This is a genomic window from Pseudomonas fluorescens, assembly GCF_902497895.1.
GTDB classification, from domain to species: Bacteria; Pseudomonadota; Gammaproteobacteria; order Pseudomonadales; family Pseudomonadaceae; genus Aquipseudomonas; species Aquipseudomonas fluorescens_BP.
The window spans coordinates 57672-102850 of sequence record NZ_CABVHQ010000015.1 but is presented as its reverse complement, the minus strand read 5'-3'; the positions used below and the strand labels follow the sequence as shown (position 1 = coordinate 102850).

The window sequence follows — 45179 nt, the reverse complement described above, 5'->3', positions numbered from 1 at the left end:
GGCTGGAATTGCTGCGCCGCCGCCTGGTCGAGGCCCCCGCCATGTCGGTGCCGCCGCGCCTCGGCCGGGATGACTTCAAGGGCGCATTCGGCGTTTTCCTGCTGGTCGTGTTCTCGACATTCCCGCTCGTGGTGCCGTTCCTGTTGCTCGACCAGACAGCTCTCGCCGTACGCGTGTCCAACCTGGTCGGACTCGTGGTGCTATTCATGGCCGGTTGGATTCTTGCGCAATACGCAGGTGCAAAACCGTGGCAGGGCGGGATGGCGCTGGCAGTCACCGGCACGGGACTAATCGCCGCGATCATAGCGCTCGGCGGATGAGGGGAGTGCATGTGAAGAACCTATAGCAACAATGTCGATAGTCGGGTCATGAACTAAACTCACGCAGTTTAGTTACCGGGGTCAAACGTAGAGAGCAGAGGGTCCGTCCACCACTGACGCGGCGCCTTGCTTGAAGCAATCCGCGATCTGCGAGCTGATAGCTGCACCTGCAGGGTCGATCTGTCGGTAGTCAGCGACTGGCATTTGTGAGGGCTTGGTCATGGCAAAGGATAAGAAGGGCGCCCCTAAGCGTAATTCCGCTGAAAGCTTGAAACTGACCAACAAAGACTATCTTGATCAGCTGCGTCGATTGCATGTCGAACTGGTCAAGTTGCAGGAGTGGGTGAAACAAAAGGGCATCAAGGTCTGTATCGTCTTCGAGGGGCGCGACGGCGCCGGCAAGGGCGGGACGATCAAGGCGCTCACCGAACGGGTGAGCCCGCGGGTCTTTCGAGTGGTGGCGTTGCCTGCGCCGACCGATCGCGAGAAGAGCCAGATGTATATGCAGCGCTACCTGCCGCACCTGCCCGCGGCTGGCGAAGTGGTGATCTTCGATCGCAGTTGGTACAACCGTGCGGGCGTCGAGCGCGTAATGGGCTTCTGCACCGAAAAGCAGGTGGTCGGTTTCCTGAAAACAGTACCCCTCGTGGAGCGTGCCATCGTCGACTCGGGAGTTATCCTGCTCAAGTATTGGCTGGAAGTCAGCCAGGAGGAGCAGACCCGCCGACTCGCGGCGCGCATCAAGGATGGACGCAAAATCTGGAAACTTTCCCCTATGGATCTCAAGTCGTACGGCCGCTGGTATGACTACTCGCGCGCACGTGACGACATGTTCAAGGCGACCGATACCGAGCACGGGCCGTGGCTGGTGGCCAACTCGAACGACAAGCGGCGGGCCCGCCTCAACATCATCACCGACTTGCTCAGCCGCATCCCGTACAAGAATGTGCCGCGCGAGAAGGTCACGTTGCCCAAGCGGCAGAAGCCAGGCGGCTATCGCGAACCGGATTATCCGTTCAGGCGAATCCCCGAAAAATTCTGACCGGTACATTTAAGCAAATCTGCGCTGTACACCAAAGGGCTACAGTCCTATGAGCCATCCGGATTCTTCGCCCCCCCTCCCGGAGCCTGGCCGGATTGCGCGCCGGCAAACGGGCGACGATCAAACCGGCTGGGGCCGCTGGCTGCCGGGACTGCGCACGCTGCGCAGATACCCAGTGGCCTGGTTGCGACACGACATCGTGGCCGGACTGGTGCTGACCACCATGCTGGTGCCCGTCGGCATCGCCTACGCGGTGGCATCGGGCGTACCCGGCATCTATGGCCTCTACGCGACCATCGTTCCGCTGCTCGCCTATGCGTTGTTCGGACCCAGCCGGATTCTGGTGCTGGGCCCGGATTCCTCGCTGGCTGCCGTCATCCTCGCCGTCGTCCTGCCACTGTCCGGCGGCGACCCGCAGCGCGCAGTCGCCCTTGCGGGCATGATGGCGATCGTCTCGGGGACGGTGTGCATCCTGGCCGGCGTAGCGCGCCTGGGCTTCGTCACGGAGCTGCTTTCCAAACCGATCCGCTATGGGTACATGAACGGGATCGCGCTGACGGTATTGATCAGCCAACTGCCCAAGGTTTTCGGCTTTTCGATCGAAACCGACGGACCGCTGCGAAACCTATGGGCCATCGCCACAGCGGTGATGGATGGAAAAACCAACTGGACCACGTTCATGGTCGGCGCAGCCACCCTGGCGGTGATCCTGCTGCTCAAGGGCAACAAGCGCGTGCCGGGCATCCTGATCGCCGTGGCAGGAGCGACCGTCGCCGTTGGCGTGCTGGACCTTGCGGCGCGCGCTAATGTGGCGGTCCTCGGCTCTCTTCCCCAAGGCCTGCCTGCGTTCGCCATCCCCTGGATCACCAGCGCCGATATCGTCCCCGTGCTGATCGGCGGTTGCGCCGTCGCTCTCGTCTCGTTCGCCGACACCAGCGTGCTCTCGCGTGTCTATGCGGCGCGGACCCGTACCTATGTCGACCCGAACCAGGAGATGGTGGGGCTCGGCGTCGCCAACCTGGCCGCGGGATTTTTTCAGGGCTTCCCGATCAGCAGCAGTTCGTCACGTACACCCGTTGCCGAGGCTGCAGGCGCCAGAACGCAACTGACCGGAGTCGTCGGCGCGCTGGCTGTTGCCTTACTGCTGATGGTAGCGCCGGACCTGCTGCAGAACTTACCCACCAGCGCACTGGCGGCGGTGGTGATCGCATCGGCCATCGGCCTGATCGAGGTCACCGACCTGCGACGAATCTATCGCATCCAGCGTTGGGAGTTCTGGCTGTCAATCGTGTGTACGGTAGGTGTGGCCGTGCTCGGCGCGATTGAGGGCATCGGCCTGGCCATCGTGATTGCTGTCATCGAATTCCTGTGGGATGGCTGGCGTCCGTACTCTGCGGTTCTGGGACGCGCCGAAGGCGTCCAGGGCTACCACGACATCAAGCGTTATCCCGACGCGCGCCTTATCCCCGGCCTGGTCCTGTTTCGCTGGGATGCGCCGTTGTTTTTTGCCAACGCCGAGCTGTTCAATGATCGAGTGCTGGACGCAGTGGCGACATCGCCTACACCAGTGCGCTGGCTGGTCGTTGCAGCGGAACCGGTCACCAGCGTGGACGTGACCTCCGCCGATATGCTGGCCGAACTGGACGAAACCTTGCACGCGGCTGGCATCAAGTTATGCGTGGCCGAGATGAAGGACCCGGTCAAGGACAAGTTGAAGCGCTTCGGGCTTTTCGCGCGGTTTGGCGAAACGGCGTTCTTTCCGACGATAGGCGCCGCCGTCAGGAGCTATCTCGAGACCCATCCGGTGGATTGGAGGGATGGGGGGGACCGGGAGGACGTGGATCGCGGTTACAGGAAAGAATGACCAGCGATCTGCACCACGCTCATTGCCGCGGTTTGCCGCTGCTCGCTGACGGGGGCACATCAGTGGCCGTCAGTCTGGCAGCCTCGGCAACCCAACCTCCGCCGGTCGCCTTGTACATATCAATCATCGCGGTGAACACCTGGCCTTGGGTGCGGGTGTAATTCAACTCGGCGTCTTGCCTTTTGTCGTTCATGAACAGCCATAAGTATGTCCGATTGACCGCATACGACCAGTGATGGAATCCATTCGGATCAGTGTTTGAGTTGATCCCGGTGGGGAGGACGTAGCGCGGCGGATGGGATAGCTCACGGCTCGTCGGATTAGTATATGTTTCGCTTGCATGTGAGAGATCGCCTGCTTAAATCTGAACCTCAGGTCGATTAATGACTTGGCGGTCATAGCGAGTATCCGAGAGTCCTCGCGCTTCTCTGCTGCCGGGTTCAATCGGGGGGAGGCCTCTGCTTTGGCGTAGAGCATCACCTGATTAATCTTTGTAAATACTTGAAATAAAACAAGTTATTAACTTATTTGTCTGGTGCTCAAGTTTGGGGTCGGGCGTTCTGCAATCGACTAAATGGTCCTGCGAACAGCCGCTCACGCTGTTCTCCGCACGGCAGTTTGGCGTGCGTGGGTACAAGTCCTTTCTGTTTGTCTCTATGACGACGATGGAGTTTGGTCCATGGGAAAGAAACCAGAGGCGGGCGTTTCGCCCATTCCCGCGTCCTTTGTGAAGGCAAAACCAGGCGCAACCCTCGGCCTGCGTGGGCGCAATCTGTTGCCCACGCTGCGTACCCTGGCGCTGCAGGGCATCAAGCAGCCGATCCATAGCGCCCGCCATGCTCTTGCCCTCGGCGGTCAACTGGGCCGCGTGTTGTTCGGCGATACATCGGACCAATCCCTCGCCGAGGATGCGCGCTTCCAGGACCCCTCCTGGCACCTCAACCCCTTCTACCGCCGCAGGTTGCAGGCCTATCTGGCATGCCAGAAGCAACTGAACGCCTGGATCGACGAGAGCCACCTGACGGCCGACGATCAAGCCCGCGCGCGTTTCATTCTGGCCCAGCTCGGCGATGCGCTGTCGCCGTCCAACAGCCCGCTCAACCCGCTGGCGGTCAAGGAGCTGTTCAACACCGGCGGCGCCAGTTTGCTCAAGGGACTTGGTCATCTGCTCGACGACCTGCGGCACAATGGCGGCCTGCCCAGCCAGGTCAGCAAACAAGCCTTCGAGGTCGGCCGCAATATCGCCACCACCCCTGGCGCCGTGGTGTTTCGCAACGAGCTGCTGGAGCTGATCCAGTACCAGCCGATGAGCGAAAAACACTATGCCCGCCCGCTGCTGATCGTGCCGCCACAGATCAACAAGTACTACATCTTCGACCTCAGCACGCAGAAGAGCTTCGTTCAGTACGCGCTGCAGAACGGCTTACAGGTGTTCATCGTCAGCTGGCGCAACCCGAACGCCAGCCATCGTGAGTGGGGTCTATCGAATTATGTCCAGGCCATCGAAAAAGCCCTCGATGTGACCCGCGCCGTCAGCGGCTGCAAAGAGGTCCACCTGATGGGCGCCTGCGCCGGCGGCCTGAGCATCGCCGCGCTACAAGGCTACCTGCAAGCCAAAAGACAACTGCATAAAGTCGCCAGCGCAACTTACCTGGTCAGCCTCCTGGACAGTCAGATCGACAGCTCAGCCATGTTGTTCGTCAATGAGCAAACCCTGGAAGCCGCCAGGCGGCGCTCCTGTCGCAAAGGCGTGCTGGAGGGTCGCGACATGTCCCAGATCTTCGCCTGGATGCGTCCGAATGACCTGATCTGGAACTACTGGATCAATAATTACCTGCTCGGCAAGCAACCCCCGGCCTTCGACATCCTTTACTGGAACAACGACAACACCCGCCTGCCGGCCGCCCTGCATGGAGATTTGCTGGACTTCTTCCAACACAATCCACTCACGCGTCCTGGCGGCATGGAGGTCTGCGGCATGCCGGTCAACCTGGAGAAAGTCACGGTCGACAGCTTCAGCATCGCCGGGATCAATGACCACATCACGCCCTGGGACGCGGTCTATCGCTCGACCCGGCTGCTTGGTGGCGAACGGCGCTTCGTGTTATCCAACAGCGGGCATATCCAGAGCATCCTCAACCCGCCAGGTAATCCCAAGGCTAGCTACCTGGAGAATGACAAGCTGCCGTCCGACCCGCGTGCCTGGTATTTCGACACGCAGAAGCACGAGGGCAGTTGGTGGCCGGAATGGCTGGGCTGGATTCAGGCGCGCTCGGGTGAGCAAACCGACACTCCGATGGCGCTGGGCAACCAGAACCACCCGCCAATGGAGGCCGCCCCCGGCACCTATGTGCATGAGCGTTAAACCCTGACTTGAATATTGAACAGACTGGCCGGGTAACCCCCTGTAGGAGCGAGCTTGCTCGCGATGGACGTTAACGATAACGGGTGTTTTCTGAATAAACGCGCCGCCCTTGAGTTCATCGCGAGCAAGCTCGCTCCTACAAAGGGAACGCGTCCAGATCAAAAGATCGCAGCCTTCGGCAGCTCCTACGGTGGGATTGTGTACATCCGCGAGAGCCAGGCCGGTGGCCAGAAGTAAACCAATATGGGCAGGAACCTTCCTTAGCCGGCTAGACGGATCCTGTTTTCCCTGGCCTCAAGCGACGATTCGTTGGCTCGATACTGACCTGGGGTCATGCCGAACCAGCGGGAACAGGCCTTGTGGAAACTGCTGTGGTCGTGGAACCCGAGCAGATAGGTCACATGCTTCATATTGAAACGGGAATGCCGCAGGTAGAAGTCGGCCAACTGCCGACGCATATCGTTAAGGACATCCTTGAATTGCGTGCCATCCTTATCGAGTGCCCGTTGCAGCGTTCGCTTGCTGATGTTCAGCGCGGCCGCAATCGATTCCATATCACACTGGGCCCCTTGCTCCTGACTCAGGCGCACGGTGATCAGCGCACGAATCCTGCACACGATGGTGAAGCCGTATAACAGCTCCAGCTGAGCTTCGGCAAAGCTGTCATGGAGCGTGGCCAACTTCTCGTTGGCCATGCTCAACGGACGCAGCAGTTCCTGGCCATCAAACAGGATGCTGTCATAGGCCGCCCCGAAACGCAGCTCACAGCCAAACAGCTGTTGATGCTCGCGGATGTCTTCAGGTTGGGGGTAGCTGAACTCCACACTCAGCGGTCGCGATGATTTGTCACCGGTCAGCCAGCGGCAGAAACCCAGCAGCGAACCAAGGCTGGCATCGGTGTACTGCCGCGGTTTGATCGAACCGGGTTGCTGGTGGTCGAGCGCGGCCAGGCGGTAATGCTGCTGCTCCTGGACAAAAAACAGGCTGAACCCCGTGCTGATCAACGGGCTGAAACGAACCAGGCGCTCGAGGGCCTTTTTCAGGTTCAAGCTGGACATCATGGTGTAGCCGACGATCTGGAAGATGCCGGGATGGAAATTGTCGTAGGCCTTCAAACCAATATCCGGATCGCCGCAGGCCTGAGCCGCAAGATCCCATAGACGGTAGATAGCGTTTCGCTCGCAGAATGTTCCGTGTGTGTCCGCGAGTTTTATATCAAGTCCAGCTTCCTGGCACAGACGGGCAACATCCAGTCCTTGCGCCGAAAGCGTATTCACCAGCATGCCGGCATAGCCTGAACTCATTCTATACATGACGATCCCAACTCCCTGTTAAACCGGACATCCTTTACCGCTCAAGCGAAATCGGCGGCCTCATGTTGTCATGTCGGGCGAGGGAGGGACAGGGTAGTGCGTCATGAGCAATCGCAAGTGCTCGATGGCGTCATGGTATTTGAGATCGGCATATCGGCGCCTTTCCTGGTACTGGCTGAACACCTCCGTATCCAGGTAGGGCCGATCCAGAATATCCAGGGCGGCGCAACTCAAGCGATGGGCTTCGCTGAACAGCTGGTTGTTACGTTCAAGCGCCAGATTCAGGCAGGCTATGTTTAGATGGGACACCCGCGTGTCGTTCATTGCAGTACCTTCTTGATTGACCTGTTGTTATTTTTTTTTTGGGCGCAACCTGCTCTGTGTAGGGGCAGGCCGGCTCGGGCAACGAAGAGCTGATGGTAGCGGCTCAATGATGGCATATTGATTTGAATTGAATTGTATCAAATTGAACGTATTTATCGCCAGGTGACGATGAGTGACGTTTGGCCCTTATCGCAGTCGGGATCCTGGCCAGCCCATGTCGATGGAGTGGATCGGTGGTCAGTACCTGGAGTCGAACTAATCACAAGCAACACTTACTGCCTTCGCGGCGCGTTGGAGTTCCTGTTTAACATCGGCAGGTATCCGCTGTTTCATCAGGCGCTGTTCGAGGAATAGTTGATCGCCTCGAGTATCAACCTCAGCGTCAATAGCAGCAGCCTGCGCCTCTATGGCGGCAGCGTGAGCCTCTATGACTGCGTTAACCTCAGCTTCATTGGTCGCGGCGTCGAGAGCATTGATGAGAGCCGCCACTTTGGCTTCCTCATCCTTGTCGTACGCCTCTAAAGACAATCCGGCAGCCAATGCCCGCGCTCGGATTTCCACGCCTTTGAGGGACTGCTGAGCTTCTCCACACAGAGCCTCCCGTTTCTGGTTCTCGGCGGTCCCCCACTGGATTAATACATACGTCATTGCGCCGACAATCGCCACGGTGATGCCACCAATCAGGCTGCGCGTCATGCTTGCACCTTCGAGCGTCTGGGGAGTGAGTTTTTGGTGGACATCGCTTTGATTCTATTCAACGAAATAAAAGCGTAGCACCGGAACCGGCGGGCCCCGTTAAACCTCAGGACTGCGCGACGGGGGGCGGTTCGGCCATTCGTCCATTGGATTGCAGGCTTGAAGCGCCCCAAAAGCGCGATCAGGCTTCGCTGATTTTATTGATGCTGGTGATCTGACCGTTCCAGATCATCTCGTAATGGGCTGTTTGAATAATTGATGAGACGGGTCTTGGGGTCATCAGCGCCCAGCAGTAGCTGCCATGCATACGAACGGAGTTGTAACGAAGACCGGGACACCCTGCATCCTTGATTGCCCTGCCCAAGCGATGGGACTGCGCGTAATCGTCAGGCGCGTAGACAGGATCTGTCATCGGGATGGATGCGGCATCCTTCATCGTCGCGTCCACGAAGGAGCAGGAGAGACCCCGGAATACAAACCGCTCATAGTTGAGGCTCGGGACTTTCGACCAATACAGACTCTGGTGATGCTGCACCTCTGCCAGCGCCGTTTCCATTGAGCCAGCCAGGTACAACACACCAAAGCTACCATCGCTGAATCGCGAACCAGCCGGGTTCACGTGGGTGAAAGGCGCTGTGGCATAAGAGCAGCCAGGAATACCGAAGGGAATCTCCCCTCGCGGTATCAACTCAAGGCGTCCCGTCTCATTTTGCAGCCTTGGATTAGTCAGCGCCTGGATCTGATACAGATCCTCAAACTCGTCGGCGTCCGCAACGTCATCGAACAACGCAATAGGCGGAAACTTTGAATTGACCAGTCGGTAGGCCTGCAACTGCTCACCCGCCAGCTCTGCCAACTGGCTCACCATCACCATCACCATTGCGCGCCTCGTAGTACGTCGATCCGTCGAAACGTCTCGTACAGAGAAATCATATCCCCCTGAGACATGATCTCGAGCGGGGTACGCCCGTTGAAAAACTCGTTGTCGTTCGCCATCGACGGGAAACCATAGACGTTTTCCGGGTTATCAAAGACCAGGCGCAGAGCGGCGTGGATATTGAGAACAAAACTGATGCGCTGCATCTGGTCTGAATCCAGGCTCACGGACCAGTCGGGATCGCGCTGCCTGGCGCGTGTGTACGTGCTGCGAGAAATGCGCAGGATACGGCAGGCCTGATCGCTGGACGCAGCCCATTTTTCGAGTATGCCTACAGCTGCTCGCAGACCCGTAACACACTGGCTCTTGGTAAATCCTGGTGCTGGGAGGGCTACTGTCATGTCCACTACCTCATCATGTATCTTCAGATACAACTATAGGTAAATTGCGTCTACAGAGCAAGTCTGTCTTCGCGAATGGAGAGCGATGAAGGGATGTCAAGACTGCTGCCATGAGATCTGCAATTTTTGGAATGAATGGATTCAGTAGGGGTCAACCCCAAGAATCCAACGGAAAAACTGTCATGTCCATTGCCGCCTCTACTATCGATTATTTGCGCGAGCACAGTTTGCTGCTGACGACAGCCGAATCCTGCACGGCCGGCAAAATTGTCACGCTGCTTTCGGAGATAGAAGGCAGCGGCGAACTGATCGAAAGCGGTTATGTCGTCTACTCCCCGCAAGCGAAACAGCGCCTGTTGAGCGTGAGCCCTGAAACCATCGAGACGTTCAATCTGACCAGTTGTGAAGTCGCCTGCGAAATGGTTGTGGGAGCGTTGCGTGACAGCAACGCCAATGTCGCGGTGGCGGCCACCGGGATCCTCGGCCCGGAGGATGTCGACGGCATTCCGGCTGGAACCATTTGTTTCGCGTGGGCCTACCAGATTGAACGAGAGCGAAGCGTGTTCAGCCAGAAATATCGGTTTTTCGGGTCGCGCTGTCAGGTTCAGTTAATGGCCGCAGAACATGCATTGAAGCTGTTGCCATACTTCCATCAACGCGCATTGGCAGGTGAGAGCGTAAGGAAATTCAATGAACGATGACTCGCGCGGTACCGATTACCACAGCCGCGATTATCCCGGAGAAAAAAGATGAACCTCTGCAAAATCCCGGAGCTCAGAACAGATAGCGGTAACCAAAACAACTCCGGAACCACGAGACGAGGACTTCATAATGAATACTCTGTTGCGCAGCGGCGCTTTCGCTCTGGCTTTCACACTTGCTGGCGCCGTGCATGCGGCCCAGGATGCTGATGATTTTGTCGAAGAGGCGTCGGCCAAAGGCGTTGCCGAAGTCGAGGCGGGAAAACTGGCCCAGGAGAAGGGCACATCCAGCGACGTCAAAGCGTTTGCCGAGATGATGGTCAAGGATCACGGACAGGCCAATGAGAAGCTCACGGCACTGGCCACCAGCAAAAAGCTCGAAGTCTCCACCGATGCCGAACTGATGGACAAAGCCAAAGCGATGATCCTTGAGTTGCGTAATGCCAAGTCCTTCGACCAGGCCTATGCCAATAATCAGGTCAATGCTCACGAAGCGGCCATCGGCTTGTTCCAGGATTATGCCAAAGACGGCACCGATGCCGAGCTCAAGGCCTTTGCCAAACAGACATTGCCCACTTTGCAAGAGCACCTGGAGAAAGCCAAGGCGCTGGCCGCAGCGCATGGCGGTAGTCAGGCCAATCCATAACCGCTGGTTAGCCGAAGGCCGGCGTCCCGGTGCCAGTCTTCGGCACAGCCGCAAGCGTCAAGGCAGGCAGACATGAACACGCACAGATTTATTCTCGGGCTGGCCATGCTGGTCAGCAGCTACAGCCATGGCGCTGCCTGCGATGTTGTCACCCGCTCGCAGAGCAGCGCAGTGCCGAGTGTTGAAACCCACACCTGTTACCAGTTCACCGGTGTGCCGCCGGATGCGATCGATTGGTCATGCAGCAACGAGAGCAAGGAAATGCTCACCAGTGAAAAGCGCCGGGTCGCACAATGCCAGACCGGCTCGGCGGGCCGTTGCACCGCGACACTGACCCAGGAGGGTCTGGCCAATCCGCACTCGACGAGCAAGGTACCCGGGCAGGATGCGCTGAACATTCCCCAAGGCGCGCAGGTGGTCACCTATTACTACCAGACCGCGCATCTGCCACAGGCACGCAAAGACTGCGAACTGGCGGGTGGCCGTTGGGAGTAGCCCTCGCACGCCCTATCGGAGCGACGGTGCCTGGCAAAGACGCAGAGGTAGATTCTCGCGGCTGGGGGCTGACTTTACTGGCTATGGAGATCGTTGATATGAGTGGGTCCATCATGCAATCACCCAGGCAGTTGTACTTCAACGACGATGGGGAAACGCCCAACAGTCGCCTGCCGGTGCTGCTGTATCGTCAGGTGGCATTGCATCGCACCGACAAAGCTGGCGCCTTCGAAGTATTGTTCGGTTCCCATCAATGGCCGGCGCAATGGCGTGCCCAGGTTTTTGATTATCACCATTATCATTCAACGGCCCATGAGGTGCTGGGTGTAGTCAGCGGCCAGGCTCTGCTTATGCTTGGCGGTCCATCTGGCGCCGAGTTGAATATTGGAGAGGGCGACGTCCTGGTGCTACCGGCCGGCACCGGCCACTGCAGCTTGAAACAGAGTGCTGACTTCCTGGTGGTGGGCGCCTATCCCACAGGCCAGGAAAACTATGACATCCAGCGGCCAGCCCGGGCGACCCACAATGCGTCGATGACGCGCATAGCCGAGGTGTCCATGCCCTTGGCCGATCCGGTCCATGGACCGATGGGAGCCCTGATGAAAGCCTGGGCGTGTTGAGATAGCGTTGATCTTCCAGAAAGATTGCCCCCAGGGCTATCCTGGAATTTCAGTCATCCATGCAAACATTCCGACCGTTTGAATTCAGAGGAGACGCAGCATGGACCGATTCACGGGCGGTTGCCTGTGCGGTAATGTCCGAATTGAGGCGTCGGGACTCCCATACCGGGTCGGTCTTTGTCACTGTCTCGACTGCCGCAAGCATCATGGCGCCCTTTTTCACGCGTCCGCGGTGTTCCCTCAGGATGCGGTGACGATCGATGGCGAAACACGCGACTACGCCGGGCGGTTTTTCTGTCCCCGCTGCGGCTCGTCCATTTTCGCACGCACCGCCGACGAAATCGAAGTGAACCTGGGATCCCTGGATGCCCCTGACCAACTGATGCCCACCTACGAAAGCTGGATCGTCCGTCGCGAGTCCTGGTTGCCGGCGTTTCCGCTCACGAGACGATACGAGCGCGATCGTGACGCCACGGGGCGCTTTGAGGAGTAGGTCGCACGAACTTAAAGAGCACCCCGCAAGGTTCATTCTGCTGCTCGGTGCCGATGTGCAGCCGCTGACTGAGCCTGCCGACACATCGCCGAAATTCGCCATTTGAAGCCTGACCAGTCCGAGTCGCAGGTGAACCATGAGCAAAAATCTGGACGACTACAATCGCATGCGAGACTTCGCCGCCACGCCCGAGCCTGCGGCGAAGCAATCTGCAAAGCGCTCGAAAAAAACCGCGCACGCCTTGCAGTTCTGTATTCAAAAGCACGCGGCCTCTCGACTGCACTACGACTTTCGCCTGGAACTCGATGGCGCGCTGAAGAGTTGGGCGGTGCCAAAGGGGCCGTCTCTGGACCCCAAGGTAAAGCGCCTGGCGGTGCACGTCGAAGATCATCCGATGGATTACGCCACATTCGAGGGCAGTATTCCCGAAGGGCATTACGGCGCCGGCGATGTGATTGTCTGGGATCGCGGTGTGTGGATACCCCAGGAAGATCCGGCCAAAGCCTATGAAAAGGGTCGTTTGAAGTTCGAGTTGCAGGGCGAAAAACTCGCCGGCCTGTGGAATCTGGTGCGCACCCACATGCCGGGTAAGCAAGAGCAATGGTTTCTGATCAAGCATCAGGACAGTGCGGCGAAGCCCGAGGCAGAGTATGACGTGGTCAAGGCCGAGCCGGACAGCGTCCTTAGCGACCGCACGATCCTCCCCAGGGCGCGAGGCACGGACACACCCAAACCCATCAAAAAAAAGCCGGCCCCTGCGCAAAAGCACAAAGCGCCGCAATTGACCGGCGCGCGCAAGGCCAGACTGCCGGAGCTGCTCAAGCCGGAACTGGCGACACTGGTCGACAGCGCGCCGGACGGCGACTGGAGCTATGAGATCAAGTTCGACGGTTATCGAATTATGGCCCGCATCGATCACGGCAAAATCCAGCTGTTCACCCGTAATGGTCACGACTGGACTCACAAACTGCCCAGACAGGCAGAGGCCGTGGCTGGCCTTGGTCTTGAATCGGCCTGGCTTGACGGTGAAATGGTGGTGGCCAACGAGCAGGGAGTCCCGGATTTTCAGGCCCTGCAAAACGCCTTTGACTCGGGTCGCAGTGGCAACATCGTTTACTACCTGTTCGACTTGCCTTACCTCAATGGCGTTGATCTGCGAGAGGTGCCTGTGGAGGAACGAAGGGCCGCCCTGGCGACGGTGCTTAACCTCAACGAAGATTCACTTCTGCGGTTCTCCGAGTCATTCGGCGAGGGCCCGCAAGCCTTGCTGAACAGTGCCTGCGAAATGCAGATGGAGGGGTTGATCGGCAAACATCTTGGCTCGCCTTATGTGTCCCGGCGCAGCAGTGACTGGATCAAACTCAAGTGCAAAAATCGACAGGAGTTTGTGGTGGTCGGTTACACCGAACCAAAGGGTGCGCGCAGTGCCTTTGGGGCGTTGCTTCTGGGCTTGCATGACATAGACAGCGGCGAATTGCGCTATGCGGGGAAGGTGGGGACCGGTTTTAACGAAGCGACCCTCAAGAGCATCCACGAGCAACTCAAACCTCTGGAGACGAAAAAACCGGCTGTGGTCAATCCACCGAGCGGTTTTGAGGCTAAAGGCGTGCATTGGCTGAAACCGAATTTGTTGGCGGAAGTCGCCTATGCCGAAATGACCAAGGAGGGGTCGGTACGCCATGCGGTATTTCATGGCCTGCGTAACGATAAACCTGCCAGGGAAATTACTGAGGAGCGGCCCAAGGATATGAAAAAACCAGCCAGCGCTGCGAAAAAAACACCCGCCAAGGCCGCCTCGACCCAGGCTGCGTCGGGTACCGGCAAAGTGCGCATCACTCACCCTGACCGAATCATCGATGCCACCAGCGGCACCACCAAAGTGCAACTGGCCGAGTACTATGCCAGCGTCGCCGAGTGGATCCTGCCTCAGCTCAAGGATCGGCCGGTGGCGCTGGTTCGGGCACCTGAAGGCATTGCCGGGGAATTGTTCTTTCAGAAAAACGCCGAGCGTCTGGCTATTCCGGGGATCGCAACCCTGGACAAAGACGTCACCGGGCAGCCCGTGATGATAATCAATAACATCGAAGCCCTGGTTGGAGCGGTGCAGATGAGCACGGTGGAGTTGCACACCTGGAACGCCACCTCTGACAACCTGGACAAGCCCGACCGATTTGTCCTTGATCTCGACCCCGACCCCGCATTGCCCTGGAAAAGTATGGTCGAAGCGACACAGTTGACCCTTGCGGTGCTCGATGAACTGGGACTCAAGGCATTCCTCAAGACCAGTGGTGGGAAGGGCATCCACCTGGTCGTGCCGCTCACCCGCAAACTTGGCTGGGACGAGGTCAAGGATTTCAGCCACGCGATAGTCAGTCACATGGCCCAGCTGTTACCGGATCGTTTTTCCGCGGTATCCGGACCAAAAAATCGGGTGGGGCGAATTTTCATCGACTACCTGCGCAACGGCCTGGGCGCTACCACGATCTGTGCCTACGCCGTGCGCACTCGCGAAGGGCTGCCGGTCTCGGTACCGATCTTTCGCGAGGAGGTCGCGGAACTCAAAGGGGGTAATCAATGGAATCTGCACAACGTGTATGAGCGCCTGGTCGACGTCGGTGACGGACCCTGGGCCGAGCTGAAGAAAACCCGACAGTCCATCACCGCTGACATGCGTCGACGGATAGGGATGCGCAAGTGAAACCCCCGGCGTTACCATCGTGGCGACTGATGCCGGGCGGACACCTTTCAATTCGCCATTCGCGCTCACGCGGGCTTCACTGTTTCCTCTATCTGCCGCACTGCATCCGCATCCGCCTGGAGAAGCTTGACCTTCAGTTTTTCGAAGTCATCGCTGTTCACCCAATCAATACGCCAGAGCATGTACAGCATGCCCTGAGCCTTGTACAACGCTTCCAGGCGCTCGGCATGATTGTCAGTCCGGCGTATGTCATCTGTCGCTTCTTCCAGGTCAGCAAGGGCCTGCGTTTTGTTCTCGCGATAGCTCATGGTGGGACTCCTGATAGGTTCTATTGCTCACCGTCTTGGTCATGATAATACGGTCGCGTCCCGGATTATTATGGCCACAGCGCGGCTTATGCAATGTTACGGACTATCGGGAGTGAAATATTATCCTTGGTACGCAACCACTCCTGCCTGGCTTGCCGATAGTGTTCATCAGCCTGTTTTTTCATTTCGGAAAACATTTGCAGGGTCTGAGTCGTAACAGGTTGCTTGCTCAAGAGCGCGTAGGCTTGAGCGCTGAGTTGATCTGCTTCAAAGAAGAGCTGATTGCTCAGGTTGATGGAATTGTTCAAGGTCATGGCTACATTCCTTCTGACAGGACTGGAAGGTTGAATACTTTTCCTTGTGTTCCTTCAAGTCATGATATTGCTGGAGAAACTTTCGTGGTTCAGCGGTAACTCCCGTATGGGCACAAAGAGCTGCGGTCGTACCCGGCAGCCATGACGCATTGGGTGATTGGCTGTTACCCAATCGTGGTGCAATGCGGGTTCATTGGCTTGATCTGCATCAATTGCGCAGGAGCCTGCCGATGGTGTCCGACGCGTGGTTGTTCATGGGCGCCCAGAGAAGGCGAAAGTCGCGCCTGGATTCAGAGGGGCAGGGGCCGATCCTCTGAAACCCAGGCTCCATTTTCAGCCAATAGCGTGGCAACCATGGCCGTAGTGTCGAGCACGTGCAAGCGCTGCGTCACCTGTTCGGGTGGCAGGCGAAACGGCGGCACGCTGTCACAGATGGTGATCCGTTCAAACAGCGGGCTGTCGAGCAGATCACTGCCACCGGTGAACAAACCATGGGTGGCTGCAGCGAGCAAGCGAACGGCACCTGCCTTCTGGCAGGCACGGCCAGCGTGCATCAGCGTATTACCGGTGCTGATCAGGTCGTCGACAATGATGGCCGTCTTGCCCAGGACTTCGCCGACCAGCAGTGTGCCGGTGAGCGTGGCTTGATCCCGGTGCTTCTCCATCAGCGCACCGCCCACCGGGCGGCCCAGTCGTCGCTCCAGGGCCTGGCGAAAGTGTTCGGCGCGCTTGGCACCACCGGTGTCGGGAGAAACCGCAACCACCTCGGTGTCACCGACCAGCCCGGCGAAATACTCGGCGAACAATTCTGCGCACTGCAAATTCCATGTGGGAATGCGAAAGGCGTTGTCGAACGCCGCCGGGTTGTGCACCTCCAATGCGACCAGACGATCCACGCCACACGTTTCGAGTATGGCCGCCAGATAACGAGTAATTGTTGGATCCTGATGTTGGGTGCGGCGATCCTTGCGCCCGTAGCAGAGGTAGGGAGTCACCGCCTGGACCTGGCAAGCACCGGCATCCTTGAGCGCGCCGCAGAAGAAGAGCAGGCGACACAGTTTATCGTTCGCGCTCTGCCGATCATCTCCATACAGCGCGTGAAACACAACGACCTCACGGCCGTTGACCGGCTCCAGCGGTCGGCATTTCTGTTCGCCATCCTCATAGTTGCGCTCTTCGTGGAGCGCCAGTTGACAACCAAGCCGTTGTGCCACGCGGTTCGCGTAGTGCTCACTGCCTTGCAGAGCGAACAGAAGAGGGCGTTGGGTGAGCATGCTTTGGCTCCTCAGAGGCTACTTGCGCCAGAGAAATCAGCCGACCGGCTCGGCCGTACAACTCATTTCCACTGAACCTGGTTTCTGGAAAAGGACCCCGTTGGCGTTTTGCCAGAAGCTGTAGTTCCCCTGGTAATCCTTACCCGTGTATCGGGTTCCTGAATCACTCTGCACCTGGCTCAGGGTGATCGAGGTGTTCGCCCATTTCAGGTACACGACACCAGGCTGGGTGTTAAAAAAGGTGGCGGCAATCAGCGCGTTAAACCCCGTACAACGAAAAACCAGGGGGCCTTCGGTGAGTCTGTCTGGATCCTTGGTTCTCACAATTGCCGAGCCTTGGCGTAGCTGGTGCGCGCGCTCGGCATAACTGCGGATCGTGCACGCCTTGGGCGCAGTCTCGGAGGCACACTGATTGCGGGCCTCGATCCAGAACTGCTGGTCGATTATGACCTTGTCTGGACGCGGTACTGAGCGTTCATCCGTGAGCGCCAGGCGATAAAGACGCGTCAGTTCGATATCCATCTGCGCCAGTTGCGGATCGCGACAGATAAGCTTTTCGACGGATGCCCTTGTCGTGGCGCAGTCAAAGCTGGTCTTGAAGATTGCCGAAGGGGATGCAGCATTTGCACAGGTGCTCGTCGCCGCGCACACGCTGGCAGCGAGCAGACAGGTGAAAAGGGCCGTGACCGTTTTCATATTGGCTTCACCCAGATCATTACGTGATGCCCGGATTGCCGTGGGATCTATCGATCCGTTGAACAGTCATTCGTTCGCATTGGGTGTATCGCAGTGTAAGTCAGTGTTCAAAACTTGCCACACCGCCCGGCGGCGGCTGACATTCCAGGCCGCAACCGCAACCGCATCCGCATCCGCATCCGCAACCGCATCCGCGGCGTCCGGCCGTGCCCTTGATTGGCGAGCTGGATTCACAGACGGGACGCACAGGTACTTCAACGTTACTTGGGAGCCAGATCGCCGTACCAATACGCCGCAGTGACGCCGCCATCCATCAGAAAATCGCTGCCTGTAATGAATGTGCCCTCAGGGCCCATGAGCAGCGCTCTGTCTAACGACCTGTTGACGGATTACCAAGCTGGACTGCTGGATGTGGGGAGCGCCTGAAACTCTTGTCATGTCCTTTAGGCGGCATCTGCTGGCTCATCGGCGTTAGTCGGTAGCCAGCAAGCACGTTAGAGTTGTCGTAACGTTCTTGGCAACCCCGGATGCTGATCTTATGACTCGCCCTCGTTTCTTGCCCGACAACTTCACCCTGACCCTGGTCGGCGTGGTGATTCTCGCCAGCCTGCTGCCCGCCAGCGGTCAGATAGCGGTCGGTTTTGGCTGGCTGACCAACATCGCCATTGCCCTGCTGTTTTTTCTGCATGGCGCCAAACTGTCGCGCGAATCGATCATCGCCGGTGCCGGCCACTGGCGCCTGCACTTGCTGGTGTTTGGCCTTACCTTTGTTCTGTTCCCGCTTGTCGGCCTGGCGCTCAAGCCTTTGCTGTCACCGATGATCGGCAACGACCTGTATATGGGCATACTCTACCTCTGTGCGCTTCCCGCGACGGTACAGTCGGCGATTGCGTTCACCTCTCTGGCTCGTGGAAACATTCCTGCGGCGATTTGCAGTGCGGCGGCATCCAGTCTGTTCGGGATTTTTCTCACGCCGTTGCTGGTGACGTTGCTGCTGAATGTGCAGGGTGATGGAGGCTCGACGCTCGATGCGATGCTGAAGATCAGCGTGCAACTGTTGCTGCCGTTCGTTGCCGGGCAGATCGCTCGGCGCTGGATCGGCGCCTGGGTGGCGCGCAACAAGAGTTGGCTCAAGTTCGTTGATCAGGGCTCGATTCTGTTAGTGGTCTACGGTGCTTTCAGTGAGGCGGTGATCGAAGGTATCTGGCATCGGATTCCGCTATGGGAGCTGGCTGGACTGGTCGTCGTCTGCTGCATCGTACTGGCGTTGGTATTGCTGGCGTCCACCGTACTGGGCAAAGCCTTCGGCTTCAATCAGGAAGACCGCATCACCATCCTCTTCTGTGGTTCCAAGAAAAGCCTGGCGACAGGTGTGCCGATGGCCCAGGTGCTGTTCGCCGGCAGCACCATTGGTGTGTTGATCCTGCCGTTGATGTTGTTCCACCAGATTCAGCTGATGGTCTGTGCGGTGCTGGCGCAGCGCTATGCAAATCGCCCGGAATCGGTCGCCGAATTGATGGGCCAGGTAGACCCTTGATAACCACGACCAGTTCCAGTTTGTGTGCGGCCAGTAAAAATCCTGGGTAGGTGAGTGGGTCGCACAGCACCACATCGCCTTTCTCCATCACACTCGACCGCCGCCCGTTGCGGGCGGCGGTGCTTTTTCAATGATCGGCGGGTCTGGACGGCGAGCTGCCGTACAGCTTGTTGACCAGGGTGCCGACGGTCAGCCCCTGCAGCAGGATGGAGACCAGCACCACGATGTAGGTCAGGGTCAGCAGCAGATCGCGCTCCTCGCCCTGTGGCAGGGCCAGCGCCAGCGCCACCGACACCCCGCCGCGCAACCCGCCCCAGCACAGAATGCGCACGGTGCCGCGGGCGATCTGCCGGTCCGGACCCCGGAAATGACGCAGCATCAGAATCCACGGGCCGACGGTCAGCAGGCGCGAGGCCAACACCGCGCCACCCAGCAGCAGTGCCGCCGCCACGTGCAGCCAGTCGAACGGCAGGACCAGCAGTGCCAGACCGATCAGGGCGAACAGCAGGGCATTGAGGATTTCATCGATGACTTCCCAGAAACCATCCACATAGCGCCGGGTCTCGTTGCTCATCGCCAGCCGGCGTCCGTGGTTGCCGATGATCAGGCCCGCCACCACCATCACGATGGGCGCCGAGACATGCAGCCGGGTCGCCAGCGCCGAGCCGCCGAATACCAGGGCCAGGGTCAGCATGATCGACGGCTGGTGCGCATCCACCTTGCGCAGCAGGAAGAACACGCAATACCCCAGAACAATGCCCAGCAGGATGCCGCCCACGGCTTCCTGGAGGAACAGCAGGCTGACTTCACCCACGGTGGGGGTCTGACCGAGCATCAGCACCCCGAGCAGGATGCTGAACACCACCACCGCGGTGCCGTCATTGAACAGCGACTCGCCGACGATGGTGGTTTGCAGCGGCTTGGGTGCACCGCTGGTCTTGAGAATGCCCATCACCGCAATCGGGTCGGTGGGCGAAATCAGCGCGCCGAACAGCAGGCAGTAGAGGACGCTGACCTGCCAGCCGAGCAGGGCAAAGGTGTAATAGGCCAGCCCGGCGACCACGAAGGTAGCGATCAGCACGCCGATGGTGGCCAGAAAGCCAATATGCCATTTGTAGCTGCGCAGGTCGTCGAGGTTGACGTGCAACGAGCCGGCGAACAGCAGCGCCGGCAGGAACCAGGTCATCAGTACGGTGGAGAAATCGATCTGGCGGATGAATTCCTGCATTTCCACTGCCAGCACCGGATAGCCCAGCTCTGTCAGGCCCAGCGCGATGAGCGACAGAATCAGGGCAGCGACCATGACTCCGATGGTCGGCGGCAGACGGATGAACCGGTAGCTGAGGTAGGTGAGGAAGCTGGTCAGCGCAATGAAAATGGCTGCAAGGTCAAGCATCGGAGGGGTTGTCCTGTTCAACGAAAAAACGGCGTACTGCATCGGGCTCAGCGTGAAAGCTCAGACATTCTCGATTCCAGATACTGGGCGGGGCACTCAGCGGATGCCCTGAAACTATAGGCTGCGCCTTGAAAGAGACACGCCAATCAGCAAGCGCTAACTGTTCCAGAGGAAGAGCTGTCATGACGGTAATTCACGCCATAGCGGTATCCCAAGTCTCGACGGCGGTCCTGTAGCCAACGGTCTCAGCGCCTGAGCCATTGCGCTCGAATTTATCGGCCCGGGCGCTGTGCCACATGCGCAAATAGAATTCGCTGGTGCAGCGGCCATTGAGCAGTTCGCCGGGTTTGAGGAAGGTGTGTGTCTGGGAAAATAAACGGATCTGCGTGTCGCTGATGCGTCGTACCAAGTGCTCGGGGGTTAATTGCGAGGGATGTTCGATACCCGCCGAGGCGAGCATTTCGGCCAGTGTCAGCAGGGTATTGCGGTGGAAGTTGTAGACCCGAGTGGCTTTGTCCTCGACCACCAGTGCGCCCTGGCGCAAAGGATCCTGAGTGGCGACGCCGGTCGGACATTGGTTGGTGTGGCAGCTTTGGGACTGGATGCAGCCGATGGCAAACATGAAGCCGCGCGCCGAGTTGACCCAGTCCGCACCGATCGCCAGCACACTGGCGATATCAAAGGCACTGACAATCTTGCCGCTGGCACCCAACCGGATGTTGTCTCTAAGGTTCAGGCCGACCAGCGTGTTGTGCACGAATAACAACCCTTCGCGCAGCGGCATGCCGATGTTGTCACTGAACTCCCTTGGTGCGGCGCCTGTGCCGCCCTCGGCACCGTCGACCACGATGAAGTCAGGCAGGATTCCGGTCTTTAGCATCGCCTTGGCGATCCCCATGAATTCCCAGGGTTGGCCAATGCACAGCTTGAAGCCTACCGGTTTGCCATTGGACAGCTCACGTAGCTTTTGAACGAACTGCAGCAGTTCGATCGGTGTAGAGAAGGTGCTGTGACGAGCCGGTGACACACAGTCGCGCCCCATGCTCACGCCCCGGGTCTCGGCGATTTCCGCAGTGACCTTATGTTTGGGCAGAATACCGCCGTGCCCGGGCTTGGCACCCTGGCTGAGTTTGATCTCGATCATCCGTACCTGAGGATTGCGGGCCTGCGCGCAGAAACGCTCGGGATCGAACCGACCGTCCTGATCGCGACAGCCAAAATAGCCACTACCCAGTTCCCAGATCAGGTCACCCGCATATTCACGGTGATAGGGGCTGATGCTGCCTTCGCCGGTGTCATGGGCAAAGCCGCCCAGTTTTGCTCCCTTGTTCAGAGCGCGTATGGCATTGGCGCTCAGGGCGCCGAAGCTCATGGCGGAGATGTTAAAGATCGAAGCGCTGTAAGGCTGACGGCACTGCGGACCGCCGACCATGATTCGGAATTCCTTGGGGTCGAGCACTTCGCTGGGCAGCATCGAGTGAACGATGAATTCAAAGCCGGGTTTGTAGACATCCTTCAGGGTGCCAAAGGCTTTCTCCGCGCTCTGGTTCTTGGCGCGGGCATAGACCAGCGAGCGTTGGGTGCGGGAGAAGGGCAGTTCGTCATCATCACCTTCAAGCAGATACTGGCGGATCTCTGGACGGATATGCTCGATCAGGTAACGAAGGTTACCGATCACGGGATAGTTGCGACGCACCGAATGTTGGGTCTGATGAAGGTCATTAAGACCGATCAGCGTCAGTATCGTGGTGATCAGAGTGAAGGGCCAGAGCCACTCGATGCGCTCGAACAGGCACAGACCAACGAGGGTAAAGACGAAGCAAAAGACGAAGCATGAGTAACGACTCAGTGATGATGGTTTCACGCGCGTTGTTCCTTGGGGTGTGGCATCGATTGCGATCGGCTGGCCGTTCGGTTCACGTGGATACACGTGCGTTCAAGCCTGGGCGACTTTTAGCGAGTCGTAGCGCGCTTGCAGTTCCTGGCGTTGCAGGCGGCGCTGCTGAGCCTGGGCGTATCGGCGTTGTACGTCGGCGCAACGAGTAACGCAGGCACCGCTCGATCAGGGCGTAACAGGGCTGCGGGACACAAAGCACCAGTGGATGAGCCCTGGTGGCGAGGGAGTCTAACAATCGAAAAAAACGATAGCTAGCTAATGAAATAAGAAGGTATTTTTCATATTCCGTAACAGTGCGACAGGATGCGCGGGTCTGCCCGGACAGCGTGGGAGCACGAAAACGTGCTCCCACCGATTGTTACAGCATCAGATCGAGGAACGACGATAATCCCGATAACGCGCTTGCCAGAAGTTGCTTTCGATCGACTGGTGCAGGCGTTCGTCACTGATCTGCAAAGCCTTGCCTTCTTCCTGAGCCTGCTTGGCCACGGCGAAGGCGATCTTCTTGCTCACCGCCTGTATCTCGCTCAACGGTGGCAACACCGCATCACCCTCTCCGGTGAGTAGGGGCGAGCAGTCGGCCAGGGTTCTGGAAGCGGCCATGATCATGCCATCGGTGATCCTGGTGGCCATGACCGCCAGGACGCCCAGGCCGATACCGGGGAAGATGTAGGAATTATTGCACTGGGCGATCTGAATCTTGCGCTCGCCCAGGCTGACCGGTGGAAACGGGCTGCCGGTGGCCACCAGAGCCTCGCCATTAGTCCAGGTGAGGATTTCCTGGGGGGTAGCCTCGATCCTGGAGGTCGGGTTGGACAACGGCATGACGATCGGCTTGGAGCAGCCCGCATGCAGGGCCCGGATGACTTGCTCGGTGAACAGTCCGCGTTGCGCCGATACACCCACTAGAATGCTGGCCTTGGCGTGGTTAACTACATCCAGAAGGGTTAAATCGCCATTGCCTGCAGCCCATGCCGGCATACTGCTGCGCTTTTGCGCCAGCTTGTGCTGAAACGGCAGCAGGTTGGCCATGTCATCGGTCAGCAGGCCCCAGCGGTCGATCATGAAGATGCGCTGGCGAGCCTCGCTGTCGCTCAGCCCTTCCAGCATCATCGCCGCGACGATCTGCTCGGCAATCCCACAGCCGGCTGAACCTGCGCCGACGAAGGTCACTACCTGATCGGACAGACGTTCGCCTTTGGCCTTGCACGCGGCGATCAAGGTGCCGACGGCTACGGCAGCGGTGCCCTGGATATCATCGTTGAAGCAGCAGATCTGGTCCTTGTAACGCTCCAGCAGCGGGGTGGCGTTAGTCTGGGCGAAATCCTCGAACTGTAGCAGCACGTTGGGCCAGCGACGCTTGATGGCCTGGATGAACAGTTCGATGAACTCGTTGTACTGTTCGCCGGTGACACGTTCATGGCGCCAGCCCATGTACATCGGGTCATTCAGCAGGTCAGGGTTGTTGGTGCCGACGTCGAGTACCACAGGTAAGGTGTAGGCCGGGCTGACGCCGCCACAAGCGGTGTACAGCGACAATTTACCGATCGGGATACCCATGCCGCCGATGCCCTGATCGCCGAGCCCGAGGATGCGCTCACTGTCAGTGACCACTATGACTTTGACGTTGCCCTTGGTGGCGCTGTGCAAGATATCGTCAATGCGATCGCGGTCGGGGTAGGCGATGAACAGTCCGCGATGGGTGCGGTAGATGCTGGAGAATTCCTGGCAGGCCTGGCCGACGGTCGGGGTATAGATGATTGGCAGCATCTCTTCGAGGTGATCTTCGAGCAGACGGAAAAACAGCGTCTCGTTAGTGTCCTGCACAGCGCGCAGGAAGACATGCCGGTCGATATCGCTGGTGCACAGTTCATATTGCCGGTAAACCCGGGTTGCCTGCTCCTCGATGGTTTCCGTGGTTTGCGGCAACAGGCCGAGCAGGTTGAAGTCGATCCGCTCCTGGGAGCTGAAGGCGCTACCCTTGTTCAGCAAGGGCATTTCCAGTAATGAAGGGCCGGAGTAGGGAATGTACAGAGGCCGTTTGGGTTTTTCGTTCATCTTGAATTCACTCTCTATCTTTTTGCAGAAACCCGAACCTAGCAGGCCAATGAGAGCGGGGTACAGTAAACGTTAGTCTGCTACCTATTTTATTCCCAGTCCTGATGGTCATGTGCAAATTGAGCTTGCTGGCGGTGACCAGCATCAACCTGGAGCATAGCCGGTCGGAGGTCGAGTCGGTGTGCACGCAGTTGGGTGACGCCCATCAAACGCGCATCGAGCAGGATCGCACGCTTGCTCCTGATTCGATGCAACGAATGCCACTTCATGGCCTCATATAAAAACGAGCGGTGTCATTGGTGCAGGTACCAATGGGATGGCCGGGAGCGTTTTCTTATGACAACAGGTGATTGTTTTTATGACGGTGGCTGAGAAGAACCATGTGGAATGGCTGGTTGAGCAATCGATGCTGCACGCCGCAAGGCAGCGGGCCAAACTCTACTCCGGGCAAGGTCGATTATGGCAACAACCTTATGCTCATACTCGGCCCCGAGATGCTTCGGCCCTGGCTTCGGTGTGGTTCACCGCGTATCCGGCGTCCATTGTTACCAGAGAAAATGGCACTGTGCTGGAGGCCTTGGGTGATGAAACCTTATGGCACGCGCTGTCGAGAATCGGTATCCAGGCCATTCACAATGGCCCGCTGAAAATGTCTGGCGGCCTGAAGGGCATTCAACACACTCCCACGATTGACGGCAATTTTGACCGCATCAGTTTCGACATCGACCCGCAACTGGGCACCGAGGCGCAGCTGCAGGCGCTGACCCGCATGGCTGCCGCGCACAATGCGGTCATCATTGATGATGTCATCCCGTCTCATACCGGCAAAGGCGCGGATTTTCGCTTGGCCGAGATGGCGTATGAAGATTATCCGGGGCTCTACCACATGGTGGAAATCCGCGAAGAGGACTGGCCGCTGCTACCCGATATTGCAGAGGGGCGCGATGCGCAGAACCTCAGTCCGCCGCAGGTAGACGTTCTGCGAGACAAGCATTACATCGTCGGCCAACTACAACGGGTGATCTTCTTCGAGCCAGGGATCAAGGAAACCGATTGGAGCGCGACGCCGATCGTGGTGGGCGTCGATGGCAAGCCGCGACGCTGGGTTTACCTGCACTACTTCAAGGAGGGGCAACCGTCGTTGAACTGGCTGGATCCGACCTTCGCCGCGCAGCAGATGATCATCGGAGACGCGCTGCACGCCATCGACGTCATGGGTGCGAAAATTCTGCGTCTGGACGCCAACGGATTTCTCGGCGTAGAACGCAAACTCGACGGCACCGCCTGGTCTGAAAGCCATCCGTTATCGATCACCGGTAACCAGTTGCTGGCCGGTGCGATTCGCAAGGCCGGCGGTTTCAGCTTTCAGGAACTGAACCTGACCGTCGATGATATCGCCGCCATGTCCCACGGCGGTGCCGATCTCTCGTACGACTTCATCACCCGACCCGCCTACCAGCATGCGTTGCTGATGGGCGATAGCGAATTCCTGCGGTTGATGCTGCGTCAGATGCACACCCTCGGCATCGATCCGGGCTCGCTGATCCATGCCTTGCAGAACCATGACGAACTGACCCTTGAGCTGGTGCATTTCTGGACCCTGCACGCCCATGACACCTTCCTTTACCAGGGCCAGACTTTTCCCGGCAACATCTTGCGCGAGCATATCCGCGAGCAGATGTACGAACGCCTGGCCGGAGAGCACGCCCCCTATAACCTGAAATTTGTCACCAATGGTGTGTCCTGTACCACCGCCAGCATCATCACGGCAGCGCTCGGCATTCGCGACCTCGATGCGATTACCCCCGCGGATATTCAACAGATACGCCAGATTCATTTGCTGTTGGTGATGTACAACGCGATGCAACCGGGCGTGTTCGCGTTGTCTGGCTGGGACCTTGTGGGTGCACTGCCATTGCCGGCAGAACAGGTCGCGCATTTGATGCTCGACGGCGATACGCGCTGGATTCATCGCGGTGCCTACGACCTGGTTGATCTCAATCCGGACGCGCCTTTTTCGGCGGGTCACATGCCACGCCCGAAAACGTTGTACGGCAGCCTGAACAGTCAATTGAAAGACCCGGATTCGTTTGCCTCGCAGCTGAAGAAAATCCTGGCTGTTCGCCAATCCTACGATATCGCGGCCAGTCGCCAGATCCTGATTCCGGATGTCCAGCACCCGGGGTTGCTGATCATGGTCCACGAATTACCGGCTGGCAAAGGCACACAAATCACCGCGCTGAATTTCGGCTCGACACCGATCACCGAAACCCTGCATCTGCCCAATATTGCCCCGGGGCCGGTGGTCGACATTATCAATGAGCGGGTCGAAGGCGATCTCACACCTGAGGGCGAATTCACCATCACGCTGGATGCCTATGAAGGATTGGCACTGCGCGTGGTCAGTAGCTCGCCGATGATCTAGGGACTGCACCACCCAAGCTTGAGCAGTGGGGGCTTCGCAAGCACGGCGTTTCGCGTGGTCACTGCAAGAAGTGCCCGTGGGGCTTAATTTTCCGTGGTCAGGTCAGTTACTACGAGAAGCTATTGGGAGAAGGGCAACGGCTTGCGCACTTGCATTTCGATTACATTATAAGCGCCGCAAGCACGACAGTACGCCTTGGTCGTGACCACGATCAGATTATCGATGCTATCGCTGCGCGCAATCCCGATGAGGCTGAGCAAGCAGCTCACGAGCACACAATGCTCTTCCAGAGCCGTTTCCTTGCCTATATGCAGCAAAACCTGACCAGAGCTATTTCGGTGAAATAGAGAACCTTTGCCGGATAAATTGACTACAGCTTGCGGATCTTGGCTGACCAAGTGAGTTTGGAGCGAGGTCGAGCGACAAGCGATCGTGGCGCTGTGCAACATCCCCGCCCGTCACCTGCATGAAAACCCAGCCCGTAGAACCGGCACTAACCCGTGGTTGCGTTGTCAGTAATTGGCGCCTGTAGCGACGAGGACCGTCTGTGATAGCGGCACGTCAGGCTACATTTAGTGTTTTCTCCCCTTAGGGCAAAACGCCCGCGATGGATTGCGTCCTGGACCGACTATTCCTTTTGCGAGCGACATTTTATGGGTTTGCTTCTCGATCCGCGTCATGACATTGATGCCGCTTTATTAAGCTATCGCCGGGTGTTCTGGTCGCTGGCGCTGTTCAGTGGCGTGATCAACCTGCTGGTGCTGGTGCCGTCGCTCTACATGATGCAGGTGTACGACCGGGTCCTCACCAGCCGCAACGAAACCACCTTGTTCATGCTCACCTTGATCGCCCTGGGACTGTTCATGTTCAGCGCCCTGATCGAGTGGGTACGCGGCGAGGTGATGATTCGCATGAGCGCGGGGCTGGACGATGCCTTGGGCGAGCGGATTTTCGACGCCGCCTTCGCCCGCAGCCTGCGCGAGCACAACGCCAACCCGGCGCAGGTGCTCACCGATCTGGCGACGCTGCGGCAGTTGATCACCGGCCAGGGCCTGATTGCCTTGCTCGATGCGCCGTGGTTGCCAATCTTCCTGCTGGTGGCGTTCATCTTTCATCCCTGGTTCGGCGTGCTGACGCTGGTTCTGGCCCTGGTGCTGATCGGCCTGGCGCTGTGGGGCGAGTTGGCGACTCGCACGCGCTTGGGCGAAGCCAATCGCCTGGGCGTGCAGTCGTCGAGCTATGTAAACAGCACGTTACACAATGCCGAAGTCATCCAGGCCCTGGGCATGCTCGGGCCGTTGCGCCAGCGCTGGAGCCTGCTGCAGCAACGCATCATTGCCGCCCAGGCCCATGCCAGCGATCGCAGCGCGCGTATCACTTCGACGACCCGTTTCGTGCGCATCTCCGGACAGTCGCTGGCCCTGGGCCTGGGGGCGTTGCTGGTGCTTGAAGGCCAATTGTCGGCGGGTATGATGATTGCGATGTCGCTGCTGCTGGGGCGTGCCCTGGCGCCCGTGGAAATCGCCATTGGCTCGTGGAAGCAATTCAACTCCGGCCGCCAGAGCTACCAGCGCCTGAGCCAACTGCTTGCCCAGCATCCGCGCGAACGCCTGCGCATGCCTTTGCCACCGCCCACCGGCGCGGTGCGCCTGGAGCAGTTGTATGTCGGCCCGCCCGGCGCCTCGCAACCGATCCTGCGGGGCATCAATTTCAGCCTGGTCAAAGGTGATGTGCTCGCCGTCGTCGGCCCCAGCGCCAGTGGTAAATCAACGCTGGCCAGGGCGCTGGTCGGGGTATGGCCGGCCATGGGCGGGTCGGTGCGCCTGGACGACGCCGAGATCAGTCAATGGTCCCATGACGCCCTGGGCCCGCACCTTGGATACCTGCCGCAGGACATCGAGCTGTTCGACGGCAGTGTGGCCGACAACATTGCCCGCTTCGGCGAGCAGGACGCCGACAAGATCATCGCCGCCGGGCGTCACGCCGGCATTCACGAGATGATCCTGAGGTTCCCCAAGGGTTACGACGCGCCGCTGGGCCCCGGCGGGCTTGGGTTGTCCGGTGGGCAAAAGCAACGCCTCGGCCTGGCTCGCGCGCTTTATGGGCTCCCGTCGCTGATCGTGCTCGATGAGCCCAACTCCAACCTCGATGAAGCCGGAGAGCTGGCGCTGGTGCAGGCCATCAGTGCGCTCAAGGCCGCTGGCAGCACCGTGGTGCTGATTACCCACCGGCCCAATGTGCTGGCTGTGGTCGATCACATCCTGGTGCTCAAGGACGGCACTCAACAAGCATTCGGTCCACGGGATCGGGTGCTCAAGGCATTGATGCCGGGGCCAAGACCGGCCTCGGTCAGGGAGGCTGGCGAAGATGCGTGATCTGACCCCTGGGGCAAAAACATACAGCGAGCAGGGGCTGAGCGTGAGCGGTGCCACAACGCTGCCCTGTGCCAGTACCGACGCCGGGGGGGCGGCACGCTATGGTGTGGGTTTCCTGGTCCTGACGCTGGGCGGCTTCCTGCTCTGGGCCTGCCTGGCGCCGCTCGACCAGGGTGTCGTAGGCAGCGGCACCGTGGTGGTGGCGGGCGAACGCAAGGCTGTGCAGTCGTTGGTTGGTGGGGTGGTGGAAAAGCTGCTGGTCAGCGATGGCGACCGCGTCACCCAGGGACAGTTGCTGGTGCAGCTCAACACGGTGCAGGCGCAGTCGCAACTGGACGTGACCCTGGGCAAGTTGCTCAACGATCGCAGCGTCGAGGCTCGGTTGATTGCCGAGCGCCTGGGCTCAGCCGAGATCCAATGGCCCGCTGAACTGCTGGGACATGCCGACGAGCCGCGGGTCAAGGCGGCCATGGCCTTGCAGAGCCAGTTGTTTCTGACTCGCCGCGCAGAGCTGGGCAGCCGCTTGCAGATCATCGAACACGAAGCCGCGGCGTTGCAGCAGCAATTGCTTGGCTACGAAGGCGTCAAGCGCAACTACGACGCGCAGATGCGCTTCCAGCAGCAGGAGCTGGAAGGCCTGCGCGATTTGGCCCGTGAAGGCTACGTTCCGCGCAACAAACTCTTCGAGGTCGAGCGCAACGCAGCCCAATTGGCCGGGCAGATTGCCTCCGGGGTGGGCGATGTCGGCAGGACCCGCCAGGCGATCAACGAAAGCCGGCTCAAGGCCTTGCAGGCGCAGCAGGAATTTCGCCGCGATGCCGAAACCCGGCTCAGCGAGGTCTCTGCCGAGGCGGCAGGTTATGCCGATCAGATTCATGCCTTGCAGTTTGAAGTCGACAACGGTGCGATCCGTGCGCCGGTGTCCGGGCAGGTCATGGACGTGAGCATTCATACGGTCGGGGGCGTTGCGCAGGCCGGCCAAACCCTGATGCAGGTGGTGCCGCTGGATGCGCCGATGGCGATCACCGCGCGTTTCGAGCCGCTGATGGCCAATAAATTGCGCCCGGGGCTGCCGGTGCATGTGCATTTCACCGCGCTGCAACGGATGGATACGCCGACAGTCACCGGCACGGTGACGACGGTGTCGGCGGACCAGTTGATCGATGAACAGACGCACCAGCCGTACTTTTCCGCCAAGGTCGAAATTCCCGCCGACACCGTCGCCTCGCTGCAGGTCGCCGGCCTGCTGGTGCGCCCCGGCATGCTCGCCGATGTCACGGTGGTGACGGGGGAACGCACCTTGATGAATTACCTGATGAAACCACTGCGCGAACGCTTGCTTGCAGCCTTCAAAGAGGAATGAGCATGACCGACCGTTGCCGCTATCGCTGCGCTGTACTGCTGGGTTTGTGTGCCAACTGGGCCGCGATCAATCCCGTATGGGCCGGCGAAGGCCTGAACCTGACCGCTGCATACGACGCCTCGCGGCTCAATGACCCGACCGTGCAATCGGCAGCCCATGCCTTTGATGCTTCCAGCCATGAAGAGGCGATTGGCCGCGGCGGCCTCTATCCGCAAGTGTCGCTGACATCGCGCTACGGTTACGGTGGACGTATCGATGGCGGCGACGACAGCAGTTACGTCAACAGTAACGACTACCAGGCGAACAGCGTCACCCTGGCGGCGCAACAACCGCTCTATGACAAGGGGCGCTGGGCGGCGTATCAGGAGGGCAAGGCGCGGGGGCAGTTGGGTACCCAGCTATTCGACGTTGCCGGCCAGACTCTGTACGACCGGGTTGCCAAAGGCTATTTCGACGTCGCTCGGGCCGAGAACGAGATCAAGTTGATCGCCCAGCAAAAGACTGCCATCAATGGGTTGGTGACGCAGAGCAAAAAGCTTTATCAGGGCGGCCAGGGCGCGATCACCGATATTGATGAGGCCCAGGCGCGGCTCGATCTCGTCGACGCCCAGGAGGCTGAAGCCCAGGCCCGCCGCGTGGCTGCGTTGCGGGCCTTGTCCGGTCGCGCCAGCGTGCCCATCGATGACATCCAGCCGATGCGCGAAGAACTGCCCACCGGTAGCCCGATACCGCCGGAGCGGGATTTGCCGTACTGGACGGCGATTGCCCGTGAAGCCAGCCCCGATCTGGCATCCCGGCTGGCGGCGGTGAAAGTCGCCGAGGCGCAGGCTGACAGTCAGCGCGCCGGGCATTATCCGACCGTGTCGCTGACCACCCAGCTAACCCGACGGGAAAGCCCTCAGTACCAGGAGCTCGACCCGCGCCAGGACTCTTATTACGTGGGGGTGCAGCTGGATATTCCGTTGTATCGCGGCGGGGCGGTACGTGCCTCGGTGGCGAAGGCCGAAGCGCAACTGGCCGGTGCCCAGTCCGACTACGATGTGCAGCGTCAACAGTTGGCCGAGGACATCGAGGCCGATTATCTGGGCGTCGTGGCCGGGTTCGCCAAGAGCAAGGCGATGCAGCGGGCGGTGGAGTCCAATCAGCGGGCCCTGACCTCGACGGAAAAAGGCTTTCAGGGTGGAGTGCGTTCCACGGTGGATATTCTTGATGCACAGCAGCGGGTGTTCCAGGCCCGCCGAGACCTGCTCAACACCAAGCTCGACATGCTGCAAAGCTATGTGAGCCTGCACACCCACACCGGCCAGATGAACCGCGGCGTCCTGGAACAGGTGCAAAGCCTGTTCTGAAAAGCCTGGGGTTCCAACCAAGCTCAAGGTTGCAGCCTATCCTGTGGGAGCGAGCTTGCTCGCGAAGGCGGTGGGTCAGCCAGCACCCATCTCGAATGTACCGCCGCCATCGCGAGCAAGCCCGCTCCCACATTTGGTCTGTGGTTGTCTTAGATTTTTGTGGCGCTGCCAATCCCCTTGTGGGAGCGAGCTTGCTCGCGAAAGCGGTGGGTCAGCTTGTATCAGTGCTGGATGTGCCGACGCCTTCGCGGGCAAGCCCGCTCCCACATTTGGTCTGTGGTTGTCTTAGATTTTTGTGGCGCTGCCAATCCCCTTGTGGGAGCGGGCTTGCTCGCGAAAGCGGTGGGTCAGCCAACATCCATACCGAATGTGCCTCCGTCATCGCGAGCAAGCCCGCTCCCACATTTGGTCTGTGGTTGTCTTAGATTTTTCTGGCGCTGCCAATCCCCTTGTGGGAGCGAGCTTGCTCGCGATAGCGGCGGGTCAGTCAGCATCCCTGTTGGATGTGCCGCTGTCATCGCGAGCAAGCTCGCTCCCACAGGATGTGGGCTTAACTCAGGCTGTAAAGTCGCTGGCGTGCAGCTCCTTGACGCCCACCAGTTCGAATTCGAACTCGGGGCTGGCGTCGGCGTTGACACTGCCGTAGAGAATGCCATCGGCAAAGCGCAGTTGGCCGGTGGCGTTGGCAGGGTCGAAGGCGTTGCTGGCGATGAAGGTGAAGGCGTCGACAGCGGCGGTCAGCGGGTTGGCGTCCAGGCCGGTGAAATCCATATGATCGCCCTCGGTGCTCTTGAAACCGTTGATCACATCGCGCAAAGCCCCGACGCCCATGTCCGACAGCGCACCAAACGCGTAGGTATCCGCGCCAGTGCCGCCGGTGAGATTGTCGGTGCCTGCACCGCCGATCAGCCGGTCATCGCCCGAACCGCCCACCAGCGTATCGTTGCCCGCACCACCGTTCAGAACGTTCGCGGCGCTGTTGCCCGACAGACTGTCGGCGTAGGCGCTTCCCGTCAGGTTTTCGAAGAATTTCACGGTGTCGAGCCCGGAACCCAGGGTGTTTTGTTGCGCTGACGTCGAGAGGTTTACGGTAACGCCGGACAGGGCGCGTTCAAAAGACACCGTGTCATTGCCATCGCGCCCGTCCAGCACGTTGTTGCCGGCACTGGCGAACAGCGTGTTGTCCAACGCGTTGCCCGTGCCATTGGCGGCGCCAGTGCTATCGATATACAGATGCTCGACGTTGTTGCCGAGGGTATAAGCCGCCAGGCTGCTGTGCACGCTGTCGATCCCTCCAGGCGCCGCATTGCTGTTGGTCTCGATCACGGTGTCGTCGGCGTTGTCGACATAGTAGGTGTCGTTGCCATCGCCGCCGCTCATGCTGTCGGCCCCTGCGGCACCATCGAGCACGTTATTGGCGGCATTGCCGGTGATGAAGTTGCGCCGCTCATTGCCGGTGCCGTCGATGTCCGACACGGCGGTGAGCACCAGGTTCTCGAGATTGGCGCCCAGCGTCCAGCTGACCGAGGCCTGCACCGTATCGATCTGCGAGGTCGAGGTGTTGGTTTCCACCACACTGTCAAACGCGTTATCGACCACATAGATGTCGTTACCATCCCCACCGGTCATGGTGTCGGCGCCCAGGTCGCCATCCAGCGTGTCGTTGCCCGAGCTGCCCACCAGGGTATCCGCCTGGTCGGTACCGGAAATCATCCCGCCCTGGTTCTGGGCGTTGTCGAAAATGTCCTGCACGCTATTGTTGTCGTTGGGGTTGCCCTGGAAGCCAAGGTCATCGGCAATGTAGTCGGCCAGGCGCTGGCCAACGATCTCCGCCGACTCTTCGTGCAGGTGCCAGACGTCGTCGGGATACACCAGCGGATCGACTTCGTAGCGCAAGGGCAGGTCGGTGTAGTCCACCGCCAGCTTGACGTCGGCGCGCTCGGCGGCGATGGCTTCCTGGGCGGCGCGGACATAGCCAACCCCCTCGACGATGGAGGCAATCTTCTCTTCAGAATAACCACGGGCACGCGCGGCGTCCTGCTCGTAGTGACCGGTTTCCATCATGTACACGCTGAAGTTGCCGAACTGGGCATGCAGGTAATCAAACACCTTCAGGGTCGCGGCCTTGTAGGCCGCTGCTGCCGCTGGTTTGTCCGTGGCGCGGGCGATCTCCTGGGCGGCTTCCTCGCCCTGGCCCCAAATGATGCCCATGGTGACGTTATCGATGGATTGCAGTTCGGTGAGCTGGTCCCGCAGCAGCGTCACGGCGCGCAACAGCGCAGGCCCGGGTTGGTTGGTGTCGGTCAGCCACCAGCACAACTTGAGTTCCTCGGCGCTGAGAGTCGACAGGCCGGTGACCGTGCTGCCGCCCACCGCGATGTCGATGCCGTTGCCATCGGCATCGGTGAACTGGCTGCGCACGTCATAGGTGGTGTAGCGGTCCAGGTCGTTGACCAGCATCGAGGTGCCGGACTGATCGTCGTCCTCCGTCATGCGCAGCAGGCGCGCATTGGATTGGCCGAGGGTGGGCAGGTAGAGGATGTCCTGCTGGGCACGCTCGCCGAACACGAAGTCGCTGGCGGTCAGGGTGTTGAGGTGATTGCCGTTGAGGGCGATTTCAAAACGATTGCCATCGGCATCCGTTTCGGCGGACTTGATGTAGGTCTTGTCGCCGGCCGCGTTGAGGGTCATGTACAGCGTGCCATTGCTGCCATCGCCGAGGCCGAGAAAGCCAAGGCCCGAAACATTGATCTTGTCGACGCCCGCGGTGAAGTCATAAATCGTGTCGGTGGCCGTGACACCGCCGGTGTCGTAGTCGCGGTAGCTGTCGAGCACGTTGGTGTAGCGGAAGGTGTCGGCACCGTCGCCGCCGTACAGCGAGTCGCGTCCGGCGCCGCCGTCGACGATGTCGGCGCCAGTGCCCGCCTTGATCGTGTCGTTGCCACCGAGGCCGAGGATCAGATCTGCACCCGCCGTGCCGTTGAGGGTTTCGGCGTTGTTGGTGCCGGTAACGGTATTGGCGGGCGCATCGGCCACCGCCAGGGCGAAGCTGTCGCTGACCGACGCACCTGAAGGATCGGTGGCCTTGACCAGTACGTTGTAATTGCCGGACGCAGTGCTGATCGGCGTGCCGGTGAAGGTCAGGTTGGTGGCATTGAAGCTCAGCCATGCGGGCAGGGCGCTGCCATCGGCCAGGGTCGCGGTGTAGGTCAATACATCCTGGTTGGCGTCGGTGAAGCTGTCGTGGGTCACGGTGTAGTTGAACGGCGTGCTTTCGATGGCGCTCTGGTCGAGGAGGGGGATGGCCACCACCGGCGCTACATTGCTGGGGGTGTTCTGGTCGGCGAAGACAAAATGACTGGCCGTCAGGCTGCTCACCAGGTTGCCCGCCAGCGACACTTCGAAGCGGTTGCCGTTGGCGTCGACGGTGAGGTCCTTGAGGTAGGTGCGGTTGCTCGACGCGCTGTAGGTCACTTGCAGCGTGCCGTTCAGGCCATTGCCCAGGCCGGTGTAACCGAGCGCGGAGACATCGATCTTGTCGGCGGCCACGTCGAAATCGAGGATCTGGTCACTGACGCTGGTGGCGCTGGTGCGGTAACTATCGAGTTTTGAGGTGTAGCGGAACACATCGGCACCCGCGCCGCCGGTGAGTTTGTCCACGCCGGTGCCACCGACCAGGATGTCGTTGCCCGCGCCGCCATTAAGGGTGTCGTTACCGGCGCCACCGAACAGTTGTTCGTTGGCTGCGGTGCCGGTCAGCGTGTCGTTGTTCGGCGTGCCATTGATCACGGTGGGGGCGGCAGGTACGTCTTGCACGGCGAGGTTAAAGCTGTCGCTGACGGTGGCGTTGCTGCCGTCGGCCGCGGTGACCTGTATGGAGTAAGTGCCCGATGCCGTATCGCTGGGTGTGCCGCTGAACGTACGAGTGGCTGCATCGAATGTCAGCCAGCTGGGCAGGGCGCTGCCATTGGCCAGCTTGGCGGTGTAGCTGAGGCTGTCGTTATCCGGATCGGTAAAACTGGTGGCCGGCACCACGTAGCTGAACGGGGTGTTTTCGGTCGTGCTCTGATCCAGCAGCGGCGTGGCCAGCACCGGCGCCTGGTTGGTCGGCGACGAGGTGGCGAAGACGAAGTTGGCGCTGGTCAGCGTGTCGAGGTAATTGCCGTCCAGCGCCACCTCGAACCGGTTGCCATTGGCGTCGGCGGTCAGGGACTTGATGTAAGTCTTGGTGCCAGCAGTATTGAGCACCAGGTACAGGGTGTTGTTCTTGCCGTCCCCCAGGCCGGTGAAACCCATGGCCGAGAGGTCGATCTTGTCGGCGGTGATATCGAAATCGGTGATCAGGTCGCCAAGGTTGGCACCGCCGGTGTTGTAGTTGCGGTAACTGTCCAGGCGATTGGAGAACACAAAGATGTCCGCTCCGGCGCCACCGGTGAGAGTGTCCATACCGGCACCGCCGTCGAGCTTGTCGTCGCCCGCGCCGCCACTGAGGCTGTCGTTACCCGCCAGGCCGAGCAGGGTGTCGGCCGAATCGCTACCCAGCAGCGAGTCGCTGCCGCTGGTGCCGGTGACCACACGATTGAAGATGAAATTGCTGGCGGTCAGGGTGCTGGCGAGGTTGCCCGAGAGAATCAACTCGAAGCGATTGCCGCTGGCGTCGGCATCGTAGTCCTTGATGTAGGTGCGGTCGTTGCTGGCGCTGTAGCTGGCCTGCAGGGTGCCGCCACGGCCATTGCCCAGGCCGGTGAAACCGAGGCCGGCGAGGTCGATCTTGTCCTGGGTGACGTCGAAGTCGGTAATGGTGTCATCGAAGCTTGCGGTTGCGTTGCGGTAACTGTCGGACTGGGCGATGAAACGGAACGTATCGGCACCCGTGCCGCCGGTGAGTTTGTCGATGCCTGCACCGCCCACCAGAATGTCGCCACCGGCCCCGCCATTGATAGTGTCGTTGCCTGCTGCGCCATAGAAAATCTCGCTGGCGGCGCTGCCCAGCAGGGTGTCGTTGCCAGCCGTGCCTTGCACGGTGGTCATCGGCACCGTGGCGCTGACGTAGCTGCCGTCGCCATAGACCAGCGTGGCGCCCTTGCTGGTGTGGCTGATGGTGTTGCCGATGATGGCGTTGCGATCGGTGCCGTCTTCATTGCGCTCTGCAACACCGTAGGTCGACAGGTTGCTGCCGCTGATGATGTTGCCCTGGATCGTGTTGTCGCTGCCGTTGAAGTACTTGCCGGACACACCCAGGGTGTCGTCGTAGGACTGGATGATGATCTCCGGTACGGGGCTGCCCAGGGAATTGTTGTTAAGCGTGTTGTCGATGATCTCGACGTGGTTGCTGCCGTAGATGCGGATCCCGGCGCTGGTGTTGTCGTGAATGTCGACGCCGCTGACGGTCACGTCGCTGGACAGTTTGATCAGCACCCCTTCGGCGCCGTTGCCGTACACCTCGCCACCGGTGATGGTGATGTTGCTGGGGGAGGGGATGTCCTCGCTGCCGCGCTGCACCACGATGCCATTGCCGCCGTTGTTGTAGGCAACGTTATTGGTGAGGGTGAAGTCGTGGGTACTGGTGACGACGTTGAAACCGTGGCGGTCATTGTCGTAGGCGACGTTGTTTTCGAAGGTGCTGTCGCTGAGGAAGTCAGCAACGAAGCCGTCCAGGCCATTGCCGTGGGACACGCTGTTCTTGATGACCATGTTGACGGTCTGCTCGTGGGGGTCGAAACCGTACCCGGAGCAATCCTTGATCTCGACGCTGTCGAGGGTGACGTTGGAGTCGTAGCCTTCTTCGCCGGGAATGTAGCCGTTGAACCAACCGTCGATCTTGCCCGTGGTGTTGTCACGGTTGCCGTCGATGGTGAGGTTGCTGACGCCGAAGTCGTGGGTTTCCTCGCCATAGGCGGAGCGGATGACCCCCGTGATCTTGGCGTCGGAGCCGTCAGCCACCTTGACGGTCGTTGCGCCCATGCCGTCGCCGTACAGGTAGACGTTGCTCTTGAGCATCAGGCAGCCGTCGGAGGGTTCCTCACCTCCCGAAACGATATAAGTTCCGGTCGGCACATACACCTGCCCCCCGCCTGCAGCGGCCGCCGCATCAATTGCGCTTTGTATCGCCGCCGTGTCGTCAGTGATGCCATCTCCTTTGGCGCCAAAATTTTGTACGTTGAAAATCATGAGCTTATCTCCGTATCAGGCTAAACCTCGGTAGATGCCAATAGTCCATCGGCGGCCACGGTGTTATGACCCAGCGGAGCGCAAAAGTTGTGACCGCATATCGGGGAAGTGTCAAAAAACCGGACTTACTGATCAGCGGTTGTGAGGGGTTTCGAAAAGTAACGTTCTGTTGACGCTCGCTCAGGTAGCGAGCGATGCCCTGTGGGAGCGCGCTTGTCCCGATCATCTGGCCCGGCCCCCACCAGGGTTCTCAGCTGGAGTTGAGTTCCGAACAGTTTCAAGCGCTGGTGATCGGTCTTCCCTGGCAGCGTCTTGGCTCCGACAGAATTTTCCGCATGCTTTAACAGAAATAGCTGACTTACCCCAAATAACAAATCGGGCACAGTCGACGCCATGATTTCTGCCACTTCTCTTGATCAACTCGGTTTTTACCACCCTGCGCTTGTTCAAGAAAAACCACCGCTGCCGCCTGCTGAACCGATAGAGAAACTGCAAAAACCTGCCCCCATTCAAAAGCAGTTGACCTGCACCTTTACCAAGCCCTGCAAGTTGCCTGATGGCACGATTGACTATACGAATTTCGGCGGATCGATTCCCACCACGGCGGTCGGCGAGTACGGCAACTTCGCTCTGTTGGGTGGTCGTGAAACGGATGCAGCGGGCAACATCGTTCTTAAGCAAATCAGGGGCAGCGCATTACCGGCTGCACTCGGAACACTGCTATTAGGTAGAACAGCGGCTATTGCAGAGGTGGGCACGGGTACGACATCCATCGGCGCTACGAGTGGTGCGCGTTTGGTCACGCCCGCTGTGGCCACGGGTGCCTTGATGGGCTTGGTGGCCTTACTCTGGCCGTCGAGTCTTGGTGACAGCAGCCTGTACACCGATGAACAGCTTCAGTCGCTCAAGGAAGGCCGTACCCGTGTTCGGTTGCATGTCGAGCAACAAGCCGACGGCACCTTGAAGGGCTATGGGTACAACACGCAGAAACGCAGCGATTGGGAAATGATTCCAGTCGTGCAGTTCAAGGCACAAGGCCCTCAGCAAGTGGCCGATTTCGGTGACGGGGTAACCTTGATCTGGACACCAGCGGTTGACCCGTCCAGTACCTCAGGGATTCCCCCATTAGAAAGCGCACCACAAGCCCCACAAATCTGGATTTATCCGCCGACCGAGCAAGCGGATAACATCATCGTCAACCCGATCCATCCGCCTGATTACAAGGATTTCATCCTCGTTTTCCCGACTGACTCGGGCATAAAACCGCTATACATTGTGCTTAGTGTGCCGGGTGGCCTTGGTTACCATGTCGCTCCTGATGTACTACTTGCTTTTCCGGATGCTGTGAGTGTTCGGCCAAAGTCGGCAGTTCAAGGCGGTGGTAAAAAACGGGATCGTTGGAAAGATAGCAAGGGTCGGATCTATGAATGGGATTTTCAGCATGGTGCAGTTGAGATTTACGACAAGCAAGGTAAGCATTTAGGGGAGTTCAACGCCGAAACTGGCGAGAAAAACAAGCCTGCAAAACCCGGTAGAACAACACTAAAATGAATTGAGAGACCAATCATGTACATACGCATAACAGGCTTTTTTCCAGAGCCGGATGAAGATGACTCATTGCAATACAAACAAGTCATACAGAAGGACTTAGAGCCATCGGTATTAGAAATAATGGGCTGGTCTTCTCTTGAGGATGGTTTAGGTGGCGAGTCAGAGCTAACGGCAGAGCAAGCAAAGCTTATCGCTGGAGTGCTTGGTGAGTCTGCGATAGAAGGGCTGACGCTGTTCATTGGTAGCCACTCATAGATTCGGCATGCCTCGACCTGCCCGAAGGGCATTAGGCGCCACGCACACGAATGCCAGGCACTGGGCGAGCAAAACAAACCAGCAGATCCAACAAGGAAGTAGAGCCATGAAACATGTGATGATGGGAGTTCCTCAAGGTGAGGATTTCGCTTCCTTTGAAAAGGAAATTCCGGTTTCTGTCGCAGATTTGAAACCGATAATGGGCTGGGTAAAGGATGATGATTGTGTGTACGACTATCGGCTTACTGCGGAGCAAATTAGCGCTATAGAACAGCTTTGCTCGCTAGAGCTGCCCAAGAATTTTGAGCTTTTTCTTACGTGTAACGCCTGACTTGTCATACCTCGACCTGCCTGAACCTGGAGCACAAGTACATCGTCCGTCACCTGTTCCAGGCAAGCGTCTAGACAGCGACGACCACGAGCCATATACCGATCCCGGAGGTCACTTGAAGGGGGAGCCTACAGAATTCGGAAAAAATCGTACGCTAAGACTAATGCCCTTCGGGCGCCATCAGCACAGCCAAAGTCAACTTAATAAACTCTTCGTTTTTATCAATCGTGTTTAACGCTCCACGGACATTCTGACCAACTTCTTCGTTGTCGCGTTGTTCAACCCAGTTTGCGAGCACCAAAACAGCAGCCTCTAGGGCTAACTGGTTTTCGTTTATCTTAGAAAGCAAACTTGGCAAAAGATCCAGATTTGACATGGATTCAACTCCTATCGAGAAAACTCAAAGTACCAAGCTACGTACGCCACTGCAAACTCAACTGCATCTGAGCCTGTCCTTTGAGGCTGGCTACTTGACTGGTGAGAAACCCGTTTCGGCGGAACTGGTGGACTCCGTGTTGTCCCGACAACTGGATGACTTGGAACCGACCCTGACGCGCCATGGTTACCGTATCAAGGATCTGGTGGAGCAGTTCGATGCTCGTCCCAATGAGATCAAGGCGTTGTTCAGCAACGCACTTGATCCGGCCCGCGCATCTGAGCTGCGCGACAAGATGCTCGCAGCGGGGCTACCGATTTAAAACGGGGGCAGAATTCGGGAAGAATCGGACGTTAAGCCAGTTCCTGTTATTCAGGCAGGCACTGGCTTAAATACACGCTCTGCTCCATTGCTCTCCAAACTCCTTTGCCAAAAATATTCTAACATTAGTGAAAAAAACCGTTTTGTTTAGGCGTTTAGCACTTTTTGTAATTCTCCGTTTTCATACATCTCCACCATGATATCGCTCCCACCAATGAATTCTCCTTTGACGTAAAGTTGCGGGAAGGTAGGAAAATTAGAATACTCCCTGATCCCTTGTCTTACATTTTCGTCTTCAACATTAAAGGTGAATATATTCTCTACTCCGCAGGCTCTCAATATACTAATGGCGCTTGAACTGAAGCCGCACATAGGAAGCTGTTCTGTACCTTTCACGAATAAAACAACATTGTTGTTTTTTACAATATCAATGATTCTTTGTTGTGTAGTATCCATCACGGCGCCTGTTTGAGAAATTTAGAAAATAGCTCAGCACATCGATAGACAAACATATTGAGCGTATGCATACGGGAGTTTATAGCTGTATTTCTCCTTGGTAGATACTGTCAAATCTGACAGTTATTTTATGTATTTTGTTATGAGCCGCACCACCTTCAGCAGCTTTAAATATAAGGAGGCATAGTTGGAGGCAATGGAATCTAAAACCCTACTTAGGACTGCCGCGAACGTCGCAGTTGAAATACGCATCCTCAGCCGTCAAGATTATTTCTCGTACGGTGGCAGAGTCGGGCGACGCCTGCATTTTCTGACGCTTCGGCGCCAACCTCCATGATCAAGTCCGGTTACTCTATCGGCCCCATACCCCTCGTTTGATGGATGGCCGATCAGTCGCAAACAATGTGAGCACGAGTCAAGCTCGCAGCTAATGTGAATCAGAGGGCCCCGTCAGTCGCAATTAATTTGAGCTGAAAAATGCGTTGAATGCGAGCACGGCTATTTTCGATTGCAAGCCGTTACATCTATCCATGGGTGCCCGTAACGCATACGGTTGAAATTCCGCCTTCGGGTTCGGAAATGTCAGCGTATTTCGCTGGACTGTGGGGCGAGTCCTGCGCGCCGGTGCTGTCACTAGGTCTGATGACGTCTGCCGCTGGGAGCAATCTTGAAGCAGTTATGGGGCAGGGTACCCGGCCAACAGCAATTATCGAGGGACGAAGAACTGATTGAAATGTGCTAATATTGTGCGAATATTGTGCATAGAGCGTGCAGCAACCAGAGAGGTAAATGTCCATGGCCAGAGAATCGGCGTTGGATTTTCATCCCACTAGCTTTGAGGCGTTGATGGAGGCCATCCGGGCGGTAAACCGGGTGATGTTCTCCCCTGAGCGCTACGTCAAGGTGTTCTCCATGGATCAGCAGACCTTCGCGCAGCGCGCCCATGTCCATCGCAATACAGTCCGTAATGCACCTGAGTCGGACAAGGTGCAGGGTTACATCCGCGACACTATCCGTGTGGTACGCGCGGTTGCTGACATGGGAACCGACATCGATAAAGCAATCTACTGGTTCAAGAACGAACCGCTGCAGACGTTCGGATACAAAACCGCTGAGGAGATTGTCAGCGACGGAAAAACCGACAAGCTGCTCGAGTATCTGCAGTCTTGGGAGGCAGGTGCTCAGGGATGATTGTTACCTCCGTCCGTGATCTGGTCTGCTACCGCGTCCATACACCTAAGTGGGCTTTCAAGCCCACTTCTGGCGAGGGGGCCGCTATGGCCGGGGGCCGCGCAAACCGAAAGGGACTCGCGGCCCTGTATCTCTCGTTAGACGAGATGACGGCGCTCGGCGAATACCGTCAGGGCGGCACCATACTGCCGCCTGGTACGTTGGTGAGCTACGTGCTCAGCCTTGATCGGGTTGTTGATTTCACGGGTGGACTCGATGATTCCTGGCCCCCGCTATGGCAGGAATTCTACTGTGACTGGCGCAACCTCTATTTCGCCCAGGACATCGAGCCCCCGAGTTGGGTGATCGGGGACCTCGTCATGGCCGACGGCTGCTCAGGCATTCTCTTCAAATCGGCTGCAAACCCCCCAGGCACGAATCTCGTGGTCTATACCGACCAGATACCTGAGCACGGCACCATCATGGTCAATGATCCTCACCAAGACCTCCCCAAAGATCAGTCTTCCTGGATTCGCCCGTAGCCCCACCAGCTTTGGGCCGAAGAAAAACTTAACGTCGTGTCCGGGATTAGTTGACCACTACACGCCACTGGGACCACAAGATTCGCCTTGGCGCGTCTTGTGTTTTTTCAAGCGATGCTCTCCGATGCAACAGGCTCCCGCGAGGCTGCGCGTGCAGCCAGGAAGGCAAGCACAGCTGCCACGCCTAGCAACGTGGCGCTCAACTCGAAAGTCGCTCGATAGCCGTTCGAGTCAAATACCAACCCGCCAACGGTTGCGCCCGATGCAATGGCCAGTTGTATGATCGCGACCATTAAGCCGCCTCCCGCTTCAGCATCCTCTGGCAATGTTCTGGCCAGCCATGTCCACCATCCCACCGGCGCAGCGGTCGCAACCAGCCCCCAGAGACCCAGCAAGACGGTGGTGGTGGCCACCGAGCTGCCGAATGAAACGAGTGCCAGTGCGATCACCGCCATCAATATCGGGATGAAGATAAGTGTGCGATGCAGGCCATTTTTCAAGAATGCTTCAATCAGGAAGGTGCCCGCCAGGCCTGCCAGACCGAGGACGAGCAACATCAGCGACAGCATGGAAACACTGACTTGCGTGACCGTTTCAAGGAACGGGCGCAGGTAGGTAAATAGCATGAACTGGCCCATGAAAAAGACACTGACCGCCGCCATGCCTAGCGCGACCGGTGTGCTTTTCATCAACCTGAAAACATTTCCAGTGCCTGAACCGCTTTGTGACTTCATCGCAGGAAGGCTGACCAAAAGCCAGACACTGGCGACTACCGCGACCGGGATGACGCACAAAAATGCACTGCGCCATCCGATCAAGGAGCCGAGAAAACTGCCCAAAGGTGCTGCAATTACTGTCGCCAGAGCGTTGCCGCCATTGACGACTGCCATGGCGCGAGCGATCTGTTCATCAGGCACCAGGCGTATGGCGGTTGCCGCCGACAATGACCAGAAGCCACCAATTGCCACGCCGATCAGCGCGCGGCCGACCATGAACACCCAGTAGTTCGGCGCGAACGCGACCACGGTTCCCGAAACGATCATCAGCACAGTCAGGGACAACAGCAGTGGCTTGCGGTCGACTCGCGCCGCCACCGAAGCGGTCAGGAGGCTGGCGAACAGCGCAAACAGCCCAGAGACCGAAATGCCCTGGCCCGCTTGCCCTTCGGTGATATGCAGATCGGCCGCAATCGGCGTCAGCAGGCTGACGGGCATGAACTCCGATGCCACCAGAACGAAGGCGGCAAGCGACATGGCGAACACAGCACCCCACGATTGCTCAGGTTTTCGCGGGGCTGAGAGAGTGTGTTGGATCATTGATTGAATCCTGTAATGCGCGAAGCGTCGCGGCCCCGGGAACGAGGCCGCGAGAGAGAACGGATGCCCGGCCAGGGCACCGTTCAGGCTACTTCAGGTTGCTTTTGAAGAACGAGGTCAACTTGGCGAATGGAATGAGGTTGGCCCGGTCGTAAAGATCCACATGCCCGGCATCCGGAATGATGAGCAGTTCTTTAGGTTCGGCAGCGCGTTTGTACGCATCCTCACTGAACTCGAGTGAGTGTGCCTGGGCGCCAGCAATGAACAGCAGCGGGCGAGGGGAGATGGTTTCGATGTCGTTGAACGGATAGAAGTTCATGAATTTCACGTTACTGGTCAGCGTCGGCATGGTGGTTGTCTGCGCCGACGCGCCGGCAGGCGTAAGCTCACCTCGTGGAGTGCGGTAGAAGTCGTAGAACTCGTCCCCCACGGTATTGCCGGTCAGCTTCAGTGGTGAGCCGCTGGTATGGCGGGTCTGCCCACCCTGGAACTCCACATCGCGCTGTTGCGCCGCTTCGCGAATGATCTGCTGGCGTTGTTCAGCCGTTACGCCGTGCTTGAGGCCATTACGATTGGCCGCGCCCATGTCGTACATGCTGACGGTGGCGATGGCCTTGAGACGCGGATCAATCTTGGCCGCACTGATGGCGAAGCTACCACTGCCACAGATTCCGATGACGCCGATACGCTCATGATCAACTATCGGTCGAGTGCCGAGAAAGTCTACGGCGGCACTGAAGTCTTCGGCGTAGATATCAGGCGAGACGGCCTGACGAGGCGTGCCCTCGCTTTCGCCCCAGAAGGACAAGTCCAGCGACAACGTGACAAATCCTTGCTCGGCCA

39 protein-coding genes and 3 pseudogenes (1 of these 42 only partly in view) are annotated in these 45179 nt (G+C 58.7%); 23 read left to right on the top strand and 19 right to left on the bottom strand.

Features of this window, described 5'->3' with window-relative positions; genetic code table 11:
- The 3 genes and pseudogenes from F8N21_RS10300 to F8N21_RS10290 form a co-directional block, all read left to right on the top strand.
- Nucleotides 1-320, top strand: a pseudogene (locus F8N21_RS10300) (hypothetical protein); the annotation flags it as partial.
- 220 nt (nucleotides 321-540) lie between these two features.
- Nucleotides 541-1362, top strand: coding sequence for a polyphosphate kinase 2 (ppk2, locus tag F8N21_RS10295; protein WP_150642017.1), 822 nt, complete (start codon nucleotides 541-543; stop codon nucleotides 1360-1362).
- 49 nt (nucleotides 1363-1411) lie between these two features.
- Nucleotides 1412-3226 carry a SulP family inorganic anion transporter gene (locus F8N21_RS10290; RefSeq protein ID WP_150642016.1) on the top strand — a complete coding sequence of 605 codons (1815 nt, stop codon included), beginning with the start codon at nucleotides 1412-1414 and terminating at the stop codon, nucleotides 3224-3226.
- Between the two features lie 19 nt (nucleotides 3227-3245).
- On the opposite strand, the gene F8N21_RS30430 is transcribed toward F8N21_RS10290, so the two are convergent.
- On the bottom strand, nucleotides 3246-3419 hold the full coding sequence (locus tag F8N21_RS30430) for a hypothetical protein (protein WP_191624278.1): 174 nt from the start codon (nucleotides 3417-3419) through the stop codon (nucleotides 3246-3248).
- Nucleotides 3420-3905: 486 nt separating this feature from the next.
- Here F8N21_RS30430 and phaC point away from each other — a divergent pair, with 486 nt between their 5' ends.
- A complete protein-coding gene (gene phaC, locus F8N21_RS10285; RefSeq protein WP_150642015.1) occupies nucleotides 3906-5591 on the top strand; it encodes a class II poly(R)-hydroxyalkanoic acid synthase in 1686 nt (561 codons plus the stop codon).
- 54 nt (nucleotides 5592-5645) lie between these two features.
- A complete protein-coding gene (locus tag F8N21_RS10280) occupies nucleotides 5646-5828 on the top strand; it encodes a hypothetical protein (protein ID WP_150642014.1) in 183 nt (60 codons plus the stop codon).
- Nucleotides 5829-5851: 23 nt separating this feature from the next.
- Here the strand turns inward: F8N21_RS10280 and F8N21_RS10275 are convergent, their stop codons facing one another.
- From F8N21_RS10275 to F8N21_RS10255, 5 genes are all read right to left on the bottom strand, one after another.
- A complete protein-coding gene (locus F8N21_RS10275) occupies nucleotides 5852-6904 on the bottom strand; it encodes an AraC family transcriptional regulator (RefSeq protein WP_150642013.1) in 1053 nt (350 codons plus the stop codon).
- 60 nt (nucleotides 6905-6964) lie between these two features.
- Entirely contained in the window at nucleotides 6965-7228 is a 264-nt protein-coding gene (locus tag F8N21_RS10270; RefSeq protein ID WP_150642012.1) for a hypothetical protein, read from the bottom strand.
- A gap of 255 nt (nucleotides 7229-7483) precedes the next feature.
- Nucleotides 7484-7924 carry a hypothetical protein gene (locus F8N21_RS10265; protein WP_150642011.1) on the bottom strand — a complete coding sequence of 147 codons (441 nt, stop codon included), beginning with the start codon at nucleotides 7922-7924 and terminating at the stop codon, nucleotides 7484-7486.
- A 181-nt stretch (nucleotides 7925-8105) separates the two neighbouring features.
- Nucleotides 8106-8798, bottom strand: a complete 693-nt coding sequence (locus tag F8N21_RS10260) for an RES family NAD+ phosphorylase (protein WP_150642023.1) — start codon at nucleotides 8796-8798, stop codon at nucleotides 8106-8108.
- Nucleotides 8798-9202 carry an antitoxin Xre-like helix-turn-helix domain-containing protein gene (locus tag F8N21_RS10255; protein WP_150642010.1) on the bottom strand — a complete coding sequence of 135 codons (405 nt, stop codon included), beginning with the start codon at nucleotides 9200-9202 and terminating at the stop codon, nucleotides 8798-8800. Before F8N21_RS10255 ends, F8N21_RS10260 begins: the two co-directional genes overlap by 1 nt.
- A 182-nt stretch (nucleotides 9203-9384) precedes the next feature.
- Between F8N21_RS10255 and F8N21_RS10250 the strand changes: the two genes are divergently transcribed.
- The 6 genes from F8N21_RS10250 (at nucleotide 9385) to ligD (ending at nucleotide 14855) form a co-directional block, all read left to right on the top strand.
- On the top strand, nucleotides 9385-9903 hold the full coding sequence (locus F8N21_RS10250; protein WP_150642009.1) for a CinA family protein: 519 nt from the start codon (nucleotides 9385-9387) through the stop codon (nucleotides 9901-9903).
- Nucleotides 9904-10033: 130 nt separating this feature from the next.
- Entirely contained in the window at nucleotides 10034-10549 is a 516-nt protein-coding gene (locus F8N21_RS10245; protein WP_150642008.1) for a DUF4142 domain-containing protein, read from the top strand.
- A 72-nt stretch (nucleotides 10550-10621) separates the two neighbouring features.
- Entirely contained in the window at nucleotides 10622-11044 is a 423-nt protein-coding gene (locus F8N21_RS10240; RefSeq protein WP_150642007.1) for a hypothetical protein, read from the top strand.
- 98 nt (nucleotides 11045-11142) lie between these two features.
- Complete coding sequence (locus tag F8N21_RS10235; protein WP_150642006.1) at nucleotides 11143-11664, top strand: cupin domain-containing protein; 522 nt, start codon at nucleotides 11143-11145, stop codon at nucleotides 11662-11664.
- Nucleotides 11665-11764: 100 nt separating this feature from the next.
- Nucleotides 11765-12157, top strand: a complete 393-nt coding sequence (locus tag F8N21_RS10230) for a GFA family protein (protein ID WP_150642005.1) — start codon at nucleotides 11765-11767, stop codon at nucleotides 12155-12157.
- Between the two features lie 136 nt (nucleotides 12158-12293).
- The gene (gene ligD / locus F8N21_RS10225) at nucleotides 12294-14855 is read left to right on the top strand and encodes a DNA ligase D (RefSeq protein WP_150642004.1); all 2562 of its coding nucleotides are present in this window, start codon (nucleotides 12294-12296) and stop codon (nucleotides 14853-14855) included.
- 65 nt (nucleotides 14856-14920) lie between these two features.
- Here ligD and F8N21_RS10220 read toward each other — a convergent pair whose 3' ends face one another.
- From F8N21_RS10220 to F8N21_RS30825, 5 genes and pseudogenes are all read right to left on the bottom strand, one after another.
- Complete coding sequence (locus F8N21_RS10220) at nucleotides 14921-15163, bottom strand: hypothetical protein (protein ID WP_150642003.1); 243 nt, start codon at nucleotides 15161-15163, stop codon at nucleotides 14921-14923.
- Between the two features lie 86 nt (nucleotides 15164-15249).
- Nucleotides 15250-15477 (bottom strand): hypothetical protein, encoded by a 228-nt coding sequence (locus F8N21_RS10215; RefSeq protein WP_150642002.1) that lies wholly within the window; start codon nucleotides 15475-15477, stop codon nucleotides 15250-15252.
- 290 nt (nucleotides 15478-15767) lie between these two features.
- Complete coding sequence (locus tag F8N21_RS10210; RefSeq protein ID WP_150642001.1) at nucleotides 15768-16751, bottom strand: ribose-phosphate diphosphokinase; 984 nt, start codon at nucleotides 16749-16751, stop codon at nucleotides 15768-15770.
- A gap of 36 nt (nucleotides 16752-16787) precedes the next feature.
- Nucleotides 16788-17447, bottom strand: a complete 660-nt coding sequence (locus tag F8N21_RS10205) for an MliC family protein (protein ID WP_150642000.1) — start codon at nucleotides 17445-17447, stop codon at nucleotides 16788-16790.
- A 260-nt stretch (nucleotides 17448-17707) separates the two neighbouring features.
- Nucleotides 17708-17812, bottom strand: a pseudogene (locus F8N21_RS30825) (short-chain dehydrogenase); the annotation flags it as partial.
- A 173-nt stretch (nucleotides 17813-17985) separates the two neighbouring features.
- Here F8N21_RS30825 and F8N21_RS10195 point away from each other — a divergent pair.
- Nucleotides 17986-18984 (top strand): bile acid:sodium symporter family protein, encoded by a 999-nt coding sequence (locus F8N21_RS10195; protein ID WP_150641999.1) that lies wholly within the window; start codon nucleotides 17986-17988, stop codon nucleotides 18982-18984.
- A 127-nt stretch (nucleotides 18985-19111) separates the two neighbouring features.
- Here the strand turns inward: F8N21_RS10195 and F8N21_RS10190 are convergent, their stop codons facing one another.
- The 3 genes from F8N21_RS10190 to F8N21_RS10180 form a co-directional block, all read right to left on the bottom strand.
- Nucleotides 19112-20380, bottom strand: coding sequence for a cation:proton antiporter (locus tag F8N21_RS10190; RefSeq protein ID WP_150641998.1), 1269 nt, complete (start codon nucleotides 20378-20380; stop codon nucleotides 19112-19114).
- Between the two features lie 193 nt (nucleotides 20381-20573).
- Entirely contained in the window at nucleotides 20574-22244 is a 1671-nt protein-coding gene (locus F8N21_RS10185) for an FMN-binding glutamate synthase family protein (RefSeq protein WP_150641997.1), read from the bottom strand.
- A gap of 399 nt (nucleotides 22245-22643) precedes the next feature.
- Complete coding sequence (locus F8N21_RS10180; protein ID WP_150641996.1) at nucleotides 22644-24335, bottom strand: NAD-dependent malic enzyme; 1692 nt, start codon at nucleotides 24333-24335, stop codon at nucleotides 22644-22646.
- 358 nt (nucleotides 24336-24693) lie between these two features.
- Here F8N21_RS10180 and treS point away from each other — a divergent pair, with 358 nt between their 5' ends.
- The 5 genes from treS (at nucleotide 24694) to F8N21_RS10155 (ending at nucleotide 31847) form a co-directional block, all read left to right on the top strand.
- A complete protein-coding gene (treS, locus tag F8N21_RS10175) occupies nucleotides 24694-26760 on the top strand; it encodes a maltose alpha-D-glucosyltransferase (RefSeq protein WP_150641995.1) in 2067 nt (688 codons plus the stop codon).
- Between the two features lie 122 nt (nucleotides 26761-26882).
- A complete protein-coding gene (locus F8N21_RS10170; protein ID WP_318184133.1) occupies nucleotides 26883-27107 on the top strand; it encodes an FCD domain-containing protein in 225 nt (74 codons plus the stop codon).
- A gap of 306 nt (nucleotides 27108-27413) precedes the next feature.
- A complete protein-coding gene (locus F8N21_RS10165) occupies nucleotides 27414-29135 on the top strand; it encodes a type I secretion system permease/ATPase (protein WP_150641994.1) in 1722 nt (573 codons plus the stop codon).
- Nucleotides 29128-30498 carry an HlyD family type I secretion periplasmic adaptor subunit gene (locus tag F8N21_RS10160; RefSeq protein WP_150641993.1) on the top strand — a complete coding sequence of 457 codons (1371 nt, stop codon included), beginning with the start codon at nucleotides 29128-29130 and terminating at the stop codon, nucleotides 30496-30498. The genes F8N21_RS10165 and F8N21_RS10160 overlap by 8 nt, the downstream gene beginning before the upstream one ends.
- Before the next feature lie 2 nt (nucleotides 30499-30500).
- The gene (locus tag F8N21_RS10155) at nucleotides 30501-31847 is read left to right on the top strand and encodes a TolC family outer membrane protein (protein WP_150641992.1); all 1347 of its coding nucleotides are present in this window, start codon (nucleotides 30501-30503) and stop codon (nucleotides 31845-31847) included.
- 555 nt (nucleotides 31848-32402) lie between these two features.
- On the opposite strand, the gene F8N21_RS10145 is transcribed toward F8N21_RS10155, so the two are convergent.
- Nucleotides 32403-38018: a putative Ig domain-containing protein gene (locus F8N21_RS10145; RefSeq protein WP_150641990.1), complete on the bottom strand. Its 5616-nt coding sequence runs from the start codon at nucleotides 38016-38018 to the stop codon at nucleotides 32403-32405.
- A gap of 393 nt (nucleotides 38019-38411) precedes the next feature.
- Here F8N21_RS10145 and F8N21_RS10140 point away from each other — a divergent pair, with 393 nt between their 5' ends.
- From F8N21_RS10140 to F8N21_RS10130, 3 genes are all read left to right on the top strand, one after another.
- Nucleotides 38412-39569, top strand: coding sequence for an S-type pyocin domain-containing protein (locus tag F8N21_RS10140; protein WP_150641989.1), 1158 nt, complete (start codon nucleotides 38412-38414; stop codon nucleotides 39567-39569).
- A gap of 15 nt (nucleotides 39570-39584) precedes the next feature.
- The gene (locus tag F8N21_RS10135) at nucleotides 39585-39824 is read left to right on the top strand and encodes a pyocin S6 family toxin immunity protein (RefSeq protein ID WP_150641988.1); all 240 of its coding nucleotides are present in this window, start codon (nucleotides 39585-39587) and stop codon (nucleotides 39822-39824) included.
- Nucleotides 39825-39930: 106 nt separating this feature from the next.
- Nucleotides 39931-40155: a hypothetical protein gene (locus F8N21_RS10130; RefSeq protein WP_150641987.1), complete on the top strand. Its 225-nt coding sequence runs from the start codon at nucleotides 39931-39933 to the stop codon at nucleotides 40153-40155.
- Between the two features lie 160 nt (nucleotides 40156-40315).
- Here F8N21_RS10130 and F8N21_RS10125 read toward each other — a convergent pair whose 3' ends face one another.
- Complete coding sequence (locus tag F8N21_RS10125; RefSeq protein ID WP_150641986.1) at nucleotides 40316-40531, bottom strand: hypothetical protein; 216 nt, start codon at nucleotides 40529-40531, stop codon at nucleotides 40316-40318.
- Between the two features lie 28 nt (nucleotides 40532-40559).
- On the opposite strand from F8N21_RS10125, the pseudogene F8N21_RS10120 reads away from it, so the two are divergent.
- A pseudogene (locus tag F8N21_RS10120) lies at nucleotides 40560-40853 on the top strand (AAA family ATPase); the annotation flags it as partial.
- A gap of 146 nt (nucleotides 40854-40999) precedes the next feature.
- On the opposite strand, the gene grxD reads toward F8N21_RS10120, so the two are convergent.
- The gene (gene grxD, locus F8N21_RS10115; protein WP_150641985.1) at nucleotides 41000-41308 is read right to left on the bottom strand and encodes a Grx4 family monothiol glutaredoxin; all 309 of its coding nucleotides are present in this window, start codon (nucleotides 41306-41308) and stop codon (nucleotides 41000-41002) included.
- Between the two features lie 795 nt (nucleotides 41309-42103).
- Here grxD and F8N21_RS10110 point away from each other — a divergent pair.
- Both F8N21_RS10110 and F8N21_RS10105 read left to right on the top strand, forming a co-directional pair.
- The gene (locus tag F8N21_RS10110; protein ID WP_150641984.1) at nucleotides 42104-42499 is read left to right on the top strand and encodes a DUF2384 domain-containing protein; all 396 of its coding nucleotides are present in this window, start codon (nucleotides 42104-42106) and stop codon (nucleotides 42497-42499) included.
- Nucleotides 42496-43020, top strand: a complete 525-nt coding sequence (locus F8N21_RS10105; protein ID WP_150641983.1) for an RES family NAD+ phosphorylase — start codon at nucleotides 42496-42498, stop codon at nucleotides 43018-43020. Before F8N21_RS10110 ends, F8N21_RS10105 begins: the two co-directional genes overlap by 4 nt.
- A gap of 107 nt (nucleotides 43021-43127) precedes the next feature.
- Here the strand turns inward: F8N21_RS10105 and F8N21_RS10100 are convergent, their stop codons facing one another.
- Together F8N21_RS10100 and F8N21_RS10095 are read right to left on the bottom strand one after the other, a co-directional pair.
- Nucleotides 43128-44336, bottom strand: a complete 1209-nt coding sequence (locus F8N21_RS10100) for an MFS transporter (RefSeq protein ID WP_191624275.1) — start codon at nucleotides 44334-44336, stop codon at nucleotides 43128-43130.
- A gap of 88 nt (nucleotides 44337-44424) precedes the next feature.
- A protein-coding gene (locus tag F8N21_RS10095; RefSeq protein ID WP_412071629.1) for an alpha/beta hydrolase crosses the window boundary here: on the bottom strand, nucleotides 44425-45179 show its 3' portion. 205 nt of this gene lie beyond the right edge of the window; 755 of the gene's 960 nt are visible here — the last part of the coding sequence; its start codon lies off the right edge, out of view; the stop codon is at nucleotides 44425-44427.

What these genes read in the sequence shown, in the direction of transcription:
- F8N21_RS10255 (WP_150642010.1), bottom strand. Translation starts at nt 9,202, where the DNA reads ATGACAGTAGCCCTCCCAGCACCAGGATTTACCAAGAGCCAGTGTGTT.
- F8N21_RS10135 (WP_150641988.1), top strand. Translation starts at nt 39,585, where the DNA reads ATGTACATACGCATAACAGGCTTTTTTCCAGAGCCGGATGAAGATGAC.
- F8N21_RS30430 (WP_191624278.1), bottom strand. Translation starts at nt 3,419, where the DNA reads ATGAACGACAAAAGGCAAGACGCCGAGTTGAATTACACCCGCACCCAA.
- phaC (WP_150642015.1), top strand. Translation starts at nt 3,906, where the DNA reads ATGGGAAAGAAACCAGAGGCGGGCGTTTCGCCCATTCCCGCGTCCTTT.
- ligD (WP_150642004.1), top strand. Translation starts at nt 12,294, where the DNA reads ATGAGCAAAAATCTGGACGACTACAATCGCATGCGAGACTTCGCCGCC.
- F8N21_RS10220 (WP_150642003.1), bottom strand. Translation starts at nt 15,163, where the DNA reads ATGAGCTATCGCGAGAACAAAACGCAGGCCCTTGCTGACCTGGAAGAA.
- F8N21_RS10240 (WP_150642007.1), top strand. Translation starts at nt 10,622, where the DNA reads ATGAACACGCACAGATTTATTCTCGGGCTGGCCATGCTGGTCAGCAGC.
- F8N21_RS10110 (WP_150641984.1), top strand. Translation starts at nt 42,104, where the DNA reads ATGGCCAGAGAATCGGCGTTGGATTTTCATCCCACTAGCTTTGAGGCG.
- ppk2 (WP_150642017.1), top strand. Translation starts at nt 541, where the DNA reads ATGGCAAAGGATAAGAAGGGCGCCCCTAAGCGTAATTCCGCTGAAAGC.
- F8N21_RS10250 (WP_150642009.1), top strand. Translation starts at nt 9,385, where the DNA reads ATGTCCATTGCCGCCTCTACTATCGATTATTTGCGCGAGCACAGTTTG.
- F8N21_RS10195 (WP_150641999.1), top strand. Translation starts at nt 17,986, where the DNA reads ATGACTCGCCCTCGTTTCTTGCCCGACAACTTCACCCTGACCCTGGTC.
- F8N21_RS10265 (WP_150642011.1), bottom strand. Translation starts at nt 7,924, where the DNA reads ATGACGCGCAGCCTGATTGGTGGCATCACCGTGGCGATTGTCGGCGCA.
- F8N21_RS10190 (WP_150641998.1), bottom strand. Translation starts at nt 20,380, where the DNA reads ATGCTTGACCTTGCAGCCATTTTCATTGCGCTGACCAGCTTCCTCACC.
- F8N21_RS10145 (WP_150641990.1), bottom strand. Translation starts at nt 38,018, where the DNA reads ATGATTTTCAACGTACAAAATTTTGGCGCCAAAGGAGATGGCATCACT.
- F8N21_RS10165 (WP_150641994.1), top strand. Translation starts at nt 27,414, where the DNA reads ATGGGTTTGCTTCTCGATCCGCGTCATGACATTGATGCCGCTTTATTA.
- F8N21_RS10140 (WP_150641989.1), top strand. Translation starts at nt 38,412, where the DNA reads ATGATTTCTGCCACTTCTCTTGATCAACTCGGTTTTTACCACCCTGCG.
- F8N21_RS10230 (WP_150642005.1), top strand. Translation starts at nt 11,765, where the DNA reads ATGGACCGATTCACGGGCGGTTGCCTGTGCGGTAATGTCCGAATTGAG.
- F8N21_RS10125 (WP_150641986.1), bottom strand. Translation starts at nt 40,531, where the DNA reads ATGTCAAATCTGGATCTTTTGCCAAGTTTGCTTTCTAAGATAAACGAA.
- F8N21_RS10160 (WP_150641993.1), top strand. Translation starts at nt 29,128, where the DNA reads ATGCGTGATCTGACCCCTGGGGCAAAAACATACAGCGAGCAGGGGCTG.
- F8N21_RS10245 (WP_150642008.1), top strand. Translation starts at nt 10,034, where the DNA reads ATGAATACTCTGTTGCGCAGCGGCGCTTTCGCTCTGGCTTTCACACTT.
- F8N21_RS10180 (WP_150641996.1), bottom strand. Translation starts at nt 24,335, where the DNA reads ATGAACGAAAAACCCAAACGGCCTCTGTACATTCCCTACTCCGGCCCT.
- F8N21_RS10210 (WP_150642001.1), bottom strand. Translation starts at nt 16,751, where the DNA reads ATGCTCACCCAACGCCCTCTTCTGTTCGCTCTGCAAGGCAGTGAGCAC.
- treS (WP_150641995.1), top strand. Translation starts at nt 24,694, where the DNA reads ATGACGGTGGCTGAGAAGAACCATGTGGAATGGCTGGTTGAGCAATCG.
- F8N21_RS10290 (WP_150642016.1), top strand. Translation starts at nt 1,412, where the DNA reads ATGAGCCATCCGGATTCTTCGCCCCCCCTCCCGGAGCCTGGCCGGATT.
- F8N21_RS10100 (WP_191624275.1), bottom strand. Translation starts at nt 44,336, where the DNA reads ATGATCCAACACACTCTCTCAGCCCCGCGAAAACCTGAGCAATCGTGG.
- F8N21_RS10215 (WP_150642002.1), bottom strand. Translation starts at nt 15,477, where the DNA reads ATGACCTTGAACAATTCCATCAACCTGAGCAATCAGCTCTTCTTTGAA.
- F8N21_RS10130 (WP_150641987.1), top strand. Translation starts at nt 39,931, where the DNA reads ATGAAACATGTGATGATGGGAGTTCCTCAAGGTGAGGATTTCGCTTCC.
- F8N21_RS10235 (WP_150642006.1), top strand. Translation starts at nt 11,143, where the DNA reads ATGAGTGGGTCCATCATGCAATCACCCAGGCAGTTGTACTTCAACGAC.
- grxD (WP_150641985.1), bottom strand. Translation starts at nt 41,308, where the DNA reads ATGGATACTACACAACAAAGAATCATTGATATTGTAAAAAACAACAAT.
- F8N21_RS10260 (WP_150642023.1), bottom strand. Translation starts at nt 8,798, where the DNA reads ATGGTGATGGTGAGCCAGTTGGCAGAGCTGGCGGGTGAGCAGTTGCAG.
- F8N21_RS10155 (WP_150641992.1), top strand. Translation starts at nt 30,501, where the DNA reads ATGACCGACCGTTGCCGCTATCGCTGCGCTGTACTGCTGGGTTTGTGT.
- F8N21_RS10270 (WP_150642012.1), bottom strand. Translation starts at nt 7,228, where the DNA reads ATGAACGACACGCGGGTGTCCCATCTAAACATAGCCTGCCTGAATCTG.
- F8N21_RS10275 (WP_150642013.1), bottom strand. Translation starts at nt 6,904, where the DNA reads ATGTATAGAATGAGTTCAGGCTATGCCGGCATGCTGGTGAATACGCTT.
- F8N21_RS10205 (WP_150642000.1), bottom strand. Translation starts at nt 17,447, where the DNA reads ATGAAAACGGTCACGGCCCTTTTCACCTGTCTGCTCGCTGCCAGCGTG.
- F8N21_RS10105 (WP_150641983.1), top strand. Translation starts at nt 42,496, where the DNA reads ATGATTGTTACCTCCGTCCGTGATCTGGTCTGCTACCGCGTCCATACA.